The organism is Pseudomonas sp. WS 5011 (genome assembly GCF_012985775.1).
Taxonomy (GTDB): Bacteria; Pseudomonadota; Gammaproteobacteria; order Pseudomonadales; family Pseudomonadaceae; genus Aquipseudomonas; species Aquipseudomonas peli.
In genome coordinates, this window is sequence record NZ_JAAQXA010000004.1 from 109324 (window position 1) to 166076 (window position 56753).

The 56753-nt window shown below is 60.0% G+C and carries 50 protein-coding genes (1 of these 50 running past the window's edge); 32 read left to right on the plus strand and 18 right to left on the minus strand.

Annotation, left to right across the window (positions count from 1 at the left end; translation table 11 throughout):
* The 4 genes from HBN63_RS06085 to HBN63_RS06100 all read left to right on the plus strand — a co-directional run.
* On the plus strand, positions 1-1081 hold the 3' portion of the coding sequence (locus tag HBN63_RS06085) for a hypothetical protein (protein WP_170048769.1). It extends 146 nt beyond the left edge of the window; the window shows 1081 of its 1227 coding nt (coding positions 147-1227); the start codon falls outside the window, past its left edge; its stop codon occupies positions 1079-1081.
* A 49-nt stretch (positions 1082-1130) separates the two neighbouring features.
* A complete protein-coding gene (locus tag HBN63_RS06090) occupies positions 1131-2015 on the plus strand; it encodes a LysR substrate-binding domain-containing protein (RefSeq protein ID WP_170048770.1) in 885 nt (294 codons plus the stop codon).
* 100 nt (positions 2016-2115) lie between these two features.
* The gene (gene aguA, locus HBN63_RS06095) at positions 2116-3228 is read left to right on the plus strand and encodes an agmatine deiminase (protein ID WP_170048771.1); all 1113 of its coding nucleotides are present in this window, start codon (positions 2116-2118) and stop codon (positions 3226-3228) included.
* A gap of 9 nt (positions 3229-3237) precedes the next feature.
* Positions 3238-4335 carry an extracellular solute-binding protein gene (locus HBN63_RS06100; RefSeq protein WP_170048772.1) on the plus strand — a complete coding sequence of 366 codons (1098 nt, stop codon included), beginning with the start codon at positions 3238-3240 and terminating at the stop codon, positions 4333-4335.
* A gap of 15 nt (positions 4336-4350) precedes the next feature.
* Here the strand turns inward: HBN63_RS06100 and HBN63_RS06105 are convergent, their stop codons facing one another.
* Positions 4351-4821 (minus strand): RNA methyltransferase, encoded by a 471-nt coding sequence (locus HBN63_RS06105; protein WP_170048773.1) that lies wholly within the window; start codon positions 4819-4821, stop codon positions 4351-4353.
* A 174-nt stretch (positions 4822-4995) separates the two neighbouring features.
* On the minus strand, positions 4996-5367 hold the full coding sequence (locus HBN63_RS06110; RefSeq protein ID WP_090253165.1) for a YajD family HNH nuclease: 372 nt from the start codon (positions 5365-5367) through the stop codon (positions 4996-4998).
* Between the two features lie 125 nt (positions 5368-5492).
* Between HBN63_RS06110 and HBN63_RS06115 the strand changes: the two genes are divergently transcribed.
* Positions 5493-5792 (plus strand): hypothetical protein, encoded by a 300-nt coding sequence (locus HBN63_RS06115; RefSeq protein ID WP_170048774.1) that lies wholly within the window; start codon positions 5493-5495, stop codon positions 5790-5792.
* Positions 5793-6219: 427 nt separating this feature from the next.
* Here HBN63_RS06115 and HBN63_RS06125 read toward each other — a convergent pair whose 3' ends face one another.
* Both HBN63_RS06125 and HBN63_RS06130 read right to left on the minus strand, forming a co-directional pair.
* Positions 6220-7845, minus strand: a complete 1626-nt coding sequence (locus tag HBN63_RS06125; RefSeq protein ID WP_170048776.1) for a methyl-accepting chemotaxis protein — start codon at positions 7843-7845, stop codon at positions 6220-6222.
* A gap of 219 nt (positions 7846-8064) precedes the next feature.
* Positions 8065-10095, minus strand: a complete 2031-nt coding sequence (locus tag HBN63_RS06130; protein ID WP_170048777.1) for a S9 family peptidase — start codon at positions 10093-10095, stop codon at positions 8065-8067.
* Between the two features lie 151 nt (positions 10096-10246).
* Between HBN63_RS06130 and HBN63_RS06135 the strand changes: the two genes are divergently transcribed.
* The 4 genes from HBN63_RS06135 to HBN63_RS06150 all read left to right on the plus strand — a co-directional run bounded on the left by HBN63_RS06135 (position 10247) and on the right by HBN63_RS06150 (position 12560).
* On the plus strand, positions 10247-10720 hold the full coding sequence (locus HBN63_RS06135; protein ID WP_170048778.1) for an MFS transporter: 474 nt from the start codon (positions 10247-10249) through the stop codon (positions 10718-10720).
* A gap of 87 nt (positions 10721-10807) precedes the next feature.
* A complete protein-coding gene (locus HBN63_RS06140; protein WP_170048779.1) occupies positions 10808-11251 on the plus strand; it encodes an HIT family protein in 444 nt (147 codons plus the stop codon).
* Positions 11244-12020, plus strand: a complete 777-nt coding sequence (locus tag HBN63_RS06145) for a class II glutamine amidotransferase (protein WP_170048780.1) — start codon at positions 11244-11246, stop codon at positions 12018-12020. The genes HBN63_RS06140 and HBN63_RS06145 overlap by 8 nt, the downstream gene beginning before the upstream one ends.
* Before the next feature lie 15 nt (positions 12021-12035).
* A complete protein-coding gene (locus HBN63_RS06150) occupies positions 12036-12560 on the plus strand; it encodes a DUF2937 family protein (protein WP_170048781.1) in 525 nt (174 codons plus the stop codon).
* 64 nt (positions 12561-12624) lie between these two features.
* Here the strand turns inward: HBN63_RS06150 and HBN63_RS06155 are convergent, their stop codons facing one another.
* Positions 12625-13611: a DMT family transporter gene (locus HBN63_RS06155; RefSeq protein WP_170048782.1), complete on the minus strand. Its 987-nt coding sequence runs from the start codon at positions 13609-13611 to the stop codon at positions 12625-12627.
* 103 nt (positions 13612-13714) lie between these two features.
* On the opposite strand from HBN63_RS06155, the gene HBN63_RS06160 reads away from it, so the two are divergent.
* On the plus strand, positions 13715-14605 hold the full coding sequence (locus HBN63_RS06160) for a LysR substrate-binding domain-containing protein (protein ID WP_170048783.1): 891 nt from the start codon (positions 13715-13717) through the stop codon (positions 14603-14605).
* 41 nt (positions 14606-14646) lie between these two features.
* Here the strand turns inward: HBN63_RS06160 and HBN63_RS06165 are convergent, their stop codons facing one another.
* The 3 genes from HBN63_RS06165 to HBN63_RS06175 all read right to left on the minus strand — a co-directional run bounded on the left by HBN63_RS06165 (position 14647) and on the right by HBN63_RS06175 (position 18066).
* A complete protein-coding gene (locus tag HBN63_RS06165) occupies positions 14647-15825 on the minus strand; it encodes a VWA domain-containing protein (protein ID WP_170048784.1) in 1179 nt (392 codons plus the stop codon).
* Positions 15826-16016: 191 nt separating this feature from the next.
* A complete protein-coding gene (locus tag HBN63_RS06170; protein ID WP_090253199.1) occupies positions 16017-16862 on the minus strand; it encodes a MoxR family ATPase in 846 nt (281 codons plus the stop codon).
* A 145-nt stretch (positions 16863-17007) separates the two neighbouring features.
* Entirely contained in the window at positions 17008-18066 is a 1059-nt protein-coding gene (locus HBN63_RS06175) for a DUF748 domain-containing protein (RefSeq protein ID WP_170048785.1), read from the minus strand.
* A gap of 122 nt (positions 18067-18188) precedes the next feature.
* On the opposite strand from HBN63_RS06175, the gene cysK reads away from it, so the two are divergent.
* Entirely contained in the window at positions 18189-19163 is a 975-nt protein-coding gene (gene cysK / locus HBN63_RS06180; protein ID WP_170048786.1) for a cysteine synthase A, read from the plus strand.
* Positions 19164-19219: 56 nt separating this feature from the next.
* Here cysK and metH read toward each other — a convergent pair whose 3' ends face one another.
* On the minus strand, positions 19220-22936 hold the full coding sequence (metH, locus tag HBN63_RS06185) for a methionine synthase (protein WP_170048787.1): 3717 nt from the start codon (positions 22934-22936) through the stop codon (positions 19220-19222).
* Positions 22937-23104: 168 nt separating this feature from the next.
* Here metH and HBN63_RS06190 point away from each other — a divergent pair, with 168 nt between their 5' ends.
* A complete protein-coding gene (locus tag HBN63_RS06190; protein WP_170048788.1) occupies positions 23105-25384 on the plus strand; it encodes a fatty acid cis/trans isomerase in 2280 nt (759 codons plus the stop codon).
* 42 nt (positions 25385-25426) lie between these two features.
* Here the strand turns inward: HBN63_RS06190 and HBN63_RS06195 are convergent, their stop codons facing one another.
* Complete coding sequence (locus HBN63_RS06195) at positions 25427-26992, minus strand: PAS domain-containing methyl-accepting chemotaxis protein (RefSeq protein WP_170048789.1); 1566 nt, start codon at positions 26990-26992, stop codon at positions 25427-25429.
* A 261-nt stretch (positions 26993-27253) separates the two neighbouring features.
* Here HBN63_RS06195 and rlmM point away from each other — a divergent pair, with 261 nt between their 5' ends.
* Entirely contained in the window at positions 27254-28309 is a 1056-nt protein-coding gene (gene rlmM, locus HBN63_RS06200) for a 23S rRNA (cytidine(2498)-2'-O)-methyltransferase RlmM (RefSeq protein WP_170048790.1), read from the plus strand.
* Positions 28310-28313: 4 nt separating this feature from the next.
* Here rlmM and HBN63_RS06205 read toward each other — a convergent pair whose 3' ends face one another.
* Complete coding sequence (locus HBN63_RS06205; RefSeq protein ID WP_170048791.1) at positions 28314-29855, minus strand: CocE/NonD family hydrolase; 1542 nt, start codon at positions 29853-29855, stop codon at positions 28314-28316.
* Positions 29856-30042: 187 nt separating this feature from the next.
* On the opposite strand from HBN63_RS06205, the gene tusA reads away from it, so the two are divergent.
* Together tusA and HBN63_RS06215 are read left to right on the plus strand one after the other, a co-directional pair.
* Positions 30043-30294: a sulfurtransferase TusA gene (gene tusA / locus HBN63_RS06210; RefSeq protein WP_170048792.1), complete on the plus strand. Its 252-nt coding sequence runs from the start codon at positions 30043-30045 to the stop codon at positions 30292-30294.
* Entirely contained in the window at positions 30294-30749 is a 456-nt protein-coding gene (locus HBN63_RS06215) for a gamma-glutamylcyclotransferase family protein (RefSeq protein ID WP_170048793.1), read from the plus strand. The genes tusA and HBN63_RS06215 overlap by 1 nt, the downstream gene beginning before the upstream one ends.
* Here the strand turns inward: HBN63_RS06215 and HBN63_RS06220 are convergent.
* Together HBN63_RS06220 and HBN63_RS06225 are read right to left on the minus strand one after the other, a co-directional pair.
* Positions 30707-31789 (minus strand): DUF3080 family protein, encoded by a 1083-nt coding sequence (locus HBN63_RS06220; protein WP_170048794.1) that lies wholly within the window; start codon positions 31787-31789, stop codon positions 30707-30709. The two genes, HBN63_RS06215 and HBN63_RS06220, sit on opposite strands and share 43 nt — an antisense overlap.
* Positions 31789-33168, minus strand: coding sequence for an MATE family efflux transporter (locus tag HBN63_RS06225; RefSeq protein ID WP_160087282.1), 1380 nt, complete (start codon positions 33166-33168; stop codon positions 31789-31791). Before HBN63_RS06225 ends, HBN63_RS06220 begins: the two co-directional genes overlap by 1 nt.
* Before the next feature lie 169 nt (positions 33169-33337).
* Here HBN63_RS06225 and pdxB point away from each other — a divergent pair, with 169 nt between their 5' ends.
* Entirely contained in the window at positions 33338-34486 is a 1149-nt protein-coding gene (gene pdxB / locus HBN63_RS06230; RefSeq protein ID WP_170048795.1) for a 4-phosphoerythronate dehydrogenase PdxB, read from the plus strand.
* A 33-nt stretch (positions 34487-34519) separates the two neighbouring features.
* Here pdxB and HBN63_RS06235 read toward each other — a convergent pair whose 3' ends face one another.
* A complete protein-coding gene (locus HBN63_RS06235; protein ID WP_338110971.1) occupies positions 34520-34696 on the minus strand; it encodes a PA1571 family protein in 177 nt (58 codons plus the stop codon).
* 152 nt (positions 34697-34848) lie between these two features.
* Here HBN63_RS06235 and HBN63_RS06240 point away from each other — a divergent pair, with 152 nt between their 5' ends.
* From HBN63_RS06240 to HBN63_RS06260, 5 genes are read left to right on the plus strand one after another with little or no spacing between them, the layout of a single operon-like run.
* Complete coding sequence (locus HBN63_RS06240; RefSeq protein WP_170048796.1) at positions 34849-35964, plus strand: ATP-NAD kinase family protein; 1116 nt, start codon at positions 34849-34851, stop codon at positions 35962-35964.
* 24 nt (positions 35965-35988) lie between these two features.
* Complete coding sequence (locus HBN63_RS06245) at positions 35989-36564, plus strand: DUF1287 domain-containing protein (protein WP_170048797.1); 576 nt, start codon at positions 35989-35991, stop codon at positions 36562-36564.
* A gap of 23 nt (positions 36565-36587) precedes the next feature.
* On the plus strand, positions 36588-37028 hold the full coding sequence (locus HBN63_RS06250; RefSeq protein WP_170048798.1) for a thiol-disulfide oxidoreductase DCC family protein: 441 nt from the start codon (positions 36588-36590) through the stop codon (positions 37026-37028).
* Positions 37021-37410 (plus strand): DoxX-like family protein, encoded by a 390-nt coding sequence (locus HBN63_RS06255; protein ID WP_170048799.1) that lies wholly within the window; start codon positions 37021-37023, stop codon positions 37408-37410. Before HBN63_RS06250 ends, HBN63_RS06255 begins: the two co-directional genes overlap by 8 nt.
* A 27-nt stretch (positions 37411-37437) precedes the next feature.
* The gene (locus HBN63_RS06260) at positions 37438-39216 is read left to right on the plus strand and encodes an ABC transporter transmembrane domain-containing protein (protein WP_170048800.1); all 1779 of its coding nucleotides are present in this window, start codon (positions 37438-37440) and stop codon (positions 39214-39216) included.
* Here the strand turns inward: HBN63_RS06260 and rhtA are convergent.
* The 3 genes from rhtA to HBN63_RS06275 all read right to left on the minus strand — a co-directional run bounded on the left by rhtA (position 39213) and on the right by HBN63_RS06275 (position 41092).
* The gene (rhtA, locus tag HBN63_RS06265; RefSeq protein ID WP_170048801.1) at positions 39213-40085 is read right to left on the minus strand and encodes a threonine/homoserine exporter RhtA; all 873 of its coding nucleotides are present in this window, start codon (positions 40083-40085) and stop codon (positions 39213-39215) included. The two genes, HBN63_RS06260 and rhtA, sit on opposite strands and share 4 nt — an antisense overlap.
* Before the next feature lie 78 nt (positions 40086-40163).
* On the minus strand, positions 40164-40445 hold the full coding sequence (locus tag HBN63_RS06270; protein WP_090253248.1) for a pyrimidine/purine nucleoside phosphorylase: 282 nt from the start codon (positions 40443-40445) through the stop codon (positions 40164-40166).
* Between the two features lie 95 nt (positions 40446-40540).
* Positions 40541-41092, minus strand: a complete 552-nt coding sequence (locus tag HBN63_RS06275; RefSeq protein WP_090253251.1) for an exonuclease domain-containing protein — start codon at positions 41090-41092, stop codon at positions 40541-40543.
* A 207-nt stretch (positions 41093-41299) separates the two neighbouring features.
* On the opposite strand from HBN63_RS06275, the gene HBN63_RS06280 reads away from it, so the two are divergent.
* From HBN63_RS06280 to HBN63_RS06300, 5 genes are all read left to right on the plus strand, one after another.
* Positions 41300-42175: an NAD(P)-dependent oxidoreductase gene (locus HBN63_RS06280; RefSeq protein WP_345940473.1), complete on the plus strand. Its 876-nt coding sequence runs from the start codon at positions 41300-41302 to the stop codon at positions 42173-42175.
* A gap of 105 nt (positions 42176-42280) precedes the next feature.
* Positions 42281-44497 carry an EAL domain-containing protein gene (locus tag HBN63_RS06285; RefSeq protein WP_170048803.1) on the plus strand — a complete coding sequence of 739 codons (2217 nt, stop codon included), beginning with the start codon at positions 42281-42283 and terminating at the stop codon, positions 44495-44497.
* Positions 44497-46392, plus strand: coding sequence for a sensor histidine kinase (locus HBN63_RS06290; RefSeq protein WP_170048804.1), 1896 nt, complete (start codon positions 44497-44499; stop codon positions 46390-46392). Before HBN63_RS06285 ends, HBN63_RS06290 begins: the two co-directional genes overlap by 1 nt.
* An 88-nt stretch (positions 46393-46480) precedes the next feature.
* Positions 46481-46741: a YkgJ family cysteine cluster protein gene (locus HBN63_RS06295; protein ID WP_170048805.1), complete on the plus strand. Its 261-nt coding sequence runs from the start codon at positions 46481-46483 to the stop codon at positions 46739-46741.
* 36 nt (positions 46742-46777) lie between these two features.
* A complete protein-coding gene (locus HBN63_RS06300) occupies positions 46778-47380 on the plus strand; it encodes an START domain-containing protein (RefSeq protein ID WP_170048806.1) in 603 nt (200 codons plus the stop codon).
* Between the two features lie 68 nt (positions 47381-47448).
* Here the strand turns inward: HBN63_RS06300 and gltA are convergent, their stop codons facing one another.
* Positions 47449-48723 (minus strand): citrate synthase, encoded by a 1275-nt coding sequence (gene gltA, locus HBN63_RS06305; protein WP_160087256.1) that lies wholly within the window; start codon positions 48721-48723, stop codon positions 47449-47451.
* A 361-nt stretch (positions 48724-49084) separates the two neighbouring features.
* Here gltA and sdhC point away from each other — a divergent pair, with 361 nt between their 5' ends.
* The 6 genes from sdhC to odhB all read left to right on the plus strand — a co-directional run bounded on the left by sdhC (position 49085) and on the right by odhB (position 56687).
* On the plus strand, positions 49085-49459 hold the full coding sequence (gene sdhC / locus HBN63_RS06310; RefSeq protein ID WP_160087254.1) for a succinate dehydrogenase, cytochrome b556 subunit: 375 nt from the start codon (positions 49085-49087) through the stop codon (positions 49457-49459).
* Positions 49453-49821, plus strand: coding sequence for a succinate dehydrogenase, hydrophobic membrane anchor protein (gene sdhD / locus HBN63_RS06315; protein ID WP_160087252.1), 369 nt, complete (start codon positions 49453-49455; stop codon positions 49819-49821). Before sdhC ends, sdhD begins: the two co-directional genes overlap by 7 nt.
* A gap of 3 nt (positions 49822-49824) precedes the next feature.
* The gene (gene sdhA / locus HBN63_RS06320) at positions 49825-51597 is read left to right on the plus strand and encodes a succinate dehydrogenase flavoprotein subunit (protein ID WP_167144760.1); all 1773 of its coding nucleotides are present in this window, start codon (positions 49825-49827) and stop codon (positions 51595-51597) included.
* An 11-nt stretch (positions 51598-51608) separates the two neighbouring features.
* On the plus strand, positions 51609-52316 hold the full coding sequence (locus HBN63_RS06325; RefSeq protein WP_090253279.1) for a succinate dehydrogenase iron-sulfur subunit: 708 nt from the start codon (positions 51609-51611) through the stop codon (positions 52314-52316).
* 246 nt (positions 52317-52562) lie between these two features.
* Positions 52563-55394, plus strand: a complete 2832-nt coding sequence (locus HBN63_RS06330) for a 2-oxoglutarate dehydrogenase E1 component (protein WP_160087248.1) — start codon at positions 52563-52565, stop codon at positions 55392-55394.
* 69 nt (positions 55395-55463) lie between these two features.
* Positions 55464-56687, plus strand: a complete 1224-nt coding sequence (gene odhB, locus HBN63_RS06335) for a 2-oxoglutarate dehydrogenase complex dihydrolipoyllysine-residue succinyltransferase (protein WP_170048807.1) — start codon at positions 55464-55466, stop codon at positions 56685-56687.
* Positions 56688-56753: the final 66 nt, after the last annotated feature.

Consider the following 56753-nt stretch of genomic DNA (forward strand, 5'->3'; position numbering starts at 1 on the left):
GCAGGTCATCAGTCTGGCCTTCAACCTTGGCGAGCAGGCTGCCTACAGCGATTTCAAGGCCGATGGCCAGTGGACGCAAAACAGCCCTGAGCTGGGCACCTGGCAGCCGGGCAAAGGCAAGTCGACCCTGAGCTACCGTGTGCGTATCAATAACGAGCGCAGCCCGGGTCGGTTTGATGCGCGGATCACCCCGGACTGGGCGTTGCTGCGCGGCGATGACCTGGTGCCGGCGGTCAAGCTGCGCCAGGAAGATAAAACCGAGCTGGTCTCGCGCCTGCAATTCGACCTGCCCAAGGGCTGGAAGAGCGTCGAAACCGGCTGGCCGCGCATCGGCAAGAACAAATTCCGCATCGACAACCCACAGCGCAAGTTCGATCGCCCGACTGGCTGGATGGTGGCCGGTAAAGTCGGCACGCGCCGCGCCAAATTGGGTGAAACCGATGTGGCCATCGCCGCGCCCGTGGGCGAGGGCATGCGCCGCATGGACGTGATGACCCTGCTGACCTTTATCTGGCCGCATGCTCAGGACGTGTTCCCGCGCGACCCGGCCAAACTGCTGATTGTCGGCGCCGGTGACCCGATGTGGCGCGGCGGCCTGTCGGCAGCCAACTCCTACTACATGCACACGGACCGTCCATTGGTCAGTGAGAACGGCACCAGTTCCCTGGTGCATGAGCTGGTGCATGTGTTCAGCCGGATTCGCGCCCGTGATCGCAGTGACTGGATCACCGAAGGCCTGGCCGAGTATTACGCCATTGAGCTGATGCGCCGCGCCGGTGGCCTCAGCGAGGAGCGTTATCAGAAAATCCGCGAGCAGCTGATTCGCTGGAGTAAGCCGGTGGACAGCCTGCGCACCAATAACTCCAGCGGCCCGGTCACCGCCCGTGCGGTGCTGCTGCTGCAGGAGCTGGATCGGGAAATCCGCCAGGCCACCAAAGGCACCACCCAGCCACGTTCGCTGGATGATGTGACCCGCGGCCTGATGCGTCTCGACAAAGCCAGCACCAAAGACTTTATCGAGATCAGCGAGAACGTCATGGGTAGCGCCTCGAAGACGCTGGACAACAAGCTGTTGCGCTAGCCCACGCCCTGAGTAAGCATGCGGCGCACTTGCCGATCTGGAGCCCCGCATGCGCCGCCTACCGTCCCTCACCGCCTTGCGCACCTTCGAGTGCGCCGCCCGGCACGCCCACTTTGGTCGGGCGGCAGCCGAGCTGTGCGTTACCGACAGCGCAGTCAGCCATCAGATTCGTCAGCTAGAAGAACAACTCGGCACACCGCTGTTTACCCGCGAAGGTCGCCAAGTCGTACCGACGCCTGCCGCACGGCGTTTGTTGCAGCGCTTGCAGCAGGCTTTCGAACTGATTGGTGAGGCGTGTGACGAGCTGCGCGATCCCGGCTCGCAGGCGGTGCTGCGTATCGCGGTAACCCCCGAGCTGGCGCAGAAATGGCTGGTCAGTCGTCTGGCCGACTTCAGCGACCGCTATCCGCAGATCACCCTGCATCTGCACGAACAGCCGCTGGAAGCCAGTCTGCCGAGCCCGGATATCGACCTGGCAATCACCTACGGCACCGGGCCTGAGGATGCCAGTGCTTACTTTGTGCGGCCGCTGCCGACCCTGCAGTTCTTTCCGGTGTGCAGCCCCAGCCTGTTCAACCAGGGCGGCCTTAAACATCCGCGTGACCTGGCCCGCCACGGCCTGCTGCACGATGATCAGGACGGCAAAACCTGGACCGCCTGGCTGACCACTCACGCCGGTGATATCCAGCCGGCGCGTCATCTTTACCTGGGGCATGCCGGTCTGGCGCTGGAAGCGGCGGCGCAAGGGCAGGGTGTGGCCATGGGCGATAACCTCACCGCTGCCGAGGACCTGGCCAGCGGGCGTCTGGTGCGGCCGTTCAACGCCAGTGTGGCGGCGCTGGGGCAGTATGCGTTGGTCTGCGAACGCATTCGTCTGGAGAAACCGGCGGTGGCAGACTTCTTAGATTGGCTGGGTGATCACCTGTCTGACTGATGAATTGAATTCAGCTATTCCGCAATAATCGTCGTTGGAACCTCGACCAACGCGCCGCGTACTGTGTGGCCATCTTCCCCACAGGCATAAGGTGCATCCGATGGCGCGTTCCCTGACTTCTCTCCCTAAAGCCGATGGCTTCCGTCTGCCCGGCGAATTCGAACCCAAGGCCGGCTGCTGGCTCGGCTGGCCGGAACGCACGGACGTATGGCGCAACGGCGCCAAGCCGGCGCAGAAGGTCTGGGTGGATATCGTTACGGCGATTGCCAGCAGCGAACCGGTGACTGTGTGCGCCTCCGCCAGCCAGTACGCCAACGCCCGGCGTCAACTGCCGGCGCATGTGCGGGTGGTGGAAATGACCTGCAACGACACTTGGTTTCGTGATAGCGGCCCGGCCTTTCTAGTCAATGACGAGAGTGGCGAAGTGCGCGGTGTGGATTTCGAGTTCAACGCCTACGGTGGCCTCGACGGCGGCTTGTACTACCCCTGGGACAAGGACGATCAGATCGCGCAGAAAATCCTCGAAATCGAAGGCTATGACCGTTATCGCGCGCCCTTTATTGCCGAGATGGGCGGCATCCAGACCGATGGCCAGCGCACCCTGCTGACCACCGAGCAGTGCCTGCTTAACCGCAACCGTAATGCACATCTGGGCAAGGAGGAGATGACTCGCCGTCTGCAGGACTATCTCGGTGCCGAGCAGGTGATCTGGTTGCCGCGCGGCTGCAAGTTCGATGAAACCGACGGCCATATCGATGACCTGGCCTGCTTTGTCCGCCCCGGTGTGGTGGTGATGCAGTGGACCGATGACCGTAATGATCCGCAGTGGGAAATCTACCAGGAGGCCTACGACATCTTGCGCAGCACCCGCGATGCCCAAGGCCGCGAGCTTGAAATCCACAAATTGCCGCAACCGCGCGTGCTGGAGTGGACGGCCGAAGAAGCCGAAGGCCTGGATCAGGATGACTCGACTCACACCCGTCAGGCCGGCACGCAGATCTGCGCCTCCTACATCAACTACTACGCTGGCAACTCCGCCATCGTCGTGCCGCTGTTCAACGACCCCTGCGACCGCGTGGCCCAGGCCACTCTGGCCGAGCTGTTCCCCCAGCACCGGATTATCGGTATCGAAAACTCCCGGGAAATCCTCCTCGGCGGCGGCAACGTCGCCTGCATCACCATGCCGCAATATGCCGCGCCTAAGCGCGCCTAGGAGGCTTCGATGAAACTGCATGTCAGTCTGTTGGGCTTCGCGGTTGGTCTGGCGGCCAGCGTTCAGGCGCTGGCGGCCGAAGCGCCAAAGCAGGTCAATCTGTTTATCTGGGGTGAGTACCTGGCACCGGACACCCTCAGCCGCTTCGAACAGAAGACCGGAATCAAGGTGGTGGTCGATCATTTCGACTCGCTTGAAACCGTCGAAACCAAGCTGCTGACCGGGCGCAGCGGCTACGACCTGGTGTTGACGGCTGGCCAGCACCTGCAGCGAGCGATCAAAAGTGGCGCGCTGCAACCGTTGGATAAAGCTGCATTGCCGCATTTCAAAGGGCTTGATCCGGAGTTCACTAGGCATATGGCCGCGTTTGATCCGGGTAATCGCTATGCCGGGTTGTATGTGTGGGGCACTACGGGCTTTGGCTATCAGCAGCAGGCCATCGCCAAGCGCATGGCCGATGCGCCCACCGACAGCTGGGCCATGCTGCTGGATCCGCAGGTGGTGGCCAAGTTTGCCGATTGTGGGGTGAGTTTTCTCAACGATCCCAATGAGGTGTTCGCTGCCGCGTTCCGTTACCTGGGCCTGGATATCAACCAACAGAGCCTGGACGACCTGAAGCTGGCCGAAGCGCATCTGGCCAAGGTGCGGCCGTCGATTCGCTACTTCGACAACGACCGCAATATCACTGACCTGGCCAACGGCGATACCTGCCTGGCGATGTCGTGGAACGGCAATGTGTCGATTGCCGCTGGCCAGGCTGAGCAGGCGGGCAAGCCCTACAGCCTGCACTACAGCATCCCGCGTGAAGGCACGCTGATCTGGTTCGATGCGATGGTGATTCCCAAGGATGCGCCGCACCCCGAGGCCGGATTGGCATTGATGGACCACCTGATGACGCCCGATGTCATCGGCGCCATCACTAACAGCATCTACTACGCCAACGCGGTGCCAGCGGCTAATGCCACGGTCGATCCAGCCATCCTCGCTGACCCCGGCACCTATCCACCGGCCGCTGTGCGCGCGCAGCTGTACACCAAGAACGACAACGCCAAGGCGTTCAACCGCGCATTAACTCGCGCCTTTAGCCGGCTCAAGTCGGGCTTGTAGCGGCGGGGCTGCGGCCTACTTGAGCCCTGGTCCGGACTTGGTGTTGATGCCTTTGGCCATGCGGTCGTAGAGCACCACATTGACGGTGGCGGCGAGGTTCATGCAGCCCTGGGTGGGGATGTAGATTACGTCCTCACACCAGTCGAGCACTTCCTTGCTCAGCGAACCGTCTTCGGGGCCGAAGATGTAGATGGCGCGGTCAGGGTGGGTGTATTGCGGCAGCGGCCGTGCGCCTTCGACCAGTTCCACGGCGACCGGCGTGCAGCCGATGGGGATGATCTGCTGCAGGTCTTCCACGCCGATCAGTGGAATATCCATATAGATACGCTGCGTGTCGGTGACGAAGTCGCGGGCACGGGCATAGCGTTTACCGCTGTAGAACACCGAGGCGGCGTTATAGCAGCCGGCAGCGCGCATCACAGAGCCGACGTTTTCCGGGGATTTGGGGTTGAACAGGCCGATGCAGGCGTATCTCTTGTTGGCCACGGTGGCACTCGCACAAAATTTTCGAAGGGATGATTGAAGCCGCGCAAAGTGTGCGGGCGACAAAAAAGACGCGAGTATACCTGTATGGCAGCGAGCTGATTTTTTGGAGGAGCCAGCTTGCTGGCGATGCGACGACCCTTAGAGCGTCAGCAAGCAGGCTGTCAGAGCATTGCGCTACTGCTTTTTCAGCCTTGCAGCCAGGTCGGCGAAGGGGTTGTGGGTCGCCTGGGCCGTCTTCGGTGTGCTCAGCGAACCTTCGCTGAAGTATTGCTGGTCGGTGTAGCGTGAGTGTTCGTTGTCATGGCAGTACAGGCACAGCAGCTCCCAGTTGGAGCCATCCTGCGGGTTATTATCGTGGTTGTGGTCGCGGTGGTGCACGGTCAGCTCGCTCAAGCGCTTGCCGGAAAACTCGCGGGCGCACCGACCGCAGACGTGTGGGTACATCTTCAGTGCCTTGTCGCGGTAGCCTTCTTCACGCGAGCGCTGGGCTTCGGCGAGGATGCGGTCAAGCTTGCCGGTGGCGGAGGGGGATTTGTCGCTGCTCATCTGGATTCTCGTACGCTGGGCTGTGCGATCAGTCTAGCCGTGCCGGCGGTCAGTGAGAACCGTCCGTGCGGCACTTAGCTGCAGGGTTGCTGCCCAAGAGGATAACTGCCCTCGGAGATAGCACCATGCGCCTGACAACCCTATTACTGATTATGACCACGCTGGCTAGCACCTCGCTGATTGCCCAGCAGCCGCCGAAAATGCCGAGCACAGCACCAGCAGCAGGTGCCCCGGGTACCGCCACGCCGCAACCCTATCCCAAGGTGGCGCCGCAGCATTTACCCGCCCCGGTCCGCAATAATCCGCCGCTGCTCAAGCAAGCGCCGCAGCCACAATCCAACCAGCCGCGTAGCGATCAGGATGTGCCGTTGTTGCAACAGCAGCGCGAGCGCAATACCCAACCGGTGCCGAAGCCCAACGAGTGAGTGGCGGGTGACTAGAGCTGCTGCTTGTCCAGTGAGCCCCTGTCCAGCATCAGCAGGCTGCAATCACTTACAGCGATGCAACTGGCCGAGCGGCGCTCGCCGTCGAGTACTGCCATCTCGCCAAGCGCGGCCCTTGCGCAGCCGAGTCAGTTCGATGTTTTTGCTGTTGGAATTGATTTGGCGAACCGAAGCTGCACCCGCATGGATGATGCATATACAGGTACTAGGATCGCCGTAGCGGCAGATGCTTGCGTCCGGTTCATTTACTAGCCTTGAAGTAGTAGGCAGCGCTGAGCAGTTCGTTGGGCGTGAGGCCGTCGAACATGCCGCAGGGGGAGGGTAACTTCGGTCGAACAAATTGACCTTGGTCGCCCGCCAACGTCCCTGTCAGCGATACCTGTTGCGTGCCGCTGAGTCGCCATGCCGGTTAGAAACTGAAGCGCCGCATCACACCCTGCAGTCGCCCGGACATGGCCTGCAGGGACTGGATAGCCTGAACAATACCGCCTTGTGCCGCAGAGTTTTCTTCAACAATTTGCGCCACGAGTTCCACGTTCATGGCCACCTGCTCGCTGGCTGCACGTTGTTCTTGCAATGACAGCGAAATCACACTGACGGCTTGCAATGACTCATTTAGTGCCAGGCGAATGCCCGTCATCGAATTGCCTGCCTGATCGACCAACTGCGTACCGATGCTCACTCGTTCACAACCTGCGGCCATGCTGATTTTTGCTTTGTGCATGCCGCTGTGAATGGCATCGACCAGGGCGATGATTTCCGTGGTGGAGTGGGCGGTACGCCCGGCCAGGCTGCGCACTTCATCGGCAACCACGGCAAAGCCGCGGCCTTGCTCACCGGCACGTGCCGCTTCGATAGCGGCATTCAGGGCAAGCAGGTTGGTTTGCTCAGCAATGCCGCGGATTACGTCGACAATGGCGGTGATGTTGCGCGATTGTGCGGCCAAGGTTTCGACATCCTGCGCACTCTCAGCAACTAGCTCGGCGATTTTGTGCATTTCTGTGGTGGCGCGGGCCATGACAGAAATGCCGGCATCGGTCATGTCACCGGCTTTCTTGGCCATGTCATAGGTTTGCTGGGCGTTTTCGGCAATGTGATTGATGCTTACGGCCAGTTGTTCGACGGTGGCGGCCATCGCTGACGCGGTATCACTTTGCACATTGGCGCTGGTCAGCACCTGCTCGGAGGAGGCGGCCAGTTGCAGGGTGGCGCATTCAATCTGTTCGGAGGCTTCGCCGATATTGCCGATCATATCCTGCAGGCCGCGGCGCATGCTCTGCACCGATTTCATCACGCCGGTCATCACCTGGTTACCCAAGCTCTTGCCGCCGCCCAGGCGACCTTCGGCAATCCGTGCGCTGATTTCTTCCAGCTCACCGGGCTCGGCGCCCAGTTGCTGGCTCATCAATCGGATGAAATAGATGACCTGGGCCAGACCAATCAACAGCGCAATCAGCAGCACACTGATGCTCAGTTTGAGGTTGCTCGCATAAGCGGCCTCACCCAGTTGGTACTGGCGCTTGGCTTCGAGCAGTTGCACATCGATCAGCTCGGCGAATTTCTCAGAGAGTGGGTCGATCAATGGATAAAGACGTTGGCTGGCAAAGGCATCAATGCCAGTCTTATCACCACGGTTAAGCAGGCTCTGTAGCTCATTGAGTGGTTGCCGTGCCTGTTCCATCAGCGGGTTGATTTGCTCAATCAGCTGACTTTCTTCGCGGATCAGTTCGGTGGCCAAGTACGCTTTCCAGGTGTCCTCAATTCGCACCTGGGCCTCTTCAATCAACCGTTGCGCCGTTTTTTCATCCAGTTCGCCACTGTGCGCCTTGTGGGTCGCGTCAACGATATTGACCGCGTAGAGGTCGGCAATCAGTTTGAGGTCGCGCAGCGGCACCACGCGGTCTAGATACACCGTTTGTAGCCCCTTGACGGTGGCCTGCAAACCATACAAACCCAGACCGCCAACACAGAGCAAACCCAGCAGTAGGCAGCCGGCGAGCAGGAATAAGTGGGTTCTGATCTTCCAGTTTTTCATCACAGACCGTCCATGGTGAGCAGGCAGCGAAATGAGGGGGATGGCAGTAAGCCAGCGTGCAATTCAGCGTAGTTGAACTTGTACGTCAGGCCGGTTAAATCTGCATGACCGGTCAAGTATTTTTTCGCGCTAAACGTCCGCTGTTTAGTGCGAATGACTCTGAGCGTGTGTCGCGCGGCTTAACCGCCTGACAGCAGGCGGCAGCGCGGTGGTGGCGAGTCAAACCCGACCGAGTACCTTGAGAATAAAGGCGTATTCCAGGGCGACATCTTTGAGCGCTTGGTAGCGACCGCTCATGCCGCCATGGCCGGCGTCCAGTTCGGTTTTCAGCAGCAACAGGTTGCTGTCGGTTTTCTGCGCGCGCAGCTTGGCCACCCATTTGGCGGCTTCCCAGTACTGCACGCGGCTGTCGTTGTAGCCGGCTACTACGAGAATCGCTGGGTAGTCTTGGGCCTGGACGTTTTCGTAGGGTGCGTAACCTTTGATCCGCTCGAAGACTTCGGGTTGGTTAGGATCGCCCCATTCGTCGTACTCGGTGACTGTCAGCGGCAGGTCGGGGTTCTGCATGGTGTTGAGCACATCAACAAACGGCACTTCGGCGATAGCGGCGGCGAACAGCTCGGGACGTTGGTTGAGCACTGCGCCCATCAGCAGACCGCCGGCGCTGCCGCCGCTGATCACCAGTTGCTGCGCGTCGGTGTAACCGGTGGCGATCAGGTGTTCGGCGCAAGCGATAAAGTCACCGAACGAGTTCTGCTTGTGCTCCAGTTTACCCGCGCGGTACCAGGCTTCACCCAGCTCGCCGCCGCCACGCACATGGGCGATGGCGAACACGAAGCCGCGCTCCAGCAGGCTCAGGCGCGCATGGGAGAACCAGGGGTCGAGGCTTTCGCCATAAGCGCCGTAGCCATACAGATAGAGCGGGGCAGAGGTGCCGAGCACCTCGCGTTTGGCCACTAGGCTGATCGGCACCTGGCTGCCATCTGCGGCAGTGGCCCATAGGCGCTGGCTGACATAGTCGTCGGCATCGAACGGCCCGAGCACCGGGGTTTGCTTGAGCACCACTTGCGCGCCGCTAGCCAGTTCCAGCTGACGCACCTGCGCCGGGCGATTGAGCGCTTCATAGCGCAGGCGAATGGCGGGGCTGTCGAATTCCAGGCTGTCCTGTACATACAGGCTGTAGGCGGCGTCCGGTAGCTGCACGCGGTAGGCCGCTTGCCCCTGCGGCTGCACGTCGATCATCGGTAAGCCGCCTTCTCGCAGACTCAGCACCAGCGCTTGCTGATTGAGGCTAACGCCTTCCAGCATCACGTCGGGGTCATGGGCGCGCAGCAATTGCCAATCGCTACGGTTAAGCGTTGCGTCGCATGCAGTAAACAGCGCGAAGTTGATGCCGTGCTGGTTGCTGCGGATAAACCAGCGCCACTGGCCATCCAGAGCGCCGTGGTCGACGTAGTATTCGTGACCCTCTTCGCGCGGGACCACGCAGCTGAATGCAGCTTGCGGTGTTTCGGCGTCCAGCACCCAGGCTTCGCTGGTGGTTTTGCTGCCCAGTTGCAAGATCAGCTGGCGCTCGGAGCTGCTGCGGTAGCAGCTGAGGAAGAAACGTCCGTCCGGCTCATGGAACACCAGTTCGGCTGCGTCGGTGCCAAGTCGGTGGCGGTAGAGTTTGTGCGGCCGGTGGGTATCGTCCAGTTCACCGAAGAACAAGGTCTGGCTGTCATTGGCCCAGGCCATGCTGCCGTCGCATTCCTCGAACGGCAGCTCGATCAGGCTGTCATCGGCCAGCTCTTTGACAAACAGCTGGTAGGTTTCCTCGCCGCTGGTATCCAGGCTGTAGGCCAGGCGCTGATGGTCAGGGCTGATGCTGAAAGCGCCGAGGGAGATAAAGCCGCCATCGGCCAGGTCGTTGGGGTCGAGCAGCAGCTGTTCGCTGGCCTCATCGACCGTCAGCGAGCCATCGGCGGGTTTGCGGCAGCGGTAATGCCGCGGGTATTCGTCGCCCGCCGTGGTGCGCTGGTAATACAGATATGGCCCCCAGGGCGACGGCAGGCTCAGGTCGGTTTCGCGGATGCGCCCTTTGATCTCTTGAAACAAGACTTCGCGCAGTGCCAGTTGGTCGCTGAGTTGTTGTTCCAGGTAGGTATTTTCCGCCTTGAGATAATCAAGCACCTCAGCGCTGTCACGGTTTTCCAGCCAGCGATACGGGTCTGCAGCGTTGTCGGCACGGGCTATGGGGGCGTGTGGCATGAAACAACTCCTGTAGATGGCGGCCGACAGCGGGGACGCCGAGGCAGGCAAAAGCCGTTATCATAAGCGCCACTTTGACCGTCGGCTGCTGAAATCTACGTGCTTATGTGCATGCGCCGCTGGGTCTTTAATGCCAGAGAATGTGTGTTTTATGACTGAAAACGACTACCTGCTTGCCTGGGGCGCCTATCTTCTGGCCGCTCTTGGTTGCCTGTTGGTTTGGTTTCGCCTGACCAGTTGGATGTGGCGCTACCTGCGTGAGCCGCTGCGCGTGTTGGTGTTGGTGTTGCTGTTCAGCCCAACCGTGGTCGACCCCGGTAAGGAGCAGTTCGCCCCTGCGGTGGCAATCACCGCCATGGACCTGTTGCTGGATGTAGGCAATAACGCCTGGCGTGCAGTGGCGGACCTGAGCATGTACGCGTTGATCCTGTTTACTCTTTATCTGCTGTTTGTCGCGGTGCGCTGGCCCATTGAGCGTTGGTGGCAGGCACGTAAGGGTCTAGCACCGGCTGCCGACGATGAGCCGACCTTGCGCGAAATGATGACGCGTGATGAACAGGATTTTGGCGACACCCGATACGATGCCCGCGGCGACCGTCGCTTGCGAGTTGAACCCCGTCTGTAAACCGCGGCGGCGCTGCCTGACGCCGCCGGCCTTGTGCCAACGCAGCCAGCCGTTCAGCATGCTGGGTTGTTGATTAAGGAGAGGCTTATGACGTGTGTGTTCTGTGCAATCGCCGCCGAGCAATTGCCTGCCGAGCGTATTTATGAGGACGAGCACTTTATCGTCCTGCTGGATATTTTCCCCCTGCGTCCGGCCCATGTGCTGATTGTCAGCCGCGAACACGCGCCGTTTCTTAAAGACCTTTCCTCTGCGGCCAGCGAGCAGTTGCTGCAGCTAGCGCAACGCATGGCTGCAGCCCTGCGAGCGGCCGGCTATGGCGAGCAGGGCATCAATTTTTTGATCAACGACGGGCCGACCTCCAATCAGCATGTACCACACCTGCATCTGCACCTGATTCCACGACGCAATGGCGATGTGATGCCGTTGCTGTGGCGCGCTCTGACGCGTTTTCTGCCGCTGGCGCGCAAACGCATCGAGGCGCGTCTGGCAATTGAAGCGCAGCAGCTGCGCGAGGCGTTACGCAATGTGTGAATTGCTGGGCATGAGCGCCAATGTGCCGACCGACATTGTTTTCAGCTTTACTGGCCTGATGCAGCGCGGCGGGCGGACCGGCCCGCACCGCGATGGCTGGGGCATCGGTTTTTACGAGGGGCGCGGCCTGCGCCTGTTTCAGGACCCGCGTGCGAGCAGCGAATCAGAGGTAGCGCAGCTGGTGCAGCGCTATCCGATCAAGAGCGAAGTGGTGATCGGCCATATCCGTCAGGCCAATGTCGGCCGCGTCTGCCTGGCCAACACCCATCCGTTCGTACGCGAGATGTGGGGGCGTAACTGGTGTTTTGCCCATAACGGCCAATTGGCCGATTTTGCCCCGCAATTGGATAACTACCGGCCGATTGGCGACACCGACAGCGAAGCGGCCTTCTGTGATTTGCTCAATCGCCTGCGTCAGGCCTTTCCCGAGCCAGTGGAGGTAGAGCGGTTACTGCCCACTTTGGTCAGTGCCTGCGTGGGCTATCGTCAGCTCGGTGTATTCAATTGCCTGCTCAGTGATGGCGACTGGCTGTTCAGCTTCTGCAGTAGCAAGCTGGCGCATATCACCCGACGTGCGCCGTTTGGCCCGGCGCATCTGAAAGATGCCGATATGCAGGTGGATTTTCAGGCGGAAACCACGCCCAATGACGTGGTCAGCGTGTTGGCCACTGAGCCGTTGACCGATAACGAGAGCTGGACGCTGTACCAGCCGGGCGAGTGGCGGTTGTGGCGCGGTGGTGAATGTGTGGCGCAAGGCCTAACGGACTGAATTGGGGGAGGGGACATGTTTAGAAGCTATCTGCGGTTGGCCTTGTTTGCCCTGGGTTTGCTGGTTGGGGTGCAGGTGCCGGGGTTTATCGACGACTACAGCAAGCGCGTCGAAGCCCATCGGATTGAATCCGAGCAAGGGCTTAAAGGCTTTCGGGAGACTGCAAAGCGCTTTTTCAAGGGGGATCTGGTCGCGTTGGTTGGCCATTACCAGGCCAGCGCTGACCCCGTGATGCGCAGCGATGCGCAGAGTCTGAGCACCCTGGTTGAGCGTTCGGCATTCCTTGAGCGCGAATCCAAGGCCATGCAAGGGCCCTGGTATGGCCAGGTCTGGCATCTGGCTACCGCCGCAGACCATGAGTTGCTGGAAGAAACCTTCGCCGCCTATCGCTACCAGGTGCTGCTGGCCCCCGAAGCCATCGCCTGGGGCATTGCCTGCGCGATGTTGCTGGCCTGGTTGCTGGAAAGCCTGGCGCTGCTGGTCGGCATGCTGTTTGGTGCGGGCCGCAGTCAGAAGGTGCAGCAGCGGCACTGGCGTTAAGTTGCATCACTCTCAAGGGCTCGCAAGAGCCCTTGTTGTTTCTGCTGATGAGTCGCTTCTATGCCTACTGACCGGGTGAAACTGGTCTGGCGAGTGCCTGCTTGTTAGCGTGAATATCCTCGGCAGCAGGTGCGGGCTGAACGGACACTGTTTTACGCCGCGACACCAGCAATACCCCCGCCAGCACCAGTCCGGCACCTGCCAGCTGGGCAACCGACACCGGCTCCGATAACAGCATCCAGGCGAAGACAATCGTCAGGATCGGCCCCAGCGTGCCAATCAGCACGGTACGCGCCGAGCCAATCAGGCGCAGTGCAGCCGATTGCCAGAATATCGGCAGCACGGTGGAGAAAATCGCCATCGCTGCGCTGTACGCATACACCTCCATCGGCTGCTGCAGTGCTGAAAACGGTTGAGTGGCGAGGAAATGAATCTGCGTGGCGATGGTGGACACGATAATCGCCAGGGCAGCAAAGCGGATGGTGCCCAGCCGGTGAATAGCCACCTCGGCTCCCGAGCTGTAGAGCGCATAGGACAGTGCAGAGCCGAAGATAAAGGCGGCGCCGATCAGGACCGTATGCAGGTCCTCCGCTACTTGCAGATCGTGGGCGAACGCCAGGCCGATGCCCGCGTAGGTCAGTAGCAGCGCCGCAATCTGGCGTTTCTCCAGACGCTTACCCAGAAACAGCACGCCAATCAGCACGGTCATGGTTGGGTAGATAAACAGAATCAACCGCTCCAGCGCCGCCGAGATGTACTGCAGGCCAATAAAATCAAGAATGCTGGCCCCGTAGTAACCGAGCAGCCCCAGGGCAATCAGCATGCCCCAGTCTTTGCGCGTGAGCGGCGGCGCTGCGCGACACAGCCACAGCGTGGCCCACAACGCGATAGGCAGGGCAAAACTCATGCGCAGCGTCAGCAGGGTGACCGCATCCACGGGCGCAGCGGCATAGGCCAGCTTGACGAAGATCGCCTTGAACGAGAAACCGAAGGCGGCGAGCACCGCGAGTGCAATGCCCAATCGTTCAGCAGACCAGGTTTTCCATGGCATGTGGGTAATCCTTAAAGAGTTGTGCTGAGCCGAATGATGATGGGGTTAGAATCGCTATGGAATTGGCTTTTTCATAAGTAATCGTTCGGATTTAACTAACGCTATGCATTACGACCTGATTGATCTGCGTCTGTTTGTCGCGATTGCCGAAGCAAAGAATTTAACCCGCGGTGCCGAGCGCGTGCATTTGGCCGCGTCTTCGGCCAGCCATCGCATGCGCGTGCTGGAGGAGTCGATTGGCACGCCGCTGCTGCTCCGCGAACCGCGCGGCGTCAGCCTGACCCGGGCCGGCGAGGCGCTGCTGCGCCATGCGCGCCAGGTGTTTGCCCAGCTAGAACAGATGCATGCTGACCTTACGCCCTACGCCAAAGGCGTACGCGGCCACGTCAGCCTGTGGGCCAATACCCACGCCACCCATACCTTTCTGCCCGACAGCCTTTCGAGCTTTTTGCAGCGTCATCCGCAAGTCAGTATTTCGCTGGAAGAGCACACCAGCCCGCACGTGCTGATGGCCGTGGCGCGCGGCGAGGTGGAGGTCGGCGTGGTAGCGGGGACGATTGCGGACGCGGAGGTTGAGCTGATCCCATACCGAGCTGACCGGTTGGTGCTGATTGCCCCGGTCGATCATCCGCTCGCAATACACGTCAGCAGCCTGTTTGCCCAGGTGCTGGATTATCCCTTTGTCATGCTGCATTCCGGCTCGGCTATTCACACCTTTACCATGAACGCAGCCGCCGCATTGGGGCGGCACCTCGAGGTGCGGATTCAAGTGCGCAGCTTTGAGGCGGTGTGCCGCATGGTCAGCGCAGGGGTTGGTATTGGCCTGGTGCCGCGCAGTGCGGTAACCGCTGGGGCGCAGCTGGCGGTGATTGAGCTGGAAGAGCCCTGGGCGCAGCGCGATTTGAAGGTTTGTGTGCGCAAGCGCGAGCTGTTGTCGGGGTTTGCTGCGGCACTGGTCGATTGTCTGACTGGCAGCGATACCAATATCAGTTAAAGCACCTTAACGAACAACGGGCCCTGTTGGGCCCGTTGGTTTTACTTGGAGAGAAACTTCATCCCGTCTTCCAACCCCTGCAGCGTCAGCGGGTACATCTGGTCTTCCAGCAGCTCACGCATGATATTGGTCGAGGCGGTGTAGCCCCAGGTGTCCTTAGGGTAGGGGTTGATCCAGATAAGCTTCTTGTACTTCTCCATAAAGCGCTTGATCCAGACGTAGCCCGGCTCCTCGTTCCAGTGCTCGACGCTGCCGCCGGCCTGGGTGATTTCATAAGGGGCCATGGCCGCATCGCCGACGAACACCACTTTGTAGTCCGCGCCGTATTTGTGCAGCAGATCCTGGGTGGAGAAACGCTCAGACGTGCGGCGCAGGTTGTTCTTCCACACCGATTCGTACACGCAGTTATGGAAGTAGAAATACTCCATATGCTTGAACTCGGTTTTACAGGCGCTGAACAGCTCTTCGCAGACCTTGACGTGGGCGTCCATCGAACCGCCGATGTCGAATAGGATCAGCAATTTCACCGCGTTACGCCGTTCCGGGCGCATCTGGATATTAAGTAGGCCGCCATCTTTGGCGGTGTGGTCGATGGTGCCGCTGAGATCAAGCTCGTCTTCAGCACCCTGGCGCGCAAACTTGCGTAGGCGGCGCAGGGCCACCTTGATATTACGCGTACCCAGCTCGACCTGATCATCGAGGTTCTTGTACTCGCGCTGATCCCAGACCTTGACCGCTTTGCCCTGACGTTTGCCAGCGTCGCCCACACGGATGCCTTCCGGGTTGAAGCCGCCGGAGCCGAACGGGCTGGTACCGCCAGTGCCGATCCACTTGTTGCCGCCTTCGTGGCGTTCTTTCTGCTCTTCGAGACGCTTCTTGAACTCCTCGATCAGCTTGTCCAAACCGCCGAGGGATTCTATCTTGGCGCGTTCCTCGTCGGTCAGCGAGCGCTCGAACTCCTTGCGCAGCCACTCATCGGGGATCAGTGCCTCGATGTGCTGATTAAGGTTTTCCAGGCCCTTGAAGTAAGCGCCGAACGCGCGGTCGAACTTGTCGAAATGTCGCTCGTCCTTGACCAGAATGGTGCGCGAGAGGAAATAGAACTCGTCCATATCGGCGAACACCACGTTGTGTTTCAACGCGTTGATCAGGTCGAGCAGCTCACGCACCGACACCGGCACCTTGGCGGCGCGCATTTCGTTAAACAGGTTGAGCAGCATGGCTGCGCCCTCATGTGTTGATTCTGGTCGGGCTGCTGCGCGTCGGCCTGCGGCATTGAAACCTCGCTTCACATGCTCATGTACTGGAGTACGCTAAGCGGGTTAGCTCGGTTTCACCTTGCCCGGCTCTAGCTCGCTAGCCCTATACCGCGTGGATAGCGCGTCCAATGGGCGCGCAGCAGCCCGATTATTTAACGATTGGCGCGGCGGCTCATAAAGGCCAGGCGCTCAAGCAGTTGCACATCCTGCTCGTTCTTCACCAGCGCACCGGCCAGAGGCGGGATGGCCTTGGTGGGGTCACGTTCGCGCAGCACGGCTTCGCCGATGTTGTCGGCCATCAGCAGTTTCAGCCAGTCGACCAGTTCGCTGGTGGACGGCTTCTTCTTCAAGCCCGGCACTTTGCGCACGTCGAAGAACACGTCCAGCGCCTCGGCGACAAGGTCCTTCTTGATGTTGGGGTAGTGTACGTCGACGATCTTCTGCAGGGTCGCGCGATCCGGGAAGGCGATGTAGTGGAAGAAGCAGCGGCGCAGGAAGGCGTCCGGCAGTTCTTTTTCGTTGTTCGAGGTGATGATGATGATCGGGCGTTTAGTCGCCTTGATGGTCTCGTCAGTCTCGTAAACGTAGAACTCCATCTTGTCGAGTTCTTGCAGCAGGTCGTTGGGGAACTCGATGTCGGCCTTGTCGATTTCGTCGATCAGCAGGATGACCCGATCCTCCGACTCAAAGGCTTCCCACAGCTTGCCCTTCTTGATGTAGTTGCGCACGTCGTGGACTTTGTCGCTGTCCAGTTGCGAGTCGCGCAGGCGGCTGACCGCATCGTACTCGTACAGGCCCTGGTGAGCCTTGGTGGTGGACTTGATGTGCCAGGTGATCAGGCGCGCACCAAAGGACTCGGCCAGTTGTTCAGCCAGCATGGTTTTACCGGTACCCGGCTCACCCTTGACCAGCAACGGGCGCTCCAGGGTGATGGCGGCATTGACCGCGAGCTTGAGGTCGTCGGTGGCGACGTAGGACTGGGTGCCTTCGAACTTCATCGGTAAATCCTCGAACGGTAACGCGCAGGGCCATACCCGCGGGTTCAGTATTTGAAAAGTGGACTATAACGCGCAGCCCCGGTGACTGTGAACGTAGACGGGCTATTCAGTCACTGAATGGCGGGTCACCTGGCTACTGTTGCTGTTACTGGTTATCAAAGCGGCTGCTGAAGGCGCGTACAAAGGCGTTACGCAGGATCGCTTTAAACGCCTGCCAGCGGCTGATGTCATAGGTTTTGAGGTCACCTTCAATGTTCACCCGAGTGGCGAACTGGTCTTTACGCTGGTTTTTCAGCAACCAGCTGCCGCCGCCGACCAGGGCTTCCCAGGCGCCGGTGAGCAGGTTCTTGTCCTTGGCCGCGACATCCTGCTGCCAGTCGAAGACTTCCATGTTGCGCAGCAGCGGTTTGGCATAACCCTTGAGCTTGCCTTGGCGGGCATCCAGCTCCATGACGAAGTCGCCTTGGCCTGCGGCAAAGTCGAAGTCGGCATAGGCGTGGGTAAAGCTGTTGAGCTGCTTGAGCTGGATATCGGTGATGCGCAGGCGTAGATCGAAGTCGTCCAGCTGGCCGAGCGGGTCGAAATTGGCACTGGCTTGCACAGGGGCTTGCTCGAACACCTGGGCGGTGGCCTGCAGGCTGGCGGGACGCGTATTGTCTGCGACGCTGACGTTGCTCAGGTTGAGGATGCTGCCATTGATCTCGCTGGCCTGCAGGTCGACCGGCGGCTTGGCGGTGAAGTTGCGAAAGGCCAGGGTGCCATCGATCACGCGGATTTCGTTGATGTGAATCGGCAGCAGGCCCCTGAGTTGAGCGCGCCAGTCAACGCCTTCACCGGTCTGTGAATTGGCGGCGTTACCACCGTCAACAAAGGTCAGCTGTGGCCGCTCGAAGGCTACTTTGGCGACTATCGAACGGTTATTCCACAACTCGTGCCAGCTGACGGCCAGGTCGATGACAGGGGCTTCGAGCAGCGGCACCGGTACCTGGCCACTGAGTTTGACGATATTCAGGCCGTTGATCTGGTAAGCCCCGCGCCATAACGCCAGGTCGATGTCGCTGATCTGCCCGCGATAATCGCCCATATTGGCCAAGCGTTCATTGAGGTAGTCACTCAGCAGCAAGGGCAGGGCGATATGGAGGGCCAGCAGTGCGATGGCCAGGGTGAGCAGAGTCCAAAGGGGCAGTGCGTAGCGCTTTCTCATACAGAAACAGACTTATCCAATCACAATAGGTTTCCGCCGAGCTGTGAACATGGCTGGACTGCCACACGAACGGGCCTTAGGCTTGGGAGCTTACTCGGTAATGCATGAACAAGGACCTCGCCATGAGCCGCATCTTTGCAGATAACGCACAAGCCATCGGTAATACCCCGCTGGTTCGGATCAATCGTTTGGGCCCAGAGGGCGTAACCATTCTGGCCAAGATCGAAGGGCGTAACCCCGCCTACTCGGTAAAGTGCCGCATTGGCGCCAGCATGATCTGGGATGCCGAGGAGCGCGGCGTGCTCAAGCCAGGCATGACGATTGTCGAGCCAACCTCGGGCAATACCGGTATCGGTCTGGCCTTTGTGGCTGCGGCGCGTGGCTACAAGCTGCTGCTGACCATGCCAGCTTCGATGAGCCTGGAGCGGCGCAAGGTGCTCAAGGCTCTGGGTGCTGAGCTGGTGCTGACCGAGCCAGCCAAGGGCATGAAGGGCGCTATCGAGAAGGCTGCTGAAATTGCTGCCTCTGACAGCGCCACCTACTTTATGCCGCAGCAGTTCAACAACCCGGCCAACCCGGCGATCCATGAAAAGACCACTGGCCCGGAAATCTGGAACGACACCGAGGGCGCGATTGACGTGCTGGTTGCTGGCGTCGGTACTGGCGGCACCATCACCGGTATTTCGCGCTACATCAAAAAGACCCAGGGCAAGCCGATTCTGTCGGTAGCGGTCGAGCCGATTGGCTCGCCGGTCATCACCCAGACCATCGCGGGTGATGAAGTCAAACCCAGTCCGCACAAGATCCAAGGCATAGGCGCTGGCTTTGTTCCCGGTAACCTCGACCTGGCGATGGTCGACCGGGTTGAACTGGTGACGGATGACGACGCCAAGGCTGTAGCCCTGCGCCTGATGCGCGAAGAGGGCATCCTCTGTGGCATCTCCTGCGGCGCGGCCATGGCGGCCGCCCTGCGTATCGCCGCCGAACCCGGCATGCAGGGCAAAACCATCGTGGTGATCCTGCCGGACTCCGGTGAACGCTACCTGTCGAGCATGTTGTTTAGCGATATGTTTACCGAGCAGGAATTGCAGCAGTAAGCATTCGGTTGTGACAAAAAAGCCGCCTGTTAAGGCGGCTTTTTTATGGGGTTTGCTTAGTTGTCGTAGCCGAGGTTGGGCGCCAGCCAGCGCTCGCTGACGTTCAAGTCCTGCTTTTTACGTGCGGTATAGCTTTCCACCTGGTCCTTGTCGATTTTGCCGACGGCAAAGTACTGCGCCTGCGGATGAGCGAAGTACCAGCCGGACACCGCAGCCGCCGGGAACATGGCGTAGTGCTCGGTGAGGAACACACCGCTGGCGCCGGCCTTGTTGAATTCGGCCGCCGGGTCGAGCAGGGTGAACAGGGTCTTTTTCTCGGTGTGGTCCGGGCAGGCCGGGTAGCCGGGAGCAGGGCGGATGCCTTTGTAGGCTTCCTTGATCAGCTCGTCATTGCTCAATGCTTCTTCCGGGTCGTAACCCCAGTAGTTGGTGCGCACTTCGCGGTGCAACCATTCGGCGCAAGCTTCGGCCAAGCGGTCGGCCAGGGCTTTGACCATGATCGAGTTGTAGTCGTCGCCAGCATCCTGATAGGCCTTCGCCACTTCTTCGGCGCCGATGCCGGCGGTGGTGATAAAGCCGCCGACGTAGTCGGTAATGCCGCTGTCTTTCGGCGCAACAAAGTCGGCCAGAGAGAAGTTCGGCTTGCCGTCCGGCTTGATGGTTTGCTGGCGCAGGTGGTGCAGGGTGGCCAGTTTCTCGCCGTTGTCGGAGTAGACGTCCAGATCGTCATCGTTCACCTGGTTGGCTGGCCAGAAGCCGAATACGGCGCGGGCGCTGATCAGCTTCTCGTCGATCAGCTTGTTCAGCATTTCCTGGGCGTCGGCATACAGCGCAGTGGCGGCTTCGCCGACCACTTCATCGGTGAGGATGCGCGGGAATTTGCCGGCCAGGTCCCAGGAGATAAAGAACGGCGTCCAGTCGATATATTCGGCCAGCACCTTGAGGTCGATATTCTCCAGCACCTTGACGCCGGTAAAGCTCGGCACGGTCGGCTGATACGTCGCCCAGTCGAACTTGGGTTTGTTTTCCACCGATTTGGCGTAGCTCAGACGTTCGGTGCGCGCGCTGCGGTTGGCGGTGCGTTCGCGTACTTCGATGTAATCGAGGCGGGTACGCTCGACAAAGTCGGCTTTCAATTCCTTGGACAACAACTGCGTGGCCACGCCGACCGCACGCGAGGCGTCGGTGACGTAGACCACTGCATCGTTCTGGTACTTGGGCTCGATCTTCACCGCGGTGTGGGCTTTCGAGGTGGTCGCACCGCCGATCATCAGCGGCAGGCTAAAGCCCTGGCGCTGCATTTCTCGGGCGACATGCACCATCTCGTCGAGCGACGGGGTGATCAGGCCGGACAGGCCGATGATGTCGCACTTCTCGGCAATCGCGGTTTGCAGAATCTTCTCTGCCGGCACCATCACGCCCAGGTCGACGATATCGTAGCCATTGCACCCTAGAACGACGCCGACGATATTCTTACCGATATCGTGCACATCGCCTTTCACGGTGGCCATAAGGATCTTGCCCTTGGCTTCCGGCTTGTCGCCTTTTTCCAGCTCGATAAATGGGATCAGGTGACCGACCGCCTGCTTCATTACGCGGGCGGATTTCACCACCTGCGGCAGGAACATCTTGCCCGCGCCGAACAGGTCACCGACCACGTTCATCCCCGCCATCAGCGGGCCTTCGATGACTTCGATAGGCCGTGTGCACTGCTGGCGGCACTCTTCGGTGTCTTCGATGATATGGCTGGTGATGCCCTTAACCAGTGCGTGCTTGAGGCGGTCGACCACGCTCCAGGTGCGCCACTCTTCGGTTTCGACTTCCTTGACGCTGCCGTCGCCCTTATAGTTGTCGGCAATCGCCAGCAACGCTTCGGTGGCACCTTCGTGGCGGTTAAGCACCACGTCTTCTACGGCGTCGCGCAGTTCCTTGGGAATCTCGTCGTAGATTTCCAACTGGCCGGCGTTGACGATGCCCATGGTCAGGCCGTTCTGGATCGCGTAGTACAAGAACACCGAGTGAATCGCTTCACGCACCGGGTTGTTACCACGGAAGGAGAACGACACGTTGGACACGCCGCCGCTCGACAGAGCGTGGGGCAGGTGGTCGCGGATATAGGCGCAGGCCTCGATAAAGTCGACGGCGTAGTTGTTGTGTTCCTCGATGCCGGTAGCCACGGCGAAGATGTTCGGGTCGAAGATGATGTCTTCCGGCGGGAAGCCGACTTCGTTGACCAGGATGTCGTAGCTGCGCTTGCAGATTTCCTTCTTGCGCGCGGCGGTGTCAGCCTGGCCGACCTCGTCGAAGGCCATCACCACGACCGCGGCGCCGTAGCGCTTGCACAGCTTGGCGTGGTGCTTGAACTGCTCGACGCCTTCCTTCATGGAGATCGAGTTGACGATGCCCTTGCCCTGGATGCACTTGAGGCCGGCTTCGATCACCTCCCACTTGGAGGAGTCGATCATGATCGGCACGCGGGAGATGTCCGGCTCGCCGGCGATCAGATTCAAGAAGGTGACCATCGCCTTCTGCGAATCGAGCATGCCCTCGTCCATGTTGATGTCGATCACCTGCGCGCCGGCTTCCACCTGCTGCAGGGCGACTTCCAGGGCTTCGGTGTAGTTGTCTTCGCGAATCAGGCGGGCGAACTTGGCCGAACCGGTGATGTTGGTGCGCTCGCCGACGTTGATAAACAGCGAGTTGCGGTCGATGGTGAAAGGCTCAAGGCCCGACAGGCGACAGGCCTTGGGAATATCCGGGATGGCGCGCGGCGGGTATTTGCTCACCGCTTCGGCAATCGCCTGGATATGCGCCGGCGTGGTGCCGCAGCAGCCGCCAACAATGTTCAAAAAGCCCGAGGCGGCGAACTCCTCAACCACCACGGCCATTTCCGCCGGGGTTTCGTCGTATTCACCAAAGGCGTTCGGCAGGCCGGCGTTGGGGTGGGCAGACACGTGGCTATCGGCCTTGGCTGCCAGCTCTTCCAGGTACGGGCGTAGGTCCTTGGCGCCGAGGGCGCAGTTCAGGCCCACGGAGATCGGGTTGGCGTGGCGCACCGAGTTCCAGAAGGCTTCGGTGGTCTGGCCCGACAGGGTGCGGCCTGAGGCGTCGGTGATGGTGCCGGAAATCATGATCGGCAGCTCAATGCCGTCATCCTCGAACACCTGCTGCACGGCGAAGATCGCCGCCTTGGCGTTGAGGGTGTCGAAGATGGTCTCGATCAGGATCAGGTCCGCGCCGCCTTCGATCAGGCCGCGGGTGGCTTCCACGTAGTTTTCCACCAGCTCGTCGAAGGTGACGTTGCGGTAGCCGGGGTTATTCACATCCGGGGAGATCGAGCAGGTACGGCTGGTTGGGCCGAGGACGCCGGCGACAAAGCGCGGGCGATCCGGGGTTTCCAGGGTCTTGGCATCGGCCACTTGCCGGGCCAGGCGTGCGCCTTCGACGTTCAGCTCATAGGCCAGCGCCTGCATGCCGTAGTCGGCCTGGGATACCTGGGTGGCGTTGAAGGTGTTGGTTTCGAGGATGTCCGCGCCCGCATCCAGATAAGCCTTCTCGATAGCGCCGATGACGTCCGGGCGGCTGAGGATCAGCAGGTCGTTGTTACCCTTTACATCGCTTGGCCAGTCGGCAAAGCGGGTGCCGCGATAGTCCTCTTCCTCCAGCTTGTAGCTCTGGATCATGGTGCCCATGCCGCCGTCGAGGATCAGGATGCGTTCCTTCAGGGCTTGCTGAAGGGCATTGAGGCGGGCACTGCGATCGGACAGAGACATGGAGAGAACTACCTGGGACGCGTGAAAAAAAGATGCGCGATGATAACAAAGCTGCACGCTTTTGCAGTGGGCTGTGCTTTTACATGAATCTTGCTCATGTTTACGGGTTGGCCTAGGTGACCCAGGGCCAGCTAGAATCGCCATTTAAGCCATTTTAGAGACGTTTCCATGGTCTGCCGCTTACTGCTCGCTGTGTGTTTGTTGTTCATTGGCTCATTACAAGCGGCCGAACCCATCTCCTACAGCCGCGATATCCAACCGATTTTTACCAAGAACTGCGTGGCCTGCCATGCCTGCTACGACGCTGCCTGCCAGCTCAACCTGGGCAGTGGCGAAGGCGTACAGCGCGGCGCCAGCAAGGCAGCGGTATACAACGGCACGCGCACCCAGGCGCAGGCCACCACGCGGCTGTTTGTTGATGCCCACGGTGAGGCCGCGTGGCGGCGTAAGGACTTTGTGTCTGTGCTGGATCAGCAAGGCAGTCAGGCCGCGTTGATGGCCCGCATGCTGGAACTGGGTCATCAGCAGCCGTTTGCCGCCAACAGCAAATTACCGGCGCAGCTGAATATAGGCATCAACCGGGTCAACCAATGTCCGCTTCCTGAGGAATTTGAGGCGTTTGCTCGGAAAAATCCGCAAGCCGGCATGCCGTTCGCAGTGACCGGGCTGAGTGATGCCGACTACCAGACGCTGCAAGCTTGGCTGGCGCAGGGTGCACCGGTAGATGAGCAGGCGCTGCAGGCCAGCGCGGCGGAGGCACAGCAAATCGCCAGCTGGGAAGCGTTTATGAACGCCCCAGGCGCCCGCGAAGCATTGGTGTCACGCTGGCTCTACGAGCACCTGTTTCTGGCCCACCTGCATTTCGCCGGCGGTGAGCCGGGGCATTTCTTCCAGATGGTGCGTTCACGCACGCCCACTGGTAAACCTGCGGACATCATTGCCACGCGTCTGCCCAATGATGACCCCGGCACTGAGTTCTACTACCGCCTGATCCCCGTTCAGGGCGTGATTGTGCATAAGACCCACATCACCTATGGCCTCAGTGCCGCCAAGTTGAAGCGGGTCAACGAGCTGTTCTTTGGCAGCGATTGGCAGGCGGACGCGGTGCCAGGTTATGGCCTGCAGCGCCGTGCCAATCCATTTGAGACCTTTGCGGCGATTCCGGCCCAGGCGCGTTACCAATTTATGCTGGATAACGCTGAATACTTTGTGCGCACCTTTATTCGCGGCCCGGTGTGCCGCGGACAGATTGCCACAGACGTGATTCGCGATAATTTCTGGGCGGTTTTCCAGGACCCGCAGCATGACCTCTATATCACTGACCCTGAGTACCGTGAGGAGGCCAAGGAGTTGTTGGCCATGCCGGGTCAACTGGACAGCATCGGCGACACGCTCGGTCTGTGGCGGACTTACCGCGACAAGCGTAATCAGTATGAAGCGCTGCGTATGCAGCGCTACGCCGATGCGCCAGCGCCCAGTTGGTCGCATATCTGGGCCGGTAACGACAACGCACTGCTGTCGATTTTTCGCCAGCACGACAGTGCGTCGGTGCGCAAAGGCCTGATTGGCGAAGTGCCGCAAACCATCTGGTGGCTGGATTTCCCGCTGCTGGAGCGTACCTATTACCAGCTGGTGGTGAATTTCGATGTGTTCGGCAACGTGTCGCACCAGGCGCAAACGCGGCTGTACTTCGATTTGATCCGCAATGGCGCCGAGGTCAACTTTCTGCGCTTGATGCCAGCCGAGTCGCGGCAGGGCTACCTGAGCGACTGGTACCAGAGCAGCGGCAAACTGAAGATCTGGCTGGATTACCAGGCCATCGACAGCGAAAGCCCGAGCGCCCTGCGCTTGCCTGACAGCGACCCTAAACGCAGCTTTGTCGAAACGCTGCTGGAGCGCTACGGCAGCCTGAATGCCCGGCCCGACCCGATCAACCGCTGCACGGGTGCGTATTGTCATCGCTCTGGGCTGGATGCCGAGTTACAGCGCGCCGAACAGTCTCTGAGTCGGTTGACGGCAAAACCTGCGGGCACCCTCAAGGTGATCGAGCAACTGCCAGAGGCTACCTTGCTGCGGGTGGAAATGGCCGATGGCCAGCGTGAGGTGTACAGCCTGCTGCGCAATCGTGCGCACACGAATGTGGCCTTTATGCTCGGTGAGGAACTGCGTTACCAGCCGGCGCTGGATACCCTGACGGTGTATCCGGGCGTGCTCAGCAGCTACCCGAACTTTATCTTCAATGTGCGGGTGGAGCAGGCGGCGGAATTTGTCACGGCGCTGGAGCAGGCGCGTGACGCAGCGGCCTTCGAAAAAGTCGTTGAGCGCTGGGGGATTCGCCGTACGCATCCGGAGTTCTGGCGCTACTTCCACGATATGTCGGCGTATATCCAGCAAACCGAACCGCTGGAAGCTGGCGTGCTGGATATGAACCGCTACCAGAACTTGTAAACGGGGAGGACCGCGCACTGCGGGGCAGTGCGCGGTTGCATCTTAGCGGTTGAAGCGTTCTACCAGCGCGTACTGGCCGTGTGCTGTGGCCGTCAGGGCTTCGCTGAGCAAGGCAGTGTCATGTGCTTCACCGGCGGTCTTGTCGGCTAGTTGGGCGATGGTGGTTATGCTGCGGTTGACCTCATCAGCCACCGCGCTCTGCTCTTCGGCAGCGGCGGCAATTTGGTTGGCCATGTCAGTGATATTAGCCACCGCGTCGCTGATGCCGGCCAGAGCCTCATCGGCCTGCTGCACACGCTCAACCCCTTCGTCAGCCTGTTTGCGGCCGATTTCCATGGTCAGCACCGCCTCCTCGGCGGTGCGCTGCAGTTTGGCGATCAACTGGTGAATCTGCCCGGTAGATTCGGCGGTCCGCTGCGCCAGTGAGCGCACTTCATCGGCAACCACCGCAAAGCCTCGGCCCATTTCGCCAGCACGCGCTGCTTCGATGGCAGCGTTGAGGGCGAGCAGGTTGGTCTGGTCGGCAATGCCTTTGATCACATCGACCACACCGCCGATTTCAGTGCTGTCATGGGCCAGGCGGGTCACTGTTTCACCGGTATCACCCACCGATTGCGACAGGCGCTGAATGGCTGCGCGGGTTTCTGCGGCAATGCCACGACCGGCGCTGGTCAGGCGGTTGGCATCCTGGGTGGCGATGGCGGTACGGGCGACGTTGCTCGCCACTTCCAGGGTGGTGGCGGCCATTTCATTGATCGCAGTGGCCACCTGGTCGGTTTCGCTGCGCTGGCGCTCAAGCCCGGCGGAGCTGTTGTGCGCCAGGGTGTCGGCCTGCTTGGCTTGCTCGGTGAGCTGTTCGGCGGTGTCCTGCAAGCGCGTCAGGCAGGTTTTCAGGCGCGCTTCCTGGCTGAGGATGGACATTTCCAGGCGGCCCTGGGCGCCGCGGCTGTCGGTGTACATTTGTGCAATCAGCGGGTCGGAGGTGGTCTGGTCGGCCAGGCGCAGCAGGCGTTTAAGGCCACGCTGTTGCCAGTTCAAGCCGGCCAGGCCGAGCGGCACCGAGAGCGCCGCTGCTAGGGCAAATCCCCAGCTGGAGTCGAGCCAGGCACCGATCAGGAAGCCGATCTGGCTGACCAGAATAAATGGCAGCCAGTCCTGCACGATTGGCAGCCAGCGGTCACTGCCAGGAATGGCCGATTTGCCGCTGTTGATGCGCTGGTATAACGCCTCGGCCCGGCGGATCTGTTCGGCCGTTGGTTTGACCCGAACTGACTCATAGCCCACGACTTGGTTGCTCTCTGTCACCGGCGTGACGTAGGCATTGACCCAATAATGGTCACCGTTTTTGCAGCGGTTCTTGACGATACCCATCCACGGCCGGCCTTTTTTCAGGGTGTCCCACATATGCTGGAACACCGCTGCAGGCACGTCCGGGTGACGTACCAGGTTGTGTGGCGCACGAATCAGCTCATCGCGGTTAAAGCCACTGATCTCGACAAAGGCGTCATTGCAGTAGCTGATCTGGCCTTTGAGGTCGGTGGTGGAGATCAGTCGTTGCTGCGCGGGGAAGGTGCGCTCGCGCTGAGTAATAGGTTGATTATTGCGCATGGCGTTTTTTATTCCTTTAAACGTTACCGGTACTTCGGCCGTTGCTGGCGGAAGTTTAGCCCGTGAATCCAGGCGTAACCGACAAGGGACAGGTTGTGGCCGTGTGACACGTTGTTTTGCTGGGGCGGCCGATGAGCGGTTGGCAGGCTCTAGAGCCTTGCGCAGTGGCGCCAGTCTAACCTGCAGATCAGGAAAAGGCCGATGCAAAGCAAGCACAGGCGGGTGACTCGGCTATGATGCGCGCCTTGAGGAGAGTCGCTGATGAATACGTTGTTGTTGCACTGCCGTCCGGGTTTTGAAAATGAGGTGTGTGCGGAAATCGCCGAGCATGCCGCGCGCCTGGACGTTGCCGGTTATGCCAAGGCCAAGCCGAGTACCGCCTGCGCGGAATTTATCTGCACCGAGGAGGACGGTGCCGAGCGCCTGATGCGCGGGGTGCGCTTCAATCAGCTGATCTTCCCGCGGCAGTGGGCTCGCGGGGTGTTTATCAACCTGCCGGAGCTGGACCGGATCAGCGTGCTGCTCGGCCATCTGGCAGATTTTCCGGTATTTGGCAGCCTGTGGCTGGAAGTGCTGGACACCAACGATGGCAAGGAGCTATCGAATTTCTGCAAGAAGTTCGAGGCGCCGCTGCGCAACGCCCTGACTAAGGCCGGCAAGCTGGTCGAGGATGCACACAAACCACGCCTGTTGTTGACCTTCAAAAGTGGTCGTGAGGTGTTTGTCGGCATGGCAGAGGCGAATAACTCGGCGATCTGGCCGATGGGCATTCCTCGGCTGAAGTTCCCCCGCGAAGCGCCGAGCCGCTCGACACTCAAGCTGGAAGAGGCCTGGCACACCTTTATCCCCCGCGAGCAGTGGGATGAGCGCCTGTCCGATGAGATGACCGGGGTTGACCTCGGTGCGGCACCCGGCGGCTGGACCTATCAGCTGGTCAAGCGCGGTATGCTGGTGACGGCCATTGATAACGGGCCAATGGCGGAAAGCTTGATGGACACAGGGCTGGTCAACCACTTGATGGTCGATGGCTTCACCTGGACGCCTAAGCAGCCGGTGGACTGGATGGTCTGCGATATCGTCGAGAAACCGGCGCGGACTGCGGCAATGGTGGAAACCTGGATTGGCGATGGCCATTGCCGGGAGGCTGTAGTCAACCTCAAGCTGCCGATGAAACAGCGTTACGCCGAGGTGCGCCGCCTGTTGCAACGCCTGGAAGACGGCTTTGCCGCGCGCAAGATCAAGGTGTCGATTGCCTGCAAGCAGCTGTATCACGACCGCGAAGAAGTCACCTGTCACCTGCGCCGCTTAGGTAAATAACCCCTCAATGCCGAGCCAGTTGCGTCTGCAATGGCAGCAACTGCGGCCACTCGAAACTGCCTTGCAGTGTGCTGCTTGAGAGCTGCCAGGAACCGTTGAACAGGTATTGGCCACTAAAGCCGCTGATACGCAGGCCCAAGGTGTCGCCGGGTTGCAGCTCTGCGCTGACGGCAGCCAGTTCCGTGCTGGCTTGCCCGTTGAGCGGGGTGACCTGTTCACTGAGTACTGCACTGCTGCCATCGGCGCGCTTGACCACCAGGGCAGCAAACAGCGTTGGCATTCCTTCGGCGTTTTCCAGATGTATGCGGGGCACGCCAACCAGTGCGCTGCTCGTCTGTACCTGTTGCAGCGGGATAAACTGCGACGGTTGCAGCAAGCCGCTGCTTAACGGCCGAATCACCGTGGCCGGCAGCTGTATCCGCTGATTAGCCGGCAGTTGTTGCAAGGCCACACCCTGATCCAGATCGAGACTGACGCAGAAATCGGGAATGCTCGCTGCCACACCTTTGCGCCCGCGCAGCTTGTCTTCGTACCAGCTGATGATGCTCTGGTAGAGGTTGATCGCCCGACCGTCGCAGTTCAGCACCGCTTCGTTATTGAACGGCGGCAGGCCGCTCCAGCGTTGCATGGGCGGTGGCAAAATATGCCCACCCTGCATTCCGAGGAGGCGCACATCACGGGCGCCTTGTTGCAGGCAATCCCGAATCGCCAGGCCCTGGTTGAGCGGGAACAGGGTGTCGCGCATGCCTTGGATCAGCAAGGCATCGGCTTGCGGGCGCTGACCTCGTGCGCAGTAGCTGGTCAAGCTGTGGGCTTTGAGTTCGTCGCGCACCGGTTCGCGCATACGGCCATCAGCGCTTTTCAGGTAGGGTGCTTGGACGAACTTGCCCAGGTCATAACCGGTGGACAGGCCCAGGCTGAGCAGCACGCTTGTCCAGCCGATTTTCAGGTGGCTGTCCGGGGCCAGGGCTTCGCTTAGGTCGTACCAGGTAGCAATCGGCACAATCGCGTCGATGCGCGGGTCCGTAGCTGACGCAAGCAGCTGCACGGCGCCGCCATAGCTTTCGCCGAGCATACCGACCTTGGGGTCATTCGGTGCGTCCATGCTCAGGCGTGGCAGGTTGGCGGCGGCCCAGTCGATTACTGCAAGGGCATCTTGCACTTCATAGTCGGGGTCCATCATCTCGATATCGCCCTCGCTGCCGCCCCAGCCGCGCTGGTCGTAGCTGATTACCCAGTAGCCGGCCTGCCAGGCTTTTAATGCGGCGCGACCGGACATCATCTGCGTGCCGTAGAAGCCGTTCGGCCGGGTGACGCGCCAGCCGCCCCAGCCGTGGGTGTGCACGATGACTGGCGCCTGCTCGCCAGCCTTAAGTGCAGGCTGGAATACGGTGGCTGACAGCCGTGTGCCATCGCGACCATGGATCACTGCATCAAAGTGGGTGGCTGGTAGATCCTGCTGCGCGGTGACGCTGAAGTCAGGCAGTTGATCACGGGCGGCGCAGCCGCTGAGCAGCAGGGTGGCAAGTAGAAGGGCAAGGCGCATGAATGGCTCTTATTGGAATGGTGGACGCTGCGCAGCCTGCCTGATCAGGGCGTGGCTGCCTGCCCATCCAAGGTTGTGTTGGCCTGTTGTCGGGCCAATCGCGCTACACAGGCGTTTTCCATCAGGCGCTAGATGACCTTTGGGTCAGCTTTGCGCGAGAATAGCGGCCTGCTACTGGAGCCAGCCGATGTCTTTGCAAACCACCGCCATTCCCGATGCCACCCTTGACGCCACTGGGCTCAATTGCCCCGAGCCGGTAATGATGCTGCACAACAAGGTGCGCGACCTGCAGGCAGGCGGCCTGCTCAAGGTGATTGCCACTGACCCCTCGACCCGTCGCGACATTCCAAAATTCTGCGTGTTTCTTGGCCATGAGCTGGTGGAGCAGGCTGAAGACGGCGCGACCTATCTGTACTTGATCCGCAAGAAGCTCGACTGATGCAGTGGTACTTCGCCTACGGCTCGAATATGAACCTGGCACGTATGCAGGCGCGCGGCATGACGGTGCTGGAGGCACTGCCGGGTCATCTCCCCGGTTACAGCCTGTGCTTTAACAAGCGGGCGGCGGATCGGGCGCCGGGGCGGGCCTACGCCAATATCCGTCATCAGCGCGAGGGGCGGGTGGAAGGTGTGCTGTATCGCCTGGCCGACGCTGGTGAGATCGCCAAGCTGGATCACTTCGAAGGTACGCCCATCTATTACAGCCGCGAATGCCTGCCGATTGTCGCGGCCCACGGCGTGCAGCCGGCCTGGGTGTATATCGCCAACCCGGCGTTTCGCGAAGAAGGCTTGCTGCCCAGCGCCGATTACCTGGCCCACCTGCTGGCGGGGCGTGAGTTATTGTCCGAAGCCTACTGGTCGACGCTGGCAGCTTGGCCCGTCCATCCCGATTGACCGGGCGCTAGGCCGCAGCTGTTCAGCACGTCCTGCCAACTGCGCACATGCCGTGCGGTGGCCTGTTGGAAGTCCGCCCATAACGACGCCTCGTCACTGCTCAATTGCTGCAGGTATTCCCGCGTCGCTGGGGGTATCTGCGCAACGCCGCTGAGGCTGCGCAGGCTGCTGCTCCAGGCTTGGCCGCGTTGATCCACGAGCGCCAGGTAGGGCTGCAAGCCACCGGCGTAATACTTGATGAAGATGTTCTGTAGGGTGCGCGCACGTTCTGTGGCCTTGCCCGTGGGGCAGAGCGGCCGGCCCTGTTGGCGGCTTTGCAGCATGGCGCTGCCTTGGTTGAGGCTGTGGGTCAGGCTGGCCAGGCTACTGATCAACTGGCCGCCCTGGTCGCTGGCATGCAGGGCGAAGAACAGCGGATCCAGCTGCTCGGCACTCGGCGGCAAGGCTGCGGGCAGAGCGCTGCCGATGGCGGCCAGCTGCGCCAGGGCTTCCAGCGCCGCGTTATCTTCGCTGGCATCTGGCGGCAGGGGTTGCTCGGCAAAGCGCAGGTAGCGTTCGACCTCCGGGCTGGCATTCAGGGCATTCCAGAATACGCCGGGTAGTTGCGCACGTTTTTCTTGCGCCAGTTGCTCAAGGGTATTGCGTAGTGGCTGTTGGTCCTGACTGCGCAGGTGTTCGCTGCAGTCATCCAGGGCGCGCAGCAGATCGCCTTCGTAAGCCAGGCGGCTGCTGGGTGTGAGTTGTTTACCGAGGCTGTTGTTGCGCTGGCTGATCTGCTGTTGCAGGGCGGGGCAGCGACGCACATCGACCAACAGGTCCAGCAGGCTGATGCGCAGTTCGGCAATTTCTATCAGTCGTTCGCGCCGAGCGGGTAGGCGGTAACGGGTCAGTTCGCTGGAGTCGAAGGCGGTTGCCGGTTCGACATCCAGAGCATTGCTTAATCGCTGCAGGTAATCAGCCTGCAAGGCTAGGCCGTCATCGGCGGGCGTACAGGCGCATAGACAAAGCGCAGTGATTAGAAGCAGCAGGCGGGCGTTCATCAGGCCATCTTAGCGGCTCGAATACGTTTGCGCGCGCTGCCGGCCAAGCGCACGGCGAGCATGCCGCCAGCGCAGGTCAGGCCGACCACCAGACCCTGCCAGAGCCCACTGGGACCACTGGGCTCGCCGAACCAGTCGGTCAGGCCGAGCGCATAACCCACCGGCAAGCCGATGCCCCAATAGGCGAACAGGGTCAGGATCATGGTGACGCGGGTGTCCTGATAACCGCGCAGTGCGCCGGCAGCCGTCACCTGAATGGCATCAGAGAACTGGAACAGCGCCGAATACACCAGCAGCGTGGTGGCCACTGCAATTACTGCACCGTCTGGGGTATAGATCTGCGCAATCTCTTCGCGCAATAGCAGCATCAGGCTGGCCGACAGGCAGGCGTAACCCAGTGCCGCCGCCATGCTCACCCCAGCCGCAAAGCGCGCTTCACGCGGCTCGCCACGGCCCAGCGCCTGACCGACGCGCACGGTTGCTGCCATGCCCAGGGAATAGGGGATCATAAACACCATGGAGCTGAAGTTCAGGGCGATCTGGTGCCCGGCCACCACGGTGGCTCCCAGGCCGCCGATCAGCAGAGCAATTACCGCGAAAATGCTCGATTCGGCGAATACCGAGATGCCGATCGGCAAGCCGACCGAGAGCAGGCGTTTGTGCACCGGCCACTGCGGCCATTCGAAGTGGTTGAAGATTTTGCTCGCCTGATAGAACGGCGCCCATTTCACCCACCAGAGCATGCTCAGGAACATAAAGCCCATCACCAGGCCCGTGGCCCAACCGCAGCCGACGCCGCCCATGGCCGGCAGCCCGAGCTTGCCGTAGATAAAGATGTAATTGAGCGGGATATTCAGTGCCAGGCCGCACAGGCCGATGACCATGCTCGGGCGGGTATGCCCGAGGCCGTCACTGAAGCAACGCAGCACGTGGTACAGCGCCACAGCCGGAAAACCGCAGGCCACAGCACGCAGGTAGCCCATGGCGGGTTCGATCAGCGCCGGGTCGACGTTCATCAGGCTGAGGACGATTTCTGCGTTCCACAAAATCACCGCCGCCGCGATGCCCACCGCCAGAGCCAACCACAGCGCCTGACGAACTAACGGGCCGATCTCGGTATGCGCACCTGCGCCAAAGCGCTGCGCAACCTTGGGCGTGGTGGCCAGCAGGATGCCGGTCATCAGCAGAAATACCGGCACCCAGATCGAGTTGCCCAGCGCCACCGCGGCCAGATCCTGCGGGCTGACCCGGCCGGCCATCACGGTATCGACGAAGCCCATGGCAGTGTTAGCCAACTGGGCAATGATGATCGGCGTTGCGAGCTTCAGCAGGCTGTAGAACTCGGTGCTGGCGCGTTGCAAGCGGGTTTGGGCAAGCATGAAAAGTAGTATCCAGCTGGTATCAGGAAACCGTGCAGTCTACGCCCTGACGGCTTGGTCAGGAAACCTTGTTGCACAGTGTTTCAGCACAACGGGCGCATTGCTCTACTCAGCGTAGCCAAGCAGTGCAGGCAGGTTAGAATGCCGGCCTGATTTATGGAGCACAGCCATGCGCATCGTTGCTGATGAAAATATCCCCCTGCTTGACGAATTCTTTGCCGGTTTTGGCGAAATTCGTCGCCTGCCCGGCCGCAGTATCGATGCGGCTGCTGTCGCCGATGCTGACCTGTTGCTGGTGCGCTCGGTGACCCAGGTTGATCGCGCGCTGCTAGACGGCTCGGCAGTGAAGTTTGTCGGCACCTGCACCATCGGCACTGATCACCTGGACCTCGACTATTTCCAACAGGCCGGTATCACTTGGGCTAGCGCGCCGGGCTGCAATGCTCGTGGTGTGGTCGACTATGTGCTGGGCAGCCTGCTGGTATTGGCTGAGCAGCAGGGTGTTGATCTGGCTACGCGCACCTATGGGGTGGTTGGTGCGGGGCAGGTAGGCAGCCGTCTGCTTAAGGTGCTGCGAGGTCTGGGCTGGCGTGTGCTAGTTTGCGATCCGCCGCGTCAGGCCGATGAGGGCGGCGATTTCGTCAGTCTGCAGCAGGTGCTAGCCGAGTGCGATGTGATCAGCTTGCATACGCCGCTGGAGCGTCTGGGTGAGCACCCGACTTATCACCTGTTCGATCACGCACGCTTGGCCGCACTCAAGCCAGGCAGCTGGCTGATCAACGCAAGCCGTGGCGCGGTGGTGGATAACCAGGCATTGCGCGAGTTGCTGCCCCAGCGCAGCGATCTGCAGGTGGTGCTGGATGTCTGGGAAGGCGAGCCGCAGGCCGATGTCGAGCTGGCTACCTTGTGCCGCATCGCCACGCCGCATATTGCCGGCTACAGCCTGGACGGCAAGCTGCGCGGCACGGCGCAGATCTATCAGGCGCTGTGTCAGCACCTGGGTGTTGCTCCCAGCGTTGAACTGGCGCAGCTGATGCCTGCTGCCTGGCTGAGTGAGCTGACTATCGATGCTAGCGCTGATCCGGCCTGGGCCCTGGCCAGTATCTGCCGCGCGGTGTATGACCCGCGCCGCGATGATGCGGATTTTCGCCGGAGTTTGCAGGGCGATGCTGCGATGCGGCGTGCGGCTTTTGACGGGCTGCGCAAGCACTACCCAATGCGCCGGGAAATCGACGGGTTGGAAGTATGCGTAAAGGGAGATGCACCGGCGTTGGCCAGCCTGGTGCAGGCGTTAGGTGCGAAGTTGAATCGGCTGTAGCGAAGGGCAGCGAATGCTGCCCTGGCGGGAAACTTATTTACGCTTGGTGGTTTGCTGTTGAGCTTTTTCCAACGCGTTGCAGGCCTGCTGGATCATCTCTTCGGTGATCGGAATTTCGCGGCCCTGGGCGTCGATGACAAAGCCGCCAATCGGCATTGTCGTGGTTTTTTGCGAATTCTGTTGTTGGCTGTGCATGGCTTGTCTCCTCATCGGTTAGCGCGATTTTATGAGTGTTAGATGAAGGCGCTATGACAACTGCGACGGCAGAAAACCGCTGCAAGACACAGGGCAAGTTAGCCATTGCAGGCACTGTGCCAGGGCCAGCAGGTATTCAGCAGGCTGGTATTGAATTAGAGGGTTTTATGGGGCTTTTCCATATTGGTCTGATCATCAACCCATTGGCCGGATTGGGCGGCCCGGCTGGGTTCAAGGGCAGTGACGGCATGGCCGAACAGGCCTTGGCTCTGGGTGTTGAGGCCAAGTCGGCGCTGCGTACGCAAACTGCCCTTGAGGTGCTGTTGCCGCTGCGTGAGCGCCTGGAATTCGTCACCTTTCCCGGCGCGATGGGCGCTGACCTGCTGAGCGAGATGGGGTTTGCCCACCGTGTGGTCGGTGAGCTACCGGCTGGTCCGAGCAGCGCCGCCGATACCCGGCAAGCTGTTGAGCTGCTGCAGGGTGCTGGCGTGGCGTTGATTCTGTTCGCTGGTGGCGATGGTACGGCGCGGGATATCTGCGCCGCTGTGCGCGAAGGCCAACCTGTGCTGGGGATTCCGGCCGGGGTGAAGATTCAGTCCGGGGTCTACGCCATCAGCCCGCGCGCTGCCGGCGAATTGACTGCGCGGCTTATCGAAGGCGGCTTGGTGCGCCTGAGCAGCGGTGAAGTGCGCGATATTGATGAAAGCGCCCTGCGTGAGGGGCGCGTAACCGCACGCTGGTACGGCGAACTGACGGTGCCGCAGGAAGGCGGCTATGTGCAGCAGGTCAAACAGGGCGGCGTGGAGTCCGAAGAGCTGGTGCTGAATGATCTGGCCGACTGGCTGCAGGAAAGCTGGGAAGCCGACGTGCGCTATGTCTTCGGCCCGGGTTCGACCCTACATGGTCTGGCGCAGAACCTCGGTATGCAGACCACCTTGCTCGGCGTCGATGTGGTCGAAAACGGCCAGCTGCTGGCCTGCGATGTCACTGAGGCGCAGCTGTTCGAGCTGGTTGATGGCCATCCCGCGCGTCTGCTGGTCACCGCCATTGGCGGTCAGGGCCATATTATCGGTCGCGGTAACCAGCAGATCAGCCCACGGGTGTTGCGCGCGATTGGCCTGGATAACCTGCGGATAGTCGCCACCAAACGTAAGCTCGGTACGCTTGAAGGCCGCCCGCTGCTGGTCGACAGCGGTGATGTTGCGCTGGATGATGCCTTTCCCGATGCCGTGCGTGTGTGGGCCGGTTATAAGGAAGAGCTGCTCTATCCCGTGGGCAAGTAGCTGCTGAACTATCAAGGAGGCGTTATGCGGGCGATTCTACTGTTCGCGTTGAGCATTCTGCTGAGCGCCCAGACCTGGGCGCTGCAGGCCGATGCCCTGGTTACAGCGGCCCGCGAGCAGGTCGGCGTGACTTTGAGTTATGACCCCGCCTATCGCCGCCTGAGTTACCCCAATGGCGATGCACCGCTAAATACCGGCGTGTGCACCGATGTGGTGATCCGCGCCCTGCGCGCACAGGGGCTCGACTTGCAGCAGGCCGTGCATCAGGACATGCGCGCGAACTTTAATCTCTATCCAAAGAACTGGGGGCTAAGCCGGCCCGACAGCAATATCGACCATCGCCGCGTGCCGAACTTAATGACCTGGTTTAAACGTCAGGGTTGGTCGCTGCCGCTCGGCCAGGATGCCGAGCGCTATCGGCCTGGTGATATCGTCACCTGGGATCTCGGCGGCGGCCTGACCCATATCGGCATTATCAGCGACCGCCAGGCCGGCAGCGACGCGCCCCTGGTGCTGCACAATATCGGCCGCGGCACCCAGGAAGAGGACATTTTCTTCAGTTTTAAAATTACCGGTCATTACCGTATCCCGGCCGCTTAAAGGCCAGGCAGAAGGAGTTGGGCATGCAGGAGCAAGCACAAACACGTCCACCCCTTATCCAGCCTGGCGAGCGCGTGGTGCTGTTCGACGGGGTGTGCAAACTGTGCAACGGCTGGGCGAAGTTTCTGATTCGTCATGATGCTGAGCAGCGCTTTCGTCTGGCTTCGGTGCAATCGGCCGAGGGGCAGGAGCTATTGGCCTGGGGCGGCTTGCCCACCGAGCGCTTCGATACCATGGCTCTGATCGAGAATGGCCAAATGCTGCTGCGTTCGGATGCGGTGCTGCGCATCGTTGCGCAATTGCCTAATCCTTGGCGCTGGCTGGCCTGGCTGCGGCTGATTCCACGGCCCATACGTGACTGGTGCTATGACCGTATTGCGCTAAATCGCTACCGGCTATTTGGTCGCTACGACAGTTGCCTAATACCAACCGCCGATCATGCCCGGCGCTTTTTGCATGACTGACCCCCGTTTACGGCAGATCGCCTGGCTAGCGCGTATCGCCCTGGCCCTGGTGTTTATCTGGCACGGCCTGGTGCCGAAGATTCTCTGGTTAAGCCCGGATGAGCTGGTGATGATCCAAGTCCACAACCTGCCGGCTCCCGAATGGGTGGCGCGCATCGCTGGTCTGGCGGAAATCATCTTGGGTTTATTGCTGTTGTGGCGGCGTCAGCGCTGGCCCTTGTTGCTGGCCGGCCTGCTGTTGATTGGGCTGCTGCTTGATGTGGCGCTATTCAGTCCCCATCTACTGCTGCAGGCGTTCAATCCGCTGAGCACCAACCTCGCCGCCCTGGCGCTGTGTTGGCTGGCCTGGCGGGCGGGAACGCCGCAATCGCCTTCACATTAACGGGCGTCAGCGCCCCAGCGAGCTTTCATGCTTTCGATCCTGTCTTCCCGTCAACGCAATGCCCTGCGCATGGCCTGGCGCTTTATTGCGCCGTATCGCGGTCGCGTGTTTGGGGCCTTGCTGGCGCTGATGTTTACCGCCGCCATCACCCTGTCGATGGGGCAGGGCATCAAGCTGTTGGTTGATCAGGGCCTGGCGACTCAATCGCCGGCGGCCTTGCAGCAGTCGATTGGGCTGTTCTTCGTGCTGGTACTGGCGCTGGCCATCGGTACTTTTACCCGGTTCTACCTGGTGTCGTGGATTGGCGAGCGCTTTGTCGCCGATATCCGCAAGCGCGTGTTCAACCACCTGATCGAGCTGCATCCGGGGTTTTATGAGAGCAACCGCAGCTCGGAGATTCAGTCACGCCTGACTGCCGATACCACGCTGCTGCAATCGGTGATCGGCTCGTCGCTGTCGATGGCACTGCGTAACCTGATCATGCTGGTTGGCGGTAGCGTGCTGCTGGTGGTGACCAACGCCAAGCTCAGCGGCATCGTGCTGATGGCGCTGCCGCTGGTGGTCGCGCCGATCCTGATATTCGGCCGTCGCGTACGCGCGTTGTCGCGGCAGAGCCAGGACCGGGTGGCGGATGTTGGTAGCTACGTTGGTGAGGTGCTGGGGCAGATCAAGACCGTACAAGCCTACAACCACCAAAATGAGGACAAACGCCGTTTCGGCCTGTCCGCCGAGGCCGCCTTCGACACCGCGCGTCAGCGCATTGCCCAGCGTGCCTGGCTGATTACTGTGGTGATTGTGCTGGTGCTCGGCGCGGTGGGGGTGATGCTCTGGGTCGGCGGTATGGACGTGATTGCCGGGCGAATTTCCGGCGGTGAGCTGGCCGCTTTTGTGTTCTATAGCCTGATCGTAGGCTCAGCTTTTGGCACCCTGAGTGAGGTGATCGGTGAGCTGCAACGCGCTGCCGGTGCCGCTGAACGCATCGCTGAACTGTTGCAGGCACGCAATGAAATTAGTCCGCCGGCTATTGATGCTTTGCATCTGACCCAGCCGGTGCAGGGCCGTATCGAGCTGCAAGGGCTGCGCTTCGCCTACCCGTCGCGCCCCGGCAGTTTCGCCGTGGACGGTATCGATCTGCAGGTTGCCGCGGGGGAAACTCTGGCGCTGGTCGGGCCGTCTGGCGCGGGTAAATCGACGCTGTTTGATCTGCTGTTGCGCTTTTTCGACCCGCAGCAGGGTCGCATCCTGATTGATGGCGTGCCGATCCAACAGCTCGACCCTCGCGAACTGCGCAGTAGCTTTGCCCTGGTGTCGCAGAACCCTGCGCTGTTCTTCGGCTCGGTGGAGGACAATATCCGTTACGGTAAAACCACTGCCAGCCTGGCTGAGGTTGAAGCTGCGGCCAAAGCGGCGCATGCCCACGAATTTATTATGAAGCTGCCGGATGGCTACCAGACTCACCTGGGCGATGCCGGTTTAGGGCTTTCCGGCGGGCAGCGTCAGCGTTTGGCGATTGCTCGGGCATTGTTGGTGGATGCGCCGATTCTGCTGCTCGACGAGGCGACTAGTGCGCTGGACGCCGAGAGCGAGCACTTGATTCAGCAAGCCTTGCCGCCGCTGATGGAAGGGCGTACCACCCTGGTGATCGCCCATCGCCTGGCGACGGTCAAAAGCGCTGACCGCATCGCTGTGATCGAGCACGGCAAGCTGGCGGCGATTGGCACGCACAGCGAGCTGGTCAGCAACAGCCCGCTGTATGCCCGTTTAGCCGAGTTGCAGTTCAGTAACGAGGCGGAGGCCGCTGTTTAAAGCGGCTTGGCTTTGGGGCGTATGGTCGCCGCTGCACCGGCCGAGGCGAGGATGATGGCGCTGATCGCCAGCCATTGACTGAGGGTCAGGCGCTCGCTGAGGAATAGCAGGCCAGAAAGCGCGGCAATCGCCGGCTCCATGCTCATCAGGATGCTGAAAGTGCGCGCGGGCAGGCGGGTCAGAGCGACCATTTCCAGGCTGTAGGGCAGGGCCGAGGACAGCACTGCGACGCAGAGGGCGACGGGCAGCAGGTCCAGTGAAAACAGGCCGCTGCCGGCTTGCCACAGGCCAATCGGGAACACCAGCAGGGCCGCGACTATGGTGCCGAGTGCCACGGTCTGCTTGCCGTGCTCAGCGCCGGCTTTTTGCCCGAAAACGATATACAGCGCCCAGCACAGCCCGGCGGCCAAGGCCAGGGCCATGCCGACGGGGTCCAGCGGTACATCGCTTTGTCCGGTGGGCAACAGCAGCCACAGGCCGAAAACCGCCAGAGCAATCCAGACGAAGTCCACCAGACGGCGGGACGAAAGCAGGGCCAGGCCCAGCGGGCCGGTGAATTCCAGGGCTACGGCGATGCCCAGCGGAATGGTTTTCAGCGAGAGGTAGAACAGCAGGTTCATGCCGCCCAGCGACAGCCCGTAAGCCAGCAGGGAACGGCTGGACTTCAGCGTCAGCTTTGCCTGCCAGGGCCGCATCAGAATGCACAGGATCAGCGCGCCAAGGCTTAGGCGCAGGGCCGTCGTGCCGCTTGCACCAATCTCCGGAAATAGCCCCTTGGCCAGGGAAGCGCCGCTCTGGATCGAGGTCATGGCGATCAATAGCAACAGGATCGGCAGGATCACCAGGGAGAATTGCGTTGAGCGCGGCATGACTGTTCCTTTGGGTTATCTATCCAGTAATAAAAAAACCGGCCACTGGGGCCGGCTTTTATGCACCACGGCTAAGGCTTAGCGGTATTCACACAGGTAGGCAGTATCAGCTGCCACCTTGAGCTGAAACTTGCTGTCGGCCGGTACGGTGAACTTGCTGCCGCTGGTGAAGGTTTCCCAGTTGTCGCTGCCTGGCAGTTTCACGGTCAGGGCGCCGGCGACCACGTGCATGATTTCCAGCTGATTGGTGCCGAATTCATACTCGCCTGCAGCCATCACGCCAATGGTAGCCGGGCCTTCAGCCATGCCGAAGGCGATGGATTTGACGGTGCCGTCGAAGTATTCATTGACCTTGAACATCTGCAGTTCCTCGATAGGGGATTAAAAAGGCTGGCCGCCAGTAGCGACAGGCCATAGAAAAAGGCCCGCCAGTATGCCCAAGCGTTTTTTCTTCGTCATCTGCTTTGCGCAGGCAAAACCAGTGGCAGCAGCCGGGCGGTATTGCGCGCATCGGTCAGGGCGCGATGTTGCTGGCCCTGAAACTGCAGGCCGGCGAGATTCAGCGCCATTTTCAGGCCAATCGGGCTGGGTAGCTGGCGGGCTTCGGCGAAGCGTTTTTTTAGGTTGATGTGCGGGATCTGGCTCAGGTGACTCTCCAGCCCATGGGCGCGCCATTCCTGTTCAAACTGACGGCGGTCGTAGTCGCCCCAGCTGGCCCAGCCCGCCAGTTGTGCCTGATGGGCCAGCAGCCAGCGTTCGAATTGTGCCCATACCGCACTCAGTGGCGCGGCGGCATCAACATCGGCTTGGCTGATCTGGGTGAGCTGACGGCAGAAGTGGGTCAGGTGCGGGCGTCGGGTGGGTCGCACAAACCGTTGGAAGCTCTCGATTTCATGGCCGCCCGCGTTGACCAGGCTGGCGCCGATTTCGATGATTTCCATGTCTGTAATCGGCCAACCGCCTTCTTCGGTGGTGGCTTCCAGGTCGATGACCAGCCAGTGCTGCATAAGCCCTCCTTAGCGTGCAGTCAGTATGGAAGCAGTTTCAGCATCGGGTAAAGCCTGTTGCTTCGGGCATCCATACAGTTTTGCCACATGGCTGTACTGGCGTTGATTGCAGGTGGCGGGCATGCTTGCAGCCAGGTTCGTACCCGCTGTATGGCGCAGGTATGCAGTTAATCAGAAGCGTGCGGTAAAGGACGCTCGACGGTAGAGGTGGATATGGCAAAGCTGGCGTTTATCGGGCTGGGCGTAATGGGTTATCCGATGGCTGGGCATCTGGCACGTGCCGGGCATCAGGTGTGTGTGTACAACCGCACCGCCGCCAAGGCTGCGCAATGGGCCGCCGAATACCCCGGCAGCCACGCGCCAACCCCGCGTGAAGCGGCTGCGGGTGCCGAGTTTGTGATGGTCTGCGTGGGCAATGATGACGATCTGCGCAGTGTTGTGCTGGGCGAGCAGGGCGCCTTTGCCGGCATGCAGGCTGGTGCGGTGCTGATTGATCACACCACCGCCTCGGCGCAGGTTGCACGTGAATTGGCCGAGCAGGCCGCTGCCCGCCAACTGGGTTTTCTCGATGCGCCGGTCTCCGGCGGACAGGCTGGGGCGCAGAACGGCGCGTTGACCATCATGGTCGGCGGTGAGGCGGCGACCTACGCCAAAGCTGAGCCAATCATTCAGGCCTATGCACGCATGGCCCGCCTGATGGGCGAAGCCGGTAGCGGTCAGCTGACCAAGATGGTCAACCAGATTTGCATCGCCGGGCTGGTGCAGGGCTTGTCCGAGGCGCTGCATTTCGCCGAGTGCGCCGGACTCGATACGCATGGCGCGATGGAGGTGATCAGCAAGGGCGCTGCACAATCCTGGCAGCTGGAAAATCGCCACAAAACCATGCTGGCCGGCGAGTTCGAGCATGGTTTTGCCGTGGACTGGATGCGCAAGGACCTGTCGATTCTGCTGGCCGAGGCCCGCACTAATGGCGCGCAGCTGCCGGTGACCGCGCTGGTCGATCAGTTTTATGCCGATGTGCAGGGTATGGGCGGCAGTCGTTGGGACACCTCCAGCCTGTTTGCCCGTCTGCGCAAGCGCTAAACCGTATGTGATCGCCTGGCAGCTGAGAACAGCCGTCTATACTGGGTTCAACGCCAGTCTGGAGTCGGCGCTGTTCTCAATTTCCCAGGCATACGGGCACTGTTCATGGATGATCAATTTGCATTCCGCGACGACCTTCCCAGCATTACCAGCCAGCTCGTTTGGCGCGTTCTGGCCGTTGATGATGATGATGCCGACTTCCAGCGTGCCACTGCCTTCGCTCTGAGCGAGTTGGAGCTGCTGGGTGGGCGCATTGAGCTGATCCAGGCCTTCAGCTGCCGTGAAGCCTCGATGCTGCTGGCCAAACACCATGACATCGCCTTGGTATTGCTCGATGTGGTGATGGAGACCGAAGACGCCGGCCTGCGCCTGATCAAGGCGCTGCGTGAGGTGATCGGCAATCGCGAAACCCGCGTGGTGATGCTCACCGGTGAGCCAGGCCTGGCGCCGGCCCATGAAGTGATGCGTGATTACGACATCAACGATTATTGGACCAAGAGTGAACTCAGTGCTGAGCGCTTGCTAACGGTACTCACCGCAGCGGTGCGCGGTTATGCACAGCTCAGGGCTGTAGCCAGCGCGCGGCGTGGTTTGCAGATGATCGTCGAATCGAGCAATGCACTGTTCTGTTCGAAGAGTACCCGCGAGCTATCGGCCAAGATTCTCTCGGAAATCACCTCGCTGCTTGACCTGCAGACCGAAGGCATTGTCTGCGTGCGCGCCGATGAGGGGGACGCCACGGCTGAACCCAATGCGCGAATTGTCAGCGCCAGTGGACGGTTTTTTGACTGTATCGACGCCAATCTGGACGTGTTGCAGCCACAGGTCGCAGCGGCAGTGCGCCAATGCCTGCAGGCGCAGCAGACTCTGCGTCTGAGTGATTGCACGGTCTTGTTCTTTCCGCGCTTTCAGGCCGGTTCTGACTACGCCTGCTATATCGACAGTGCACGGGCTCTGGATGACACCGAGTTGGAGCTGCTCAAGGTGTTCAGTGTCAGTATCAGCCGGGGCCTTTACAACGTTGCGCTGTTCAGCCGCCTGGAGGAAATGGCCTATCAGGACGACTTGCTGAAGATCCCCAATCGCAATGCGCTGATTCGCATGCTGGACATGACGCTGAAGTCGGAGGCCAAGGATCAGCGCGTGCTGGTGCTTATCGATATCGATAATTTCTCTGGTGCCAACACCGCCTTTGGCACCGGTTATGGCGATTTTATTCTCGGCCTGGTGGCGAAGAAACTGCGCGACGCCTTCACCCACGAGGTGCTGATTGCCCGGGTGCGTGATGACCTGTTTGCCATCCTCGGCCCGCAAACCCAGATTAATGCCGCAGACGTGGTGGCATTGTTTCGCCGGCATAAACGCCCTTATGAGTTGGGTCAGGTGCACAGCCTGAGCAGCGTGACCATGCACCTGGCTGACTTTACTGGCAGCGCTAGTGTGGCCCTGCAGGATGCGCTGTTGACCCTGAAACAGGCCAAGCGCTTGGGGCATGACCAGCACGGCGTCTACGACCCTCGGCTGCAAGGTGCGCATGCAGAGTCCTATCGCATGTTGCTGGCCCTGCGTGATGCGGTGGACGCCGGCCAAATCAGTGTTGAACTGCAGTCGCAAATTGACCTTGAAACGCGCCGCGTAACCGGTGTGGAAGCTTTGGCACGCTGGCGTAAAACTGACGGCAAGATGGTTCCGCCTTTGAGCTTTATTCCTCTGGCTGAAGCCACGGGCTACATCTTGCCGTTGGGCGATTTACTGATGCGTCTCGCGCTGCAGGCGGCAAAACAGCTCGCTGATGCGGGGTACCCGTACATCCGCGTTGCGGTTAACGTCTCTGCACCGCAACTGCTGCAGCATGACTTCATTGAACGGTTTAAGTCGCACTTGCAGGTGGCTGGGGTGCTGCCTGAGCAGATTGAAGTGGAAATTACCGAATCGGTGGCCATGCGCACCTTCGACACCGTCTGTGAAAAGCTTCGTGCGCTGCGCGCCATGGGCGTGGAGGTGGCCATCGATGACTTTGGCACTGGTTTCTCATCGCTCAGCTACCTGCGTTTGTTGCCGGCTGATCGCTTGAAAATCGACCGCAGTTTTGTTCTGGAAATCGGTGAGGTCAGCGACCAGCAGATGATCGCCGAAGCGGTGATCCAGATTGCCGCGCGGGTTGGCATGCGGGTCATTGCCGAAGGCGTCGAAACCCAACAGCAGGCCGACTGGATTCTCAAACATGGCTGCCGGCAGGCGCAGGGCTATCTGTTTGCCAAGCCGATGGCCTGCGCTGATTTACTCAATTGGTTGAGTGACTGGCCGGAGCGCACGGTCTGATGCAGCAATCCAGGCGCGCCAGGCTGTTGTCGCAGCCGGTCAGGCGCAACCTATTGCTGTTATTTGTGCCGTGGACGCTGCTGATTCTGCTGCTGATGGCACTGCTTTACGAGCGCTTGCTGGATGCGCGACTTGAACCGTTATTGCGCGATCAGCAGGTCAGTCTGAACGAGGGCGTTGGCGTGCTAAATCGGCACCTGGCGACCTTGCGCGGCAATCTGCAATTTCTCATCCAACAGCCACTACTGGCTGAGGTGCTGCGGAACCCAAGTGCAGATAACCGGCACGCCCTGAGTCAACTGTTTGTCGAGTTCGCCCGCAGCAGCATGGTTTATGACCAGATTCGCTGGCTGGATGAGCGTGGTACAGAGCAGGTGCGGGTTGATTGGCGCAATGGCGAGCCGCTGACAAGTGATCAGGCGCAATTGCACAACCAGGCGCAGCACTATTACTTCGTCGAGACCATGAACCTGCCTCAGGGCGCGTTCTACCTCTCACGTTTTGACCTGAACGCTGATATGGGCAGCGTCGAACAACCACTCAAGCCCACTCTGCGGGTTGCCGAGCCGATTTTCGATGGTGAGGGCAAGCCCCGCGGCATCCTGATCCTCAATTACCTTGGGCAAGTGCTGGTGCAGCGTCTGGCAGAGGTGTCCAAGAGTTACGGCAACAACCTGACTCTGGTCGACCACGAAGGCTACTGGATGCTCGCCGCTGATGAGCAGGATGCCTGGGGTTTTGCTCTTGGCAAGCCTGAGGCAACGCTGGCCAGCCGCTTTCCGGATAGCTGGCGGCGGATGCAGGCTGCCCACGATGGCGTGTTCAGCGACAGTGGTGGTTACTGGGCCTTTAATAAGTTCGATCCCTACCAGGGCAGTGGCCAGGACGCGGCAACAGGTGAGTACTGGTTACTGGTTTCGCACCTGCCTCTGGAACAAATTCAGGGTCTGCGCGGGCAAGTATTCTGGCAGGTATTGCTGTTTGTCTGCGTGATGCTCTCTCTTGGGCTACTGGTGGTGTTGCGCCTCGGCTTGGCGGAGTTCGAGCGTGATCAGGTGCGCCAGGCGCTGGAGGTCAGTAGTCAGGCACTGTTGCAGCGTAATGCGGAGCTGCGTGACACGGTTGATCAGCTGCAGCGCACGCGCGGCGCCTTGCTCCAGGCGGAAAAGCTCTCTTCGTTGGGTACCTTGGTCGCGGGGGTGGCGCATGAGCTGAATACGCCGATTGGTGCCGCCAGCAAGGCTGCCTCAACTCTGGATAAGGGTAATCAGAGTCTGCAAAATAGCCTCGGTGAAGGGTTTCAGCGTTCGGCGCTGGAGCGCTTTGTACAGCGCAATGATGAAGGCCTGGCGATCATCCTCAATAGTTTGATGCGCATGGCGCAGCTAACCCGGGCCTTCAAGCAACTGGCCAGTGACCGTGCGAGTACCGAGCGACGTTGCTTTGATCTGGTCGAGTTGGTCGGTGAGGTCATGCTGCTGTTTACTCCCAAGCTTAAGCAGTCAAACCATCGGGTACAGCTGGAGCTACCGCCGAGCCTGATGCTCGACAGCTATCCAGGGCCTCTGGGCCAGATCCTGCAGAACCTGATCGACAATGCGCTGATCCATGCTTTCGATTCGGGCATGAACGGCGTGGTTACGGTCAGGGTTGAGCATGATGAGATGCGCTGCGAATGCGTGATTGAAGTCAGCGATAACGGCGACGGCATGAGCGAGGAGGTGCTGGGGAAGATCTTCGACCCGTTCTTTACCACCCGGCGCGGACGCGGAGGCACCGGGCTTGGCTTGCATATCACCCACCAGCTGGCTGTGGATATTCTCGGCGCTGATCTACAGGTACGCAGCGCACCAGGGCAGGGCACGCAGTTTCGCCTGCGTCTACCGCTTGCCTGAATCTATAGATGGACGGCTGCCAAGCCATCTGTACCCACGTAGAATCGTCGGCCTGTACTCTGTGCTGTGATTTTGAGGTTTCCCTGTCATGAATTGCCGTGCCGGCTGCGGCGCCTGCTGCATTGCCCCTTCGATCAGCTCCCCCATCCCAGGTATGCCCGACGGCAAGCCTGCGGGTGTGCGCTGTGTGCAGCTGGATGCGAATAACTACTGCCTGATTTTTGGCCGGCCTGAGCGACCTGCAGTGTGTTCCGCATTTCATGCTGCCGAGTATGTATGTGGCAGCAATACGGCAGAGGCGCTGCAGTTGATTGGCTGGCTGGAGCAAAGCACGACCGTTGCAGTCTGATACTGTGGCGCAACGTTATTGGCTGCTGGAGGCGTGATGGTGCGGTTTACAGGGCTGCTCTTGGGAATTGCCGTGTTGCTGGTGGCGAGTGGGGTTCAGGCGGCGCAATGGCGCCTGGTCAAGGATGAGGCAGGTATTCAGGTCTATTTGCAGCAGATACCGGGCTCAAGTTTTCAGGCGTTTCGCGGTGTCACTCGCATACGAGCGGATATGCCACGCTTGTTGGCCCTGCAGGATGATGTCAGCGCGGCCTGCGCCTGGATTCATGCCTGCAGCGAGCAGAAGCTGCTCAAACATGAGGGTGACCTAAGCTGGGCCTACAGTCGCTTCCATACACCTTGGCCGGTGCAGCCGCGTGATTCGATCCTGCAGGTAACCACTACGCGTGATAACGATGGCCGGGTGACCCGGATCCTGCGTGGGGTTGCCGATTATTTACCGCTGCAGCAAGGCTTTGTGCGGGTGAGTAAGGTTGAGGGCTTCTGGAGCCTCACACCGCACGAAGGTGAAATTGAGGTGATCTACGAGGTGCATTCTGAGCCGGGTGGCAGCGTACCGGCCTGGTTGGCCAATAGCTTTGTCGTGGATGCGCCGTTCAATACCTTGCAGGGGCTGCGCGAGTTGGCTGAAAAGCCGTAAAGCTGACTTGTTCAGCGCAATAAAAAAGGCTGCCCTTGGGCAGCCTTTTTTGTGCGGCGAGGACTGAATTACTTCTTCAGGTCGCGCTGCGGGTAGCCGGTGTACAGTTGGCGCGGACGGCCAATTTTGTAAGGGCTGGAGAGCATTTCCTTCCAGTGCGAGATCCAGCCGACGGTACGCGCCAGGGCGAAGATCACGGTGAACATGCTGGTCGGGATGCCGATGGCCTTGAGGATGATGCCCGAATAGAAGTCGACGTTCGGGTACAGGTTGCGCTCTTTGAAGTACGGGTCGGTCAGGGCGATTTCTTCCAGACGCATCGCCAGTTCCAGCTGTGGATCGTTCTTGATACCCAGCTCTTTCAGTACTTCGTCGCAGGTCTGCTTCATCACGGTGGCGCGCGGATCGCGGTTTTTGTAAACGCGATGACCGAAGCCCATGAGTTTGAACGGATCGTTCTTGTCCTTGGCCTTGGCGATGAATTTATCGATGTTGGAAACATCGCCAATCTCATCCAGCATGCTCAGCACGGCCTCGTTGGCACCGCCGTGCGCCGGGCCCCAGAGGGCGGCGATACCGGCTGCGATACAGGCGAACGGGTTGGCACCCGAGGAGCCGGCCAGGCGTACAGTGGAGGTAGAGGCGTTCTGCTCATGGTCGGCGTGCAGGATAAAGATCTTATCCATGGCCTTGGCCAGCACCGGGCTGATCGGTTTGATCTCGCACGGGGTGTTGAACATCATGTGCAGGAAGTTTTCCGCGTAGTTCAGGTCATTACGCGGATACATCATCGGCTGACCCATGGAGTACTTGTAGGTCATGGCGGCGATGGTTGGCATCTTGGCGATCAGGCGCATGGCCGATACTTCGCGGTGATGCGGGTTATTGATGTCCAGCGAGTCATGGTAGAAGGCCGAGAGGGCACCGACTACACCGCACATGATGGCCATCGGGTGAGCGTCACGGCGGAAGCCGTTGAAGAAAGTCTTTAGTTGCTCGTGAACCATGGTGTGGTTCTTAATGGTGCTGACGAACTTGGCTTTTTCTTCTGCGCTCGGCAGTTCGCCGTTCAGCAGCAGGTAGCAGGTTTCCAGGTAATCGGATTGCTCTGCCAGCTGTTCGATGGGGTAGCCGCGATGCAGCAGAATGCCCTGGTCGCCGTCGATGTAGGTGATCTTCGACTCGCACGAGGCGGTGGACATAAAGCCAGGATCAAATGTGAAACGGCCCGTGGCGGTTAAGCCCCGCACGTCAATTACATCGGGACCAACGGTGCCGGTTAAAATGGGCAGCTCGACGGGGGCTGCGCCCTCGATGATCAACTGCGCTTTTTTGTCAGCCATGTGTGGCCTCCTAGTTATGCTTGAAATCATCTGACTGCCCCCCACGCAGGGCCCGCACCACTATAGTGAGATAAATTCGAATGTCAATTTGCGAAAACCCAGGCGGCAGAAGGGTTTGCGGGTGGTTTTCGGGCTTTTAAAGTTGTTCTTTACGCCATTTATAAAAGGTACGCAATGCGCTTTTAGGTAGGGGGCTTTGCGTTGTCATTAGTAACCTAACTGTCTATACTCTGCGCCCAGCTACCAAGGGCTTTAGCCTGTCTTTTGGTAGTTGTCACTCCTTGGGTGATGGGTACCTGACCAGTGCACCTCCCGACAACTTTGCCCTGATAGTTAGGGGCTCTCAGTGTGATAAAAAGCCGTGAATAGCCAAAGACCTGTAAACCTCGACCTTAGGACGATCAAACTTCCTATCACTGGCGTTACGTCATTCCTTCACCGTGTTTCTGGAATCATTCTGTTTTTCGGCATTGCTGTGCTGCTGTACGGGCTCGACAAATCGCTGGCATCTGCAGAAGGTTTTGCTGAGGTGAAAGAGTGCTTGACCAGCCCGCTGGCCAAGTTTGTGATTTGGGGTCTGTTGTCCGCTCTGCTGTACCACCTGGTGGCCGGTGTACGCCACTTGATCATGGACATGGGCATCGGTGAGACGCTGGAAGGCGGCAAGCTGGGTTCGAAAATCGTTCTCGTCGTCTCGACGATCGTGATCGTGCTGCTGGGGGTGTGGATATGGTAACCAACGTCACGAATTTCTCGCGTTCGGGTCTTTATGACTGGATGGCGCAGCGTGTGTCTGCTGTCGTCCTCGCGGCTTATGTGCTGTTTTTGCTTGGCTTTGTTGTGTGTAACCCGGGTCTGGGTTATGCCGAATGGCAGGCGCTGTTCTCCAATAACGCAATGCGTATCTTCAGTCTGTTGACCCTGGTGGCGCTTAGCGTTCACGCCTGGGTTGGCATGTGGACAATTTCCACCGACTACCTGACGCCGATGGCCCTGGGTAAGTGGGCTACTGTCGTGCGTTTTCTGTTCCAGGCCGCGTGTGGCGTTGCCATGTTCGCGTTCTTCGTCTGGGGCGTGCAGATTTTTTGGGGTAACTGATCCATGACAAGCATTCGCACTCTTTCTTATGACGCCATCATTGTTGGTGGCGGCGGCGCGGGTATGCGCGCTGCACTGCAGTTGGCTCAGGGTGGTCACAAAACTGCAGTAGTGACCAAGGTCTTCCCGACCCGCTCGCACACTGTTTCCGCTCAGGGTGGTATCACCTGCGCCATCGCTTCGGCCGACCCGAACGATGACTGGCGCTGGCACATGTACGACACCGTCAAGGGCTCCGACTACATCGGTGACCAGGACGCTATCGAATACATGTGTTCCGTGGGGCCGGAAGCCGTATTTGAACTGGAACACATGGGGCTCCCGTTCTCCCGTACCGAGCAGGGTCGCATCTATCAGCGTCCGTTCGGCGGTCAGTCCAAAGGCCCGAATAACCCGACTCAGGCTGCGCGCACCTGTGCTGCTGCTGACCGTACCGGTCACGCCCTGCTGCACACCCTGTACCAGGCCAACCTGAAAGCTGGCACTTCGTTCCTCAACGAGTGGTATGCGGTCGATCTGGTGAAGAACCAGGACGGCGCCGTAGTTGGCACCATCGCCATCTGCATCGAAACCGGCGAAACCGTTTACATCCGTTCCAAAGCCACAGTGTTGGCTACCGGTGGTGCTGGTCGCATTTATGCCTCCACCACCAATGCCCTGATCAATACGGGTGACGGTGTTGGTATGGCTCTGCGTGCTGGAGTTCCGGTGCAGGACATCGAAATGTGGCAGTTCCACCCAACCGGTATCGCAGGTGCCGGTACGCTGGTAACTGAAGGCTGCCGTGGTGAAGGTGGTTACCTGATCAACAAGCACGGTGAGCGTTTTATGGAGCGTTATGCTCCGAACGCCAAAGACCTGGCCGGCCGCGACGTTGTTGCACGCTCGATGGTTAAGGAAATCATCGCCGGCAACGGTTGTGGTCCTGAAGGCGATCACGTGATGCTCAAACTTGATCACCTGGGTGAGGAGGTGCTGCACAGCCGTCTTCCGGGTATCTGCGAGCTGTCGAAGACCTTCGCACACGTTGACCCAGTTGTTGCACCGATCCCGGTTGTGCCGACTTGTCACTATATGATGGGCGGTGTACCGACCAATATCCATGGTCAGGCCATCACTCAGGATGCCAACGGTAACGACAAGATCATCGACGGTCTGTTCGCTGTGGGCGAAGTGGCTTGCGTATCGGTTCATGGTGCAAACCGCCTTGGCGGCAACTCGTTGCTTGACCTCGTGGTGTTCGGCCGTGCCGCCGGTATCCACCTGGAAAAAGCACTTAAAGAAGGCGTAGATGCGCGTGGCGCGTCCGAGACAGACATTGAGCTGTCGCTCAAGCGTTTGGCTGGCGTCAACGAGCGCACCACAGGTGAAGACGTAGCGCCGCTGCGTAAAGAATTGCAGAACTGCATGCAAAACTACTTCGGTGTGTTCCGCACCGGCGAATACATGCAAAAAGGCATCAAACAACTGACCGACCTGCGTGAGCGCATCGCGAACGTCAAGATCGCGGATAAGAGTCAGGCATTTAATACTGCGCGTATCGAGGCGCTGGAACTGCAAAACCTTCTCGAAGTTGCTGAGGCTACTGCTATCGCTGCGGAGGCCCGTAAAGAGTCCCGTGGGGCTCATGCTCGCGAAGACTTTGAAGAGCGTGATGACGAAAACTGGTTGTGCCACTCCCTCTATCTTCCAGAGGATAAGCGCGTCAGTAAGCGTGCCGTCAATTTCGCGCCGAAGACAGTACCGGCGTTTGAACCCAAGGTCCGGACTTATTAAGGGTGACTGATATGTTGCAAGTCAGTGTTTATCGCTACAACCCGGAAAAAGATGCAGCGCCGTTTATGCAGGACTTCCAGGTCGATACCGGTGGCAAGGATGTAATGGTTCTCGACGTGCTGGCTTTGATCAAAGAGCAGGATCAAGGCTTTTCTTACCGTCGTTCCTGCCGTGAGGGTGTATGTGGCTCCGACGGCATGAACATCAACGGCAAGAATGGTCTGGCGTGCATCACGCCGCTTTCGGTTGCCGGCCTTAAAGGCGGCAAGCTTGTGATCCGGCCGCTGCCTGGCTTACCAGTCATTCGTGACCTGGTTGTTGATATGAGCATCTTCTACAAGCAGTACGAGAAGGTGCAGCCATATTTGCAGAACGACACGCCTGCTCCTGCCATCGAGCGTCTGCAGTCGCCGGAAGAGCGTGAGAAGTTGGATGGTCTGTACGAGTGCATTCTGTGTGCGTGCTGCTCCACCAGCTGCCCGTCGTTCTGGTGGAACCCAGACAAGTTCCTCGGCCCAGCTGCGCTGCTGCAGGCTTATCGTTTCCTGGCGGACAGCCGTGATACCCAGACCGAACAGCGTCTGGCGTCGCTGGATGATCCGTTCAGTGTGTTCCGTTGCCGCGGCATCATGAACTGCGTGAACGTTTGCCCTAAGGGTCTTAACCCGACCAAGGCAATCGGCCACGTACGTAACATGTTGCTGCAAAGCGGTACCTGATTCACGGTTGTTTGCTAGACCTGTAACACCTGCGGCGCTGCTTTCAACCCAGCGCCGTAGTTTTAGCCAGGGCGGCTGCTCACAAAGCGGTGGCCCTAATTTGAAAAATATGACGACCAGCAGGGGCATCCGGGCTGGTGCCCGGACTATCTGCGGGATCCGTAGTGGCTTACCAGTCGCTGCTTCAGGACTGACAGCCATGCGGTTTCTTCGCCGGTGGTGTCCCCTTACCGAGGGTGACCAAGCATGCAAGAAAGCGTGATGCAGCGCATGTGGGACAGTGCCCACCTATCCGGTGGTAACGCTGCCTATGTGGAAGAGCTCTATGAGCTTTACCTGCACGATCCCAACGCTGTGCCAGAAGAGTGGCGCACTTACTTCCAGAAGTTGCCGACTGACGGCAGCGCCGCCACAGACGTATCGCACTCAACGATTCGCGATCATTTCGTCCTGCTCGCTAAAAACCAGCGCCGCGCCCAACCGGTGTCTGCTGGTAGCGTCAGCAGTGAGCACGAAAAGAAGCAAGTCGAAGTGCTGCGCCTGATTCAGGCTTATCGCATGCGCGGCCATCAGGCTGCCCAGCTCGATCCGCTTGGCCTCTGGAAGCGTCCTGTCCCGGCTGATCTGGCAATCAATCATTATGGTCTGACCGATGCCGATCTGGACACCACCTTCCGTACCGGTGGTCTGTTCATTGGCAAGGAAGAGGCTACTCTGCGCGAAATTCGCGATGCGTTGCAGCAGACATATTGCCGCACCATCGGTGCCGAGTTCACCCATATCGTTGATTCCGAGCAGCGCAGCTGGTTCCAGCAGCGCCTGGAAAGCGTGCGCGGTCGTCCACAATTCTCGGTTGACGTGCAGAGCCACCTGCTTGAACGTCTGACCGCAGCCGAAGGCTTGGAAAAGTACCTGGGCACCAAATACCCAGGCACCAAGCGTTTCGGTCTGGAAGGCGGCGAGAGCCTGATTCCGCTGCTCGATGAAGTGATCCAGCGTTCCGGCTCCTACGGCACCAAGGAAATCGTTATCGGCATGGCCCACCGTGGCCGTCTTAACGTGCTGGTCAACACTTTCGGCAAGAACCCACGCGACTTGTTCGACGAGTTCGAAGGCAAGAAAACCGAAGGCTTGTCGTCCGGTGACGTGAAATACCACCAGGGTTTCTCCTCCAACGTGATGACCGCTGGCGGTGAAGTGCACTTGGCGATGGCGTTCAACCCGTCTCACCTGGAGATCGTTTCGCCGGTGGTCGAAGGTTCGGTACGTGCCCGTCAGGACCGTCGTAACGACGCGATTGGCGAGAAAGTGCTGCCGGTTTCCCTACACGGTGACGCAGCATTTGCCGGTCAGGGTGTTGTCATGGAAACCTTCCAGATGTCGCAGACTCGCGGCTTCAAGACGGGCGGTACCATCCACATCGTGATCAACAACCAGGTCGGCTTTACCATCAGCAACCCGCTGGACTCGCGTTCCACTGAGTACTGTACGGACGTTGCCAAGATGATTCAGGCGCCGATCCTGCACGTTAATGGCGATGATCCGGAAGCGGTGCTGTTCGTGACCCAGCTGGCTGTCGATTACCGCATGCAGTACAAGCGTGACGTGGTCATCGACCTGGTCTGCTACCGCCGTCGCGGCCACAACGAGGCCGACGAGCCGAGCGGCACCCAGCCGATCATGTATCAGCAAATCACCAAGCAGCGCACCACCCGTGAGCTGTATGCCGAAGTGCTGACCGCTGCGGCGCGTCAGTCGGCGGATGAGGTGCAGGCCAAGATTGACGAGTACCGTACCGCGCTGGATAACGGTCAGCATGTGGTCAAAAGCCTGGTCAAAGAGCCGAACAAGGAACTCTTCGTCGATTGGCGTCCGTACCTGGGCCATGCCTGGACCGCGCGTCACGACACGCGTTTCGAGCTGAAAACCCTGCAGGAACTGTCCAACAAGCTGCTGGAAATTCCGGAAGGCTTCGTCGTGCAGCGCCAGGTCGCGAAAATTCTCGAAGACCGCCAGAAGATGAGCGCAGGTGCACTGCCGATCAACTGGGGCTACGCCGAAACCATGGCCTACGCCACCCTGTTGTTCGAAGGCCACCCAATCCGTATGACCGGCCAGGACATCGGCCGCGGTACCTTCTCGCACCGTCACGCGGTGCTGCACAACCAGAAGGATGCCGGCACCCATCTGCCGCTGCAGAACCTCTACCAGGGTCAGCCGCGTTTTGACCTATACGACTCTTTCCTCTCGGAAGAAGCCGTGCTTGCCTTCGAATACGGCTATGCCACCACGCAGCCGCAGTCGCTGGTGATCTGGGAAGCGCAGTTCGGCGACTTCGCCAACGGTGCTCAGGTAGTGTTCGACCAGTTCATTTCCAGTGGCGAGCACAAGTGGGGCCGTCTGTGCGGTCTGACCATGCTGCTGCCGCACGGTTATGAAGGGCAGGGGCCTGAGCACAGCTCGGCGCGTCTGGAGCGTTATCTGCAGCTGTGCGCCGAGCACAACATGCAGGTTGCGGTACCGACCACCCCGGCGCAGATCTACCACTTGCTGCGCCGTCAGGTGATTCGCCCGCTGCGCAAGCCATTGGTCGTATTGACGCCGAAGTCGCTGCTGCGCCACAAATTGGCCATCTCGACTTTGGAAGATCTGGCCGAAGGCTCGTTCCAGACCGTGATTCCGGAGATCGATGCAATCGATCCGAAGAAAGTCGAGCGTCTGATTCTGTGCAGCGGCAAGGTTTACTACGACTTGCTGGAGAAGCGCCGCAACGAAGGCCGCGAAGACATCGCCATCGTGCGTATCGAGCAGCTCTATCCGTTCCCGGAAGATGATCTGGCCGAGGCAATTGCTCCGTACAAGAACCTCAAGCACATCGTCTGGTGTCAGGAAGAACCGATGAACCAGGGCGCCTGGTACTGCAGCCAGCATCACATGCGTCGCGTGGCGACAGCGCACAAGAAAGCGCTGTTCCTCGAGTACGCCGGTCGTGATGCGTCTGCTGCACCTGCCTGTGGTTATGCATCGATGCACGCCGAACAGCAGGAAAAACTCCTGCAAGACGCCTTTACTGTTTAACGCCTTCGCGCAACAGGCGGCCAACTGGGCCGCCTGTTAGAAGAAACCGAATTTAAGGAACCACACACAATGGCTATCGAGATCAAAGCCCCTACTTTCCCGGAATCGGTTGCCGATGGCACCGTGGCCACTTGGCACAAGAAGCCGGGCGATGCGGTCAAGCGCGACGAGCTGATCGTTGACATCGAAACCGACAAGGTAGTGATCGAAGTGCTGGCCGAGGCCGACGGCGTCCTCGCACAAATCATCAAGAATGAAGGCGACACCGTTCTGTCCAACGAACTGCTCGGTACCTTGGGCGAGGGCGGCGCTGCTGCGCCAGCACCGGCTGCTCAGGCTGCTGCCGCACCGGCTCAGGCCGCTGCACCAGCTGCTGCAGGCGATGACCAGATCCTGTCCCCAGCTGCACGCAAGATCGCTGAAGAAAACGGCATCGACCCGAACAGCATCGCCGGCACCGGCAAAGGCGGCCGTGTAACCAAGGAAGACGTGGTGGCTGCCGTTGAAGCGAAGAAGAACGCGCCTGCTGCTGCACCTGCCGCCAAGCCAGCCGCGCCAGCCGCTGCCGCTCCGGTATTCGCCACCGGCGACCGCACCGAGAAGCGTGTACCGATGACCCGCCTGCGCGCCAAGATCGCCGAGCGTCTGGTCGAGGCTCAGTCCTCCATGGCCATGCTGACCACCTTCAACGAAGTCGACATGACCGAAGTCATGGCGCTGCGTTCGAAGTACAAAGACCTGTTCGAGAAGAGCCACAACGGCGTTCGCCTGGGCTTTATGTCGTTCTTCGTCAAGGCTGCCACTGAAGCGCTGAAGCGTTTCCCAGCAGTCAACGCCTCGATCGATGGCACCGACATCGTTTACCACGGCTACGCCGACATCGGTGTTGCCGTGTCCAGCGACCGTGGTCTGGTTGTTCCGGTGCTGCGTAACGCCGAGCTGATGAGCTTGGCTGAAATCGAGAACGGCATTGCCACTTTTGGTAAGAAAGCCAAAGACGGCAAGCTGTCGATCGAAGAAATGACTGGCGGCACCTTCACCATCACTAACGGCGGCACCTTCGGTTCGATGATGTCGACGCCGATCGTCAATCCGCCGCAAGCCGCGATTCTGGGTATGCACAACATTATCCAGCGTCCGATGGCCGTGAATGGCCAGGTGGTAATCCGTCCAATGATGTACCTGGCGTTGTCCTACGATCACCGCCTGATTGATGGTAAGGAAGCCGTGACCTTCCTGGTGACCATCAAGAACTTGCTGGAAGACCCGGCGCGTCTGCTGCTGGACATCTAAAAGCCAGTTTCTCCCTCGGCGGCTCTCTAACCAGGGCCGTCCGGTTTATTCGAGAAGGAATACGTT

What these genes read in the sequence shown, in the direction of transcription:
- HBN63_RS06090 (WP_170048770.1), top strand. Translation starts at nt 1,131, where the DNA reads ATGCGCCGCCTACCGTCCCTCACCGCCTTGCGCACCTTCGAGTGCGCC.
- aguA (WP_170048771.1), top strand. Translation starts at nt 2,116, where the DNA reads ATGGCGCGTTCCCTGACTTCTCTCCCTAAAGCCGATGGCTTCCGTCTG.
- HBN63_RS06100 (WP_170048772.1), top strand. Translation starts at nt 3,238, where the DNA reads ATGAAACTGCATGTCAGTCTGTTGGGCTTCGCGGTTGGTCTGGCGGCC.
- HBN63_RS06110 (WP_090253165.1), bottom strand. Translation starts at nt 5,367, where the DNA reads ATGAGCAGCGACAAATCCCCCTCCGCCACCGGCAAGCTTGACCGCATC.
- HBN63_RS06115 (WP_170048774.1), top strand. Translation starts at nt 5,493, where the DNA reads ATGCGCCTGACAACCCTATTACTGATTATGACCACGCTGGCTAGCACC.
- HBN63_RS06125 (WP_170048776.1), bottom strand. Translation starts at nt 7,845, where the DNA reads ATGAAAAACTGGAAGATCAGAACCCACTTATTCCTGCTCGCCGGCTGC.
- HBN63_RS06130 (WP_170048777.1), bottom strand. Translation starts at nt 10,095, where the DNA reads ATGCCACACGCCCCCATAGCCCGTGCCGACAACGCTGCAGACCCGTAT.
- HBN63_RS06135 (WP_170048778.1), top strand. Translation starts at nt 10,247, where the DNA reads ATGACTGAAAACGACTACCTGCTTGCCTGGGGCGCCTATCTTCTGGCC.
- HBN63_RS06140 (WP_170048779.1), top strand. Translation starts at nt 10,808, where the DNA reads ATGACGTGTGTGTTCTGTGCAATCGCCGCCGAGCAATTGCCTGCCGAG.
- HBN63_RS06145 (WP_170048780.1), top strand. Translation starts at nt 11,244, where the DNA reads ATGTGTGAATTGCTGGGCATGAGCGCCAATGTGCCGACCGACATTGTT.
- HBN63_RS06150 (WP_170048781.1), top strand. Translation starts at nt 12,036, where the DNA reads ATGTTTAGAAGCTATCTGCGGTTGGCCTTGTTTGCCCTGGGTTTGCTG.
- HBN63_RS06155 (WP_170048782.1), bottom strand. Translation starts at nt 13,611, where the DNA reads ATGCCATGGAAAACCTGGTCTGCTGAACGATTGGGCATTGCACTCGCG.
- HBN63_RS06160 (WP_170048783.1), top strand. Translation starts at nt 13,715, where the DNA reads ATGCATTACGACCTGATTGATCTGCGTCTGTTTGTCGCGATTGCCGAA.
- HBN63_RS06165 (WP_170048784.1), bottom strand. Translation starts at nt 15,825, where the DNA reads ATGCTGCTCAACCTGTTTAACGAAATGCGCGCCGCCAAGGTGCCGGTG.
- HBN63_RS06170 (WP_090253199.1), bottom strand. Translation starts at nt 16,862, where the DNA reads ATGAAGTTCGAAGGCACCCAGTCCTACGTCGCCACCGACGACCTCAAG.
- HBN63_RS06175 (WP_170048785.1), bottom strand. Translation starts at nt 18,066, where the DNA reads ATGAGAAAGCGCTACGCACTGCCCCTTTGGACTCTGCTCACCCTGGCC.
- cysK (WP_170048786.1), top strand. Translation starts at nt 18,189, where the DNA reads ATGAGCCGCATCTTTGCAGATAACGCACAAGCCATCGGTAATACCCCG.
- metH (WP_170048787.1), bottom strand. Translation starts at nt 22,936, where the DNA reads ATGTCTCTGTCCGATCGCAGTGCCCGCCTCAATGCCCTTCAGCAAGCC.
- HBN63_RS06190 (WP_170048788.1), top strand. Translation starts at nt 23,105, where the DNA reads ATGGTCTGCCGCTTACTGCTCGCTGTGTGTTTGTTGTTCATTGGCTCA.
- HBN63_RS06195 (WP_170048789.1), bottom strand. Translation starts at nt 26,992, where the DNA reads ATGCGCAATAATCAACCTATTACTCAGCGCGAGCGCACCTTCCCCGCG.
- rlmM (WP_170048790.1), top strand. Translation starts at nt 27,254, where the DNA reads ATGAATACGTTGTTGTTGCACTGCCGTCCGGGTTTTGAAAATGAGGTG.
- HBN63_RS06205 (WP_170048791.1), bottom strand. Translation starts at nt 29,855, where the DNA reads ATGCGCCTTGCCCTTCTACTTGCCACCCTGCTGCTCAGCGGCTGCGCC.
- tusA (WP_170048792.1), top strand. Translation starts at nt 30,043, where the DNA reads ATGTCTTTGCAAACCACCGCCATTCCCGATGCCACCCTTGACGCCACT.
- HBN63_RS06215 (WP_170048793.1), top strand. Translation starts at nt 30,294, where the DNA reads ATGCAGTGGTACTTCGCCTACGGCTCGAATATGAACCTGGCACGTATG.
- HBN63_RS06220 (WP_170048794.1), bottom strand. Translation starts at nt 31,789, where the DNA reads ATGAACGCCCGCCTGCTGCTTCTAATCACTGCGCTTTGTCTATGCGCC.
- HBN63_RS06225 (WP_160087282.1), bottom strand. Translation starts at nt 33,168, where the DNA reads ATGCTTGCCCAAACCCGCTTGCAACGCGCCAGCACCGAGTTCTACAGC.
- pdxB (WP_170048795.1), top strand. Translation starts at nt 33,338, where the DNA reads ATGCGCATCGTTGCTGATGAAAATATCCCCCTGCTTGACGAATTCTTT.
- HBN63_RS06235 (WP_338110971.1), bottom strand. Translation starts at nt 34,696, where the DNA reads ATGAGGAGACAAGCCATGCACAGCCAACAACAGAATTCGCAAAAAACC.
- HBN63_RS06240 (WP_170048796.1), top strand. Translation starts at nt 34,849, where the DNA reads ATGGGGCTTTTCCATATTGGTCTGATCATCAACCCATTGGCCGGATTG.
- HBN63_RS06245 (WP_170048797.1), top strand. Translation starts at nt 35,989, where the DNA reads ATGCGGGCGATTCTACTGTTCGCGTTGAGCATTCTGCTGAGCGCCCAG.
- HBN63_RS06250 (WP_170048798.1), top strand. Translation starts at nt 36,588, where the DNA reads ATGCAGGAGCAAGCACAAACACGTCCACCCCTTATCCAGCCTGGCGAG.
- HBN63_RS06255 (WP_170048799.1), top strand. Translation starts at nt 37,021, where the DNA reads ATGACTGACCCCCGTTTACGGCAGATCGCCTGGCTAGCGCGTATCGCC.
- HBN63_RS06260 (WP_170048800.1), top strand. Translation starts at nt 37,438, where the DNA reads ATGCTTTCGATCCTGTCTTCCCGTCAACGCAATGCCCTGCGCATGGCC.
- rhtA (WP_170048801.1), bottom strand. Translation starts at nt 40,085, where the DNA reads ATGCCGCGCTCAACGCAATTCTCCCTGGTGATCCTGCCGATCCTGTTG.
- HBN63_RS06270 (WP_090253248.1), bottom strand. Translation starts at nt 40,445, where the DNA reads ATGTTCAAGGTCAATGAATACTTCGACGGCACCGTCAAATCCATCGCC.
- HBN63_RS06275 (WP_090253251.1), bottom strand. Translation starts at nt 41,092, where the DNA reads ATGCAGCACTGGCTGGTCATCGACCTGGAAGCCACCACCGAAGAAGGC.
- HBN63_RS06285 (WP_170048803.1), top strand. Translation starts at nt 42,281, where the DNA reads ATGGATGATCAATTTGCATTCCGCGACGACCTTCCCAGCATTACCAGC.
- HBN63_RS06290 (WP_170048804.1), top strand. Translation starts at nt 44,497, where the DNA reads ATGCAGCAATCCAGGCGCGCCAGGCTGTTGTCGCAGCCGGTCAGGCGC.
- HBN63_RS06295 (WP_170048805.1), top strand. Translation starts at nt 46,481, where the DNA reads ATGAATTGCCGTGCCGGCTGCGGCGCCTGCTGCATTGCCCCTTCGATC.
- HBN63_RS06300 (WP_170048806.1), top strand. Translation starts at nt 46,778, where the DNA reads ATGGTGCGGTTTACAGGGCTGCTCTTGGGAATTGCCGTGTTGCTGGTG.
- gltA (WP_160087256.1), bottom strand. Translation starts at nt 48,723, where the DNA reads ATGGCTGACAAAAAAGCGCAGTTGATCATCGAGGGCGCAGCCCCCGTC.
- sdhD (WP_160087252.1), top strand. Translation starts at nt 49,453, where the DNA reads ATGGTAACCAACGTCACGAATTTCTCGCGTTCGGGTCTTTATGACTGG.
- sdhA (WP_167144760.1), top strand. Translation starts at nt 49,825, where the DNA reads ATGACAAGCATTCGCACTCTTTCTTATGACGCCATCATTGTTGGTGGC.
- HBN63_RS06325 (WP_090253279.1), top strand. Translation starts at nt 51,609, where the DNA reads ATGTTGCAAGTCAGTGTTTATCGCTACAACCCGGAAAAAGATGCAGCG.
- HBN63_RS06330 (WP_160087248.1), top strand. Translation starts at nt 52,563, where the DNA reads ATGCAAGAAAGCGTGATGCAGCGCATGTGGGACAGTGCCCACCTATCC.
- odhB (WP_170048807.1), top strand. Translation starts at nt 55,464, where the DNA reads ATGGCTATCGAGATCAAAGCCCCTACTTTCCCGGAATCGGTTGCCGAT.